The following is a 45,470-nucleotide window of genomic DNA, read 5'->3' on the forward strand; positions in this document are numbered from 1 at the left end:
AGACCGAGGAGGTTCCGCCGGGGAGCATCGTCATGTTCTCCGCGCACGGCGTCGCGCCCACGGTCCACGAGGAGGCCAAGGAGGGGCGGCTCGCCACCATCGACGCGACCTGCCCGCTGGTCACCAAGGTCCACAAGGAAGCCGTCCGTTTCGCCCAGGAGGACTTCGACATCCTCCTGATCGGGCACGAGGGCCACGAAGAGGTCATCGGCACGTCCGGTGAGGCCCCGGACCACATCCAGCTCGTCGACGGCCCCGAGGACGTGGCGAACGTCGAGGTGCGGGACCCGTCGAGGGTCGTCTGGCTCTCCCAGACGACGCTCTCGGTCGACGAGACCATGGAGACGGTCGACGCGCTCAAGGAGAAGTTCCCGCAGCTGATCTCCCCGCCCAGCGACGACATCTGCTACGCCACGCAGAACCGCCAGGTCGCGGTGAAGCAGATGGGCGCCGAGGCGGATCTGGTGATCGTGGTCGGCTCCCGCAACTCGTCGAACTCCAAGCGGCTGGTCGAGGTGGCCAAGCTCGCGGGCGCGCGCGAGGCGTACCTCGTGGACTTCGCCGACGAGATCGACGAGGCCTGGCTGGAAGGCGTGTCGACGGTCGGCCTGACCTCGGGCGCCTCCGTCCCCGAGGTCCTGGTCGAGCAGGTACTGGAGTGGCTCGCGCAGCGCGGCTTCGAGGACGTCGAGATCGTCAAGACGGCCGAGGAGACCATCGCCTTCTCGCTTCCCAAGGAGCTGCGCCGGGACCTGCGCGCGGAGGCGGCGGCACTCGTGGCGGAGCGCACCCGCGAGAAGTGAGGTCGTGCCCGTCGCACGGGCCGGCAGTGAGGGTTGCGGTGGCCCTACGACGTCGGGGAGTGCCGGATGGTCCCACGACGTACCGTGGTGCCCATGCAGCTCTTCGGCGTTGACATCGGCGGATCCGGCATCAAGGGCGCTCCCGTCGACCTGGACCGGGGCGATGTGACACAGGAGCGCTTCAAGGTGCTCACCCCGCATCCCGCGACGCCCGGGAGTGTGGCCGACGGGGTGAAGGAGGTCGTCGGCCACTTCGGCTGGACGGGCCCGGTCGGCGTCACGTTCCCCGGGGTGGTCACCGGCGGCTCCACGATCCGCACGGCGGCGAACGTCGACCCGAGCTGGATAGGCACGGACGCCCGTGCCCTGTTCGGCGAGCGTCTGGGCGGCCTTCCGGTGACGGTGGTCAACGACGCGGACGCGGCAGGCGTGGCCGAGGTGCAGTACGGCGCGGGCCGCGACCGCAGCGGCACGGTCATCATGCTCACGCTCGGCACGGGCATCGGCAGCGCCCTGTTCGTCGACGGCGTCCTTGTCCCGAACACGGAACTGGGGCATCTGGAGCTGGGCGGCCACGAAGCGGAGAAGCGGGCCTCGACGAAGGTCAAGGAAGACCGCGGCATGACGTGGGAACAGTGGGCCCGCCGCGTGCAGAAGTACCTCGCCCATGTGGAGATGCTGTTCTCCCCCGAGCTGTTCGTCATCGGCGGCGGCGTCAGCCGCAAGGCCCAGAAGTTCCTGCCGCTGATCGAGGGCGTCAAGGCGGACATCGTCCCGGCGCAACTGCAGAACAACGCGGGGATCGTGGGCGCGGCGATGACGGCGGCGAAGGCCCAGGCCGGACAGGGTCTTTCGTTCGGATCCGACGCGGTGTCAGGGCCCACGAGCCCCGCGTGATCCGAACGAAGGAGCCCATGGGCGGCGGCGGGCAAGCACCGGGGTCCCTCGGCCGCCGGACTCCCGGCGTGGCGGTCAGGCCGGGCGGCGGCGCTGTGCCACACGGCGGCGCAGCATCCGTACCCCGCGTACCGTCGCGATGACGCCCGCGACGAGCGTGCCGCCGTACAGCCAGCCCGCCTGGGTGGCGAGTGCGGTGACCAGCCCCATCAGATGCCCGGTGAGCCCGTCGTCGCCGTCGGCCACGACCAGCAGACCGACGGCGTAGGCGATCGGCACCACCACGGGCGCCGTCACCAGGTCGCCGCGCCGTACCCACAGCGCGGTCAGCGCGGCCACGGGCAGGAACAGCGCGTCGTACACGGTCACCGACGCCTCGAACAGCAGACGGTCGAGACATCCGAGCGTGACCATCACGGCTGTGCAGAACAGCCCGCTGCCGAGACCGGTGAGCCGGGGGTTGGGCAGCCGCCGTACCGCCCGGACCAGCGGTGGGGTGTTCCGCCCGGGTGACGCCGGGCGCCGCTGGACGCCGACCTTCCCACGGGCCGCGGGCCGTGCCGCAAAGGCACCGCCCCGTACTTCGGGCCGTCCTCGGCCGGCGGGCCCGGCAGCCGTGCCGGGTCGCACCGTCGCGCCCCGCCGGCCCTGCGGGGGAAGGGGCGCACCGTGTCGCTGTTCGTGTTGCCGGGGTCGCGTCCTGTGTTGCTCCACTGGACCAACTTAGGTCGTTTTATGTGCGAAATGGCCCCTCAGACACGCCGATGACGAGACCTTGGCCAAGCGTTCGATACGTCGCCGGTGCGGCGCCCGGCACACCGTAGACTGGGGGATCGGCCCGCACACCCATCCTGACGGACCCGGGCCCATACAGCCCCAGTCCAGTCCTCCAATCTCACGTACGGGAAGTCGCAACGTGTCGCTCACGATCGGAATCGTCGGTCTGCCCAATGTCGGCAAGTCGACCCTGTTCAACGCCCTGACCAAGAACGACGTGCTGGCGGCCAACTACCCGTTCGCAACGATCGAGCCGAACGTCGGTGTCGTGGGTGTCCCCGACGCCCGTCTCACCCAGCTGGCCGGGATCTTCAAGTCGGAGCGGATCCTCCCGGCGACCGTCGACTTCGTCGACATCGCGGGCATCGTGCGCGGCGCGAGCGAGGGCGAGGGCCTGGGCAACAAGTTCCTCGCGAACATCCGCGAGTCGGACGCGATCTGCCAGGTCATCCGCGCCTTCAAGGACGAGAACGTCGTCCACGTGGACGGCAAGGTCTCGCCCAAGAACGACATCGAGACGATCAACACCGAGCTGATCCTCGCGGACCTGCAGACGATCGAGAAGGTCCTGCCGCGCCTCCAGAAGGAGTCGCGGATCAAGAAGGACGTCGCCCCGAAGGTGAAGGCCGTCGAGGAGGCGAAGGAGATCCTGGAGAAGGGTGACACGCTCTTCTCGCAGGGCATCGTCCAGGGCAGCGAGCGCGCGGAGCTGCTCCACGACCTGCACCTGCTGACCACGAAGCCCTTCCTCTACGTCTTCAACGTCGACGAGGACGAGCTGATGGACGACGGCTTCAAGGACGAGCAGCGCGCTCTGGTCGCCCCCGCCGAGGCGATCTTCCTCAACGCCAAGCTGGAGGCCGATCTCGCCGAGCTCGAGGAGGACGAGGCCCTCGAACTCCTCCAGTCGGTCGGCCAGGACGAGCCGGGCCTCGCCACCCTGGCCCGCGTCGGCTTCGACACCCTGGGCCTGCAGACCTACCTGACCGCGGGCCCGAAGGAGTCCCGCGCCTGGACGATCAAGAAGGGCGCCACCGCTCCCGAGGCCGCCGGTGTCATCCACACCGACTTCCAGAAGGGCTTCATCAAGGCGGAGGTCATCTCCTTCGGCGACCTGGTCGAGACGGGCTCGGTCGCGGAAGCCCGCGCCAAGGGCAAGGCGCGCATGGAGGGCAAGGAGTACGTCATGCAGGACGGGGACGTGGTGGAGTTCCGCTTCAACGTCTGACCTGTCGCTCACTGCACGCCAGGTTGATCGTCAAGCGTCCGGGTCGGAGGGGGTCGCGCTCCAGCGAGCGCGACCCCCTTCCGTGTTCCCGCGCTGGCATGGTGCGGGGGTCGGCCGGAATCCGGCACATGCGTGGGTCGAACGGGGCCAGTCCGATACGGGTCTGGCCCCGTTGCAGTACCCGCGGGGCCGCGGACCCGCGCGTGGGGCGGGCGCGGCCGTTTCGTGCCTCGCATCTACGGGCCGCCGGGTGGTTGACGCGAACCATAATCTCTCTCTAAATTAGAGAAGTACGAAAAAGGAGAAGCGCTGAATCAGAGAAGACCCTGACCGAAGGAGCCCCCTCATGAACGCCATGACCCAGGCCCGCCTCGCCGACCTCGACGCCCGCGCCGTACTCGCCGACCTCGCCGCCCGCGCCGTACTCGCCGACCTCGCCGCCCGCTGGGACGCCGGCGACGGAAAGGGCTACGGCGAGCTGTTCACGCCGGACGCCACCTACGTGCAGTTCAACGGGGTCCTGTTGAACGGTCGCGAGGAGATCGCGGACATGCACGACCTGATGTTCCGCACCATGCTGTACGGCACCCGACTGGTCGTCCCCGAGGTGGAGAGCGTCCGCTTGATCGGCGAGGACTGCGCTGTCGTGGTCTCCACCGGTGCGGTGCTCTACCCCTGGCAGAAGCAGGTCACGCCGAAGCGGTTGTCGAGGCAGACCCTGACCCTGCAGCGACGGGACGGGCGGTGGCTGATTGCCGGCTTCCAGAACAACCGCGTCAAGCCCTTCCCCACGAGCGGGCCGCTGTTCGAGGTGGCGAGCCGGGCTGTCCGCCTGCGCGTCGATCGCGCCCGGCGGGCCGCCTGAGCCCCGGCCACGGGCGGTCCCGCCGAAGGTCCGCGCCAGTACCCTGGCCGGAACCGAACGGCAAGAAAGGCAGCGCCACGATGCGACCGCACGGAGAAGAGGACGGCGCCCTCGGCGCCCTCATGTCGCTGGCCACGGCCCTGCGCGTGCAGGCGGCCAGAACGGTCCTCTTCCAGGCCGCGGTGGCCCAGTCGGTAGGACTCAACGCCACCGACTTCAACTGCCTGAGCCTGCTGGACCTGGAGGGTCCCATGACGCCCGGTCAGCTCGCCGAGCGCGCCGGACTGAGCCGGGGTGGGGCCATCACCACGGTGATCGACCGCCTTCAGAGGGCCGGATACGTACGCCGTCGGCCGGACGCCGAGGACCGGCGGCGTGTCATCGTCGAGACCGTGCCCGAGGCCTTCGCCGAGCACGTCGATGCCGCCTTCGCCGACTTCCGGTCCGCACTCGGCGAGTTCCTCGCGTCACTCAGCCCGGAACAGCAGGAACTCCTGCTCGACGTCACCAACCGCAGCAACGAGATCTTCCACACCGAGACCCTGCGGCTCCAGGCGCGGACCTGACGGCCCGATCCCGTCCCGCTCCCGGGAGGCCCGGCCCTCGTACCGCTCGGCGACGGCAACGCCGGAGGTATCCGGCGACCAGGTGCCGGGCCCCATACCTCGGACTCTGCTCGGACGTCAGTGCGATCAGCCCCGGTACGGCGGTGTGATGCCCCAGTCCCAGCGGGGCATCGGGGAATCGGGCAGCGGGGGCGGGTTGGGGCCCGAGTAGATCAACGCCATCCGCGTGCCCCATTCCAGGTAGTAGGCGAAGACCGCACGGAATTCGGGGTCGTCCGGCAGGCCGACCTCGTCGGCGGTGTCCGTCAGCAGGGCCACCCACCGGCGGCGGTGCTCTTCGGTGAGTGCGCGGCCCAGGTGCCGCGATGCCATGTGGCGATGACCGCCGCGCTCGGTGCTGTACCGCGCAGGACCGCCGAAGACCTCGCCGACCCAGGCCGCGACGTGCGCGGGGTGGTGCGGGTCCATCCCGGCGAAGACCGGGGCGAGGAGTTCGTCCTCGGCCACCCGCTCGTAGAACCGGGCGAACAGCCGCTGGAAGGCCTGCGCCCCGCCGGCCCACTCGTACAGGGTCGGAACCGAGCCGCCCCGGCCCACGACGTCGGTGACCTCGTAATGGCGCATCTCCTCGATCGACTCGACGTACGGCTTGATCTCGGCGAAGAAGGCCGCGAAGTGCTCACCCCCACGGAAGCCTTCGAGGTGGTCCTCGACGGATGTCCAGCGGATACGCAGAACGTAGGCGCCCGGATCCTCGATGCAGCGGGTCAGTTCGTAGTCCACGCACTGCTCGGCCTCGCCGAGCGGCCCGGCGGCCCGCAGATACGCCTTCTCGAATTCCGCCCGTCGCTCTTCGGCGATCCGGTACCGGATGTGCTCGACAATCATTCGAGGACTGAAACAGCATCCCCGGGCCCCGGCAAGGGCTGACCCGTTGGTAAGCACCCGGAACAGGACAGCGATGGCGACGCCGAAACCCGCATCCGAGAACGGTCAACGCTTCTCCTGCCCCGTCGAGTTGACCTTGGAGGTGATCGGCGGCAAGTGGGCCACGGTCGTGCTGGCCCACCTGAAGGAGGGCGCGCACCGATACGGCGCGCTCCGGCGGCGGATACCCGAGGTCAGCGAAAAGGTACTGGTCCAGCGGCTGCGCGGGCTGGAGGCCAGGGGACTGGTCGAGCGGCGGTCCGGCGGCGGGAGACCGGCGGAGGTCGAGTACCGGCTGACCGAGGAGGGGCTGAGCCTTGCCCCCGTACTGGAGGCGCTGTACGCCTGGGGCGAGCGGCGCGCGGCACGCACCGGTGTCCTGATCGAGCCCCCGGAGTGACCGCATCTGCCCTCGCCGACGGCCGGGAAGCCGGATGCGGGCGGCACCTCGATGCCCCCGCACCCCCACCCGCCCCGGGCGCCCGGCCCCCGGGGCGGTGTCCCGGAGTGTTCAGCGGGCAGGGCCATGGGTGACGCGGATCTTGGACTGGCCGTGCGGGAGTTTCTCCCAGTCGTCCATGAAGCGGGCCGTCAGACCGTGGCGGGCCGCGAGGTCGACGAGCGTCTCGGTCCGGTAGTAGAAGTCCTCGCGCAGTACCTGGTGTTCGGAGCCCGTGGTGCGGTCGAAGGTGAAGTCGAACCAGCCGTCAGGGGCGAGGATGCGCCCGACGTGCGCCAGGCACTCGTCGATGACGTCCAGGGGCGAGTGGGAGAAGACGCTGTGCGCGTGCACCACTCGGAAGTGAGCGTCAGGCAGGAAGTCGAAGGTGAGGTTCTGGACCAGCGCCAGATGCGGCACCTTGGCGCGCAGGTCCCGCTCGATCAGGGTGTGGCGGGCGGCGGCGAGGATGTCGGGGGAGATGTCGATGCCGTGGTAGGCGCCGGGCTCCAGGTAGTCGATGAAGCGCCAGCCGGCCCGTAGGTTGCCGCAGCCGATCTCCAGGAGCCGGTCGGCGGGGTCGAGGCCGTGCTGAACCAGGTAGTCGAACTGCATCTGCCCCAGCCGCAGCCAGCTCTCATGGCTGCGGCTGCCCACGGCCGCCTCCGGGTTCCGGGCGGTGTCGCTGCGCATCACCGCCCGGTAGTAGGAGACGTGGTCCCGGTGGCGCAAACGCAGCCATGCGTCCCGCCCCGCGCGCAGCAGGTACCCGGGCACCCGGTGGGGATGCCGCAGCGCGTAGCCGGCGCGGTGCAGGAGTGAACTGCGGTTGGCGGTGAGGTTTTTCTGTGCAGGGGGCATGGGACGTGAAGCTCCTGTCCGTGAGTGAGTGAGTGAGCGAGCGAGCGAGTGAGTGCGGGCGGCGGGTGCTGACGGCGCGCCTTCGCTAAATAACTAGTGTGTTAGTGGAAGTAGGGCGTGAAGAGCCCCGGCCGAAGACAGCGCGAGAGACGAGGTGGACGGAGACCGGCGGGGAGTGCGGGCGGCGCACTCCCCGCCGGGGTGGCTGACGAGGCCGGTCAGGCCGGTCAGAAGGCCCTGCGGCGCAGGATCGCGTAGACGGCGGCGGTGGCCGCCGCGGCGCACGCGAGCAGGAGGACCGTCTCGACGCCCTGCATCGGCCAGAACTGGTCGGCCGAGTGGTACTCCTCGAAGACGGTGCCCGTGCGGCAGGTGCCCGGGGCAGGGCACTGGTCGTACGGCAGCCATGTGCCGTCCTTGCGGACGACGCCGTCACGCAGCATCCACACCTCGCCCTTCAACTGGTAGCCGCCGTGCCCGACCCAGGTGCGCACCGGCAACAGGTGGGGCCGCACCCAGTAGGTGAGGGCGGTGAGACCCGCACAGACGACGAGCGTGATGCCCATCGCGGGCAGGGTGCGCCGCACCAGGACGCCCACGAGTACCCCGACGGCGAGGGCCAGCACGGCCGTGGCGACGGGCACGATGCCGAAGGTGGGGTAGACGGTGGCCTCCCAGCGGCCCCACACGTTCTGCACGGTGGTGTGCCGTGCGGCCGCGAGCACCCAGGCCGAGGCCAGCGAACAGCCTGCCGCGGTGGTCGCGACGACCGCGGCGGGGACGGCCAGTTGGGCGGTGAGCCACCGGGTGCGGGAGAACGACTGGGTCAGCATCAGCCGGTGCGTGCCCCGCTCCAGTTCCTGCGCGATCAGCGGCGCGCCGACGAACGCGCCCACCAGCAGCGGCAGCAGCATCAGCGCGTACTGGAAGTACTGCACGGCCGTTTCGGCGTCCATCAGGCGGCTGATCGTCGCATCGCAGGCGGGGCTCAGCGGCGTACAGGCGTCGCTCTGTCTCCTGCTCTCGAACAGTGCCGCGCGGTCGGCCGCCGCCCAGGCGAAGGCCGCGAGGAGAACGAGGCCGGCGGCCAGGAACAGGGGCCGCTGACGCCGGGTCACCGTGCGCAGCAGTCCCGATCGGGACGTGACGGGGGCCGAGCGGCGGGAGCCGGTGGACGGGGCAAGGGTCTGCGTGCTCATGCCGCTGCCCCCGTGTGCGTCGCCTCCGGGACGGTTTCGCCCAGGGGGCGGGCGATCCACGGCGGGGCCTGGGGGGAGCGCAGGTAACACATCAACAACGTCTCCAGAGAGGGCTCTTCGCTCTGCCAGGGGCCGCCCGGCACGGTGCCGTCGCCGCGAACCAGGAGCGTCGTCTGCCGCCCCCGGATGCGAGCCTCCACGACACCGGGCAGGACCGACGGGTCCAGCGCACCGGGTGCGGCCCCGACGGTCGAACCGGTGAGCAGCCGGTGGCCGGCCAGGGCCTCGTCGACGGGGCCGGACATCCGGACGTGGCCGTCGTCGAGGAGCAGCACCTCGTCGGCCACCCCATCCAGTTCGGCCAGGACGTGTGAGGACATCACGATGCTGGTGCCGCGCTCGGCGGCGTCCGACATGAGTACGGCGGTGACGTGGTGGCGGGAGAGCGGGTCCAGGTCCGCCAAGGGCTCGTCCAGCAGCAGTACGTCCGCCGCCTTGCCCAGTGCCAGGGCGAGGGCGACGCGGGTGCGCTGCCCGCCGGACAGGGACCCGATACGGGCGTGTTCGGGTATCCGGCCGTCGAGCATCCGCGCGGCGAGGTCGGGCCGCCAGCCGGGGTTGAGGTCGTGGCCCATCCGCAGGGTCTCGGCGACGGTGAGCCGCGGGTAGAGCGGCTTGTCCTGTCCGACGAACGCGAGCCGTGCCCGACCCGAGTCGCTGTCGGGGTCCTCGCCCAGCAGCCGCACCGTCCCCTTGTGCGGTTGCAGCAGTCCTGCGGCCGTTTCCAGGAAGGTGCTCTTGCCCCCGCCGTTGGGGCCGACCAGCGCGCAGACCCGGCCCGCGGGCAGTTCCAGGCAGACTCCTCGCAGTACGGACTTCCCGCCCCGCCGCACGTCCAGGCCGTCGGCCCGTACGGCCGCCGCCCCTTCGGTCCGGTCGATCATGACGTCCTCGCCTTCCGTGTCCGCGCGCCGGCTCCACTGTCCGCGGCGCCATCGGCGAACTCGCGTTCCACCACGGACGTCACCAGGGCGATGACGTCCTCCTTGTCCAGACCGGCCCGGCGGGCGCGTGCCGTCCACTGCAGCAGTTCGTCCCGCAGCTCGTTGTCCGTCTCGCCCGCGCCGAGCGTGCGCAGCACGAACGTGCCGAGCCCCGGACGCGGTTCGACCAGACCCGAACGCTCCAGCTCCCGATAGGCCTTGAGCACGGTGTTCGGGTTGACGGCGGTGGCCTCCACCACCTCGCGGGCGGTGGGGAGCTTGTCCCCGGGCCGCAACAGACCGAGCCGTAGCGCCTGCTCGGTCTGCCTGACGATCTGCTGGTAGGTGGGGACTCCGCTGCGTCGCTCGATGCGGTACTCGATCACTTCCACCACCCTTTAACTAATGTGTTAGTGAAAGATAGGAAGTCGATCTTCCCCGTGTCAAACGGGTGCGGGGTAGGCGCTGCCGCGGGTGTGCCGGCGGGCGCGACGGCGGCCCTGTGTCCCGGCGTGGTCGGCGGGAGAGGCATGGGCGGGCTCGCTCCGCGACGTTCAACCTCTTTGCCCCGAGTCGTTGGTGAAGGTGTACCTGGTGTTCCCAACGGGCTCGCGGATAGGCTGAGTTAGCTCGTGTGAACCCTCGTTCTGCCGGGAGTGTCCGTGCACCGCCGACGTGTCCTGCCCGCCGCCGTCTCGCTGACGGCTGCCGCTGCCCTCCTCCTCACCGGTTGTGGGGGTGGAGGCGAGAAGTCCGATGGGGACAAGATCGCGGGGACGGGCGACGCGGCGTCGCAGAGCGCATCGCCGACCCCGTCCCCGTCCGCCGCGGCGCCGAGCGTCAAGGGGCCGGACATGGCGTTCCCGGCAGACGTGAAGATCACCTTCCCCGCGGCCGACGTCACGGACCCGGCGCAGGTCGCCGCCGCCCGGGACGCCGCGAACTTCATTCGCTCGTTTCACTACGGCATCGTCAAGCAGGACCCCGACGACGCGGCCTACAAGTTCTACTCCGAATACCTGAGCCCTGCCTTCAAGTACGCGAAGGGGCAGATCAAGGCGGACGTCGACGACGGCTACACCATCAGCGGGGAACTCCGCTTCAGTCGGACCAAGGTCGCCATGGCCGGCAACAAGGCGACGGCCGTTGTCTCGTTCTGCAGTGACGCGTCCAAGTTCTACAGCAAGCAGGTCAAGACCGGGAAAGTGGATGTGACCACTCCCAGTGTCAGGGACTACACCTCGTGGCAGATCCTCATGGCGCCTTCGAAGAGCGCCAAGGGCCTGTGGAAGGCACGGCAGACGCAGGTACGCGACGGTGTTGAGGAGTGCAGGTCGTGAAGATGCGCAGAGGGCTTGTTGTGTTGGCTTCGAGTTGCGTCGCCTTGCTGGTCGCGGGTGGACCCGCGACGGCCGCCAGGCACAACGGCAACGGCAACACGAACGCGTCCGGTTCGAAGCACGGTGACAAGATCACTGCCGAGGTCGGCTACACCTACTCCTTGCCCAGGGGTCCGGGCTCGGGTCCCATAGCCTCGGTGGACTCCAACTGGACTCCGCCGCCTTGCTGGTACGCGCCGGTGTACACCGCCACCGAGTTCAAGGAGTCACGACGCAGCCTCTGGTACGCCGCCGTTCACGACCCTGACGCGAGGGGCCAGATCCAGAGCGACATCGCGAAGGAGAACCAGGGCTACGCCAAGGACGACTACAACATAGACAAAGAGAAGGAAGGCATGTGGTGGGACGTCCAGTTCAGCGACGACGCCACCCTCGAGCAGATGCAGAAGTGCAACAAGCCTCCCTTCTGGGTCAAGAACGGCGAGACCCCTGACGTCCCTCAGGCCGTCAGCCCCGAGATCCTCGCCGGCCTCGCCTACAAGCAGATGAGGGTGCCCGGCACCAAGGTCTCGCTCGCTCCGGCCGACATCACGAAGGTGAACCTGCCCACCTGGGCCTGGTTGGACAAGGCGGAGTTCAAGCCGGTCTCGGTGACCGCTTCCCTTGATGTTCCAGGGCTGCACATCGAGGCGACCACCACCGCGACGCCGAAGGGCCTTACTCTCGACCCGGGCACGCAGGACGCGACTCTGTTCCCCGCGAACGGGCAGTGCACTCTCGACGGTGACTCCATCGGTACGCCCTGGAAGAAGGGTGTTTCAGGCGCCCCGCCCTGTGGAGTGACGTATCTGCGGTCGTCGGGCGACGGGACCTTCGACCTGCGGGCGACCGCCACGTGGGAGGTCGCGTGGAAGGGCACGGGCGGCGCGGGCGGCACCATGCCCGACGGGCAGTACGGGAGCCACCAGCCGGTCAAGGTTCAGGAGATCCAGGCCGTCAACCGCTGACGTGCTCGGGCTGCCCGAGCACGTCGACGCGCACCGGCCGCCGCACCACAGCACCAGGGACGGGCGTGCCGTCTCGGCTCTTCACACGGTCAAGAGCCGAGGCGGTACGTCCGGACCGATCCAGTCATCGATCACATCGGCCTCCACACCGGCGTCCCGGGCGAGGTCGCCGCGCGCCACGCCGGCACTCCAGGCAGCGAGTACGGCGCGTCGCAGGTCCTCCGTGCGCGTCGCCAGCCCGATCTCGTGGGCCTCGGCGGACGCGGCCGTCAGGGCAGCCGCGTCCTCGGTCAACCGTTGTGCCGCCTGGCGTACCGCGCGGCGTGCTTCCTCCCGCAGTTGGTCGTTCACCGTCGCCTCCAGGGGGAGTGCCGTCGGTCAGTCCTGTGCGGCCGACCGGGCGATCTTGAAGCCGAGCTCCAGGACACGCACCAGCGGCCCGACGCCGCAGGCGTCGGCCACGGCGAAAATCGCCGGCACAGCGACCGGCAGCAGCAGACGCAGACCACGCTCGGTCACCGCCGGGACGGAGACACGAGGCAGAGTGATGGTGATCGTCATGGCGTACCTCCGCCTGATCGGCACCCGCAGGCGAGCCGGCGGCGGACGTGATCGCCGACCGGCGCCCCGAGCTGAGGTCGACCGTCAGACGGTGTGGTGACCGCCGGGCGCCTCGGGTGCGAGGGAATGGGAGCTGGGACTACTAGCGCAGGGATCCATCCCGCTCACCTCCTCGCGCTCTCAGCGGTCACATGAGGCCGTGGTTGCCATGGTGCAAAGCACCCTCGCCCAGGTTACGCCCGGAATCTCGCCACCACAGCCCCGTCACGGAGGGTGCCCGGTAGGCGCCGCACGGGTGCCGATGCCCGGGGGCCCGCCCGGCCGGAGGCGGTCAGCACGCGGATGGGCACCCCGGCGGACGCCCATCCGCAAGCTCTCGGGACGGCTAGGCGGCGAGCAGCGGACGCAGTGCGCCGGCGCGCATCCGTTCCACAAGGGGTGCGCACAGACGGCGCCCCAGCACGACGACCACGAGGGAGACGATGGTTCCCACCAGGGCGCCGACCGCGACATCGTGCGGGTAGTGGGCGCCGACATAGACGCGCGAGGCTCCCATCACCACGGCCGTCAGCAGCGCGACCGCCCCCAGCCGCCGGCTGACCAGGAAGAAGGCCGCGGCGAAGGCGAAGGCCACGGTGGTGTGGTTGCTGGGAAATGCGTAGTCGTCCACCGGAGGGCACGCCTCGACGAGGAAGGCGTGGGGGAGGGCGCGGCAGGGGCGGGGCTCCTCGAAGAAGGACTTGATCCCGCTGTTGAGGACGTACGAGAGCACGACGGCGAACGGTATGGACAGGACGGCGGCCATGACCATGCCTTCCTGACGCCGGGCACGCCACCACGCGACCAGCAGGAAGACCGCGAACAGGCCCATGCCGTAATCGGTGAAGACCGACACCGGCTCATTGAGCCAGTGGGTGTCGCGGGCCATGTCGGTGATGTCGGTGTACAGGCCGCCGTCTATGGCCGCGCCGTCGAGCGCGGCCGAGGAGGAGGGGATCAAGGGGGTCTCCGAGCGGTGGTTCAAGTGCCGGCACGCCCCGGGAAACGCGCAGCGGCGAAAGACGGGCACCTTGGTGAAGGCGAGGCGTCCGGGGCGTGAACATCTACAGGGGAGTAGACGCTATCAGGCCAAGACCTGGTTGCTTCTGATCGAGAAGGCAAGCGGGGCATGACCGTTCGGCGCCCTTGTCACCGCATGGGGAAGGGCGCGGGTGCCCCCGACAGCGCCTAGCGCACGCCTTCCCAGAGCAGGCGCTCCTGCCCGCGCGGATCGTCCTGCGGGGCGGAATCCTCGGTGAAGATCATCGTCGTGCGGGTGGTCGTGTCGTACGCGGGCCAGCCGGGGTCGCCGGTCTTCGCGAAGGAGACCCACGCTCGGTGCATCGCGTCCGCGAGAGCCTGGGGCGGGCGGGTGCCGAGCATCGGGGCGTACGACGGGTCCTGGAGGCGGTCGAAGACGAAGCCCAGTTCCAGGGCGTGGCAGGCGCCGAGGCGGCCGGCGAACTGCGGTGAACGCCAGGCGAATTCGTACATGTGCGAGCCCGGCACGGACTCGGCCAGACGGATGGCGGGGATCCGGTAGAACCAGTCCGTCGCCACCGCGTCCAGCAGCTCGCCCGGGACGGCCGCGGGGCGGGTCGCGGCGTACACGGGGACGGTCTTGTCCGGGTCCACGCCGTAGGCGGCCGCCGTGGAATGGAGCCGGGACGCGGGGAAGGCGTCCAGGCGGCCCGTGGGGACCAGGAAGAGGCGGTACTCCTCACGGTTGCTGCCGACGAGGAGGTCGACACCGCAGTCGGGGCCGGGAAGGGACGGACCGGCTGTCACCGGTTCGAACGGCATCATGTTGAGCGCCGCCTCGCCCCACAGGGCCGGGTCCGGGTCGGCGCCGACCTCGGCGCGGAGTTCGGCCTGGGCGGGCAGGAGGTCGTCGAGGGAGAGCGCGGCGAACGCCTCCGGTGTCGGCTCGATGCCGAGCTTCACGGCCAGTCGGGCCGCGATCAGGGTTGCCGAGGACGGGCGCAGGACGTGGTGGCATGCGCCGCTCTGCAGGATCGCCCGGCGGAACAGGCCGTGTGCCTGGCCGGTGGCCAGCAGGACGCCGATACTCATCGCGCCCGCCGACTCCCCGAACACCGTCACCTGGTCGGGATCGCCGCCGAAGGAGGCGACGTTCGCGCGGATCCAGCGCAGGGCGGCCACCTGGTCCAGCAGCCCACGGTTGTCGGGGATGCCGGGAAGGTGGAGGAAACCGTCCGATCCCAGGCGGTAGTTGAGAGTGACGCAGACGACCCCGTCGCGGGCGAAGGCGCTGCCGTCGTAGGCCGATGCCGAGCCCGAGCCGTTGGAGAACGCCCCACCGTGCAGCCACACCATCACCGGCAGACCGGCCCCCGCCTCCGGGGCCGGGGTCCAGATGTTGAGGTTCAGGCAGTCCTCACCGGGGATGGCGTTCTCCGGGATGAGGGCGTCGAACGGTGGTGCGTAGGGCGCGTGCGGCGCGGTCGGTCCGTAGGACGTGGCATCGCGTACACCGGTCCAGGGCTCGGGCTCGGACGGTGCGCGGAAGCGGCGGGGGCCGACGGGTGGGGCGGCGTACGGGATGCCGAGGAAGGACACCACACCGTCCGCGGAGCGGCTGCCGCGGACGGCACCCTGATCAGTGGTGCATACGGTCATACCGACAGGATCCCCCGCAGCGCCGCGCCGAACTCGTCGGGGCGTTCCAGGTGCACCGAGTGCCCGGCGCCCGGCACGGCGACCTCCCGTACCAGGCCGCCCGCCTCCGCGTAGCGGTTCAGGACGTGACGGGTCTGCGCCACCATGGGCTGGGCGGGCGTCCCGTCCCAGCCCGGTACCGCGCCGATCGAGCCCAGGTGCGCCAGGTCGAACATCGAGGTGTCCGAGACGATCACGTCGTCCTCGCCGCGGATCCACAGCACCGGCGGCTTGGGGTCGATCAGATGCAGCTCGTCGATGCGGAAATACAGCGGGGAGAGGCAGTTGAGAACGCCGCGGGTCCCGGGCGCGACGCCGGGCCAGGCGTCCGATGCCACGCTGTCGCCCGGGTAGTGGTCGTCACCGGTACGCGTGGTGAGCATGGACGCGACGTACGCGTCCTCGTCCGCGTCCGTGGGGCGCCACGGCGGCTTGACGTAGCAGTTCGCGAGGACGGAACGGGGGGTGAGCGGCGAGTCCTCGCCGCGGTCGCCCTTGGCGAGCCGCGCGACGAACTCCGGGTTGGCCGTGCCGCCGCCCGAACCGGCCCCGTCCTCGGAGTTGAGGGTTCCGTCCACCCCGTGCGTACCGCCGTAGCCGTACGGGGAGACCGGGTTGACCAGGGTCAAGGAACGCACCGCGGCCGGATGGTCGCACAGGTACTGCATGACCACGCCCCCGCCCAGGGACCAGCCCACCAGGTGTGCCCGCTCGACCCCGAGGGCCGCGAGCAGCGCGGCGAGGTCGTCGGCGTGGTCACGCAGGCCGCGCGTCGCGTCGATGGGCAGCGGGTCGGTGCCGCCGAAGCCGCGCAGGTCCGGCGCGATGGGCCGGTAGTGGTCCGGGAGGAGGGGCAGGGTGGTGTGCCAGAAGGCGGAGGAGGAGACGTTGCCGTGGACGAAGACGACTGGTTCGCCCTCGTCCCGCATCTCGGCGATCTGGACCGTGAGACGGTCGGTGGGCACACGGCGGGTACGGATGCTGCTCGCGGTCATGGGCGGTTCTGCCTTCTCGGTCGGTTACGAAAGCCAGGTGGCGATCTGGGCGGCGGCCGAGGTGTTCCACCCCAGCTCCAGATGGTTGGCGCCGGCGATGGTGGCCGTGCCGCCGACCGTGGGGATGCCGGTGGTGTCGAGCGCGCTCGCGATGAAGACGACCCCGTCGCTGGGTCCGCGGTTCTCGTTGAAGATGCCGACGACGTCCGGGGATCCGCCGGCCAGCAGGTAGGTGGTGACGGAGGCGGGGACTTTGGCGTTGTGCAGCGGTGTGATCAGGGAGCCGGCGTCGATGGCGGCCTGGATGCCGCTGCCCGCGGTGTAGTAGCCCTGGCCGCCGTAGTACGTCGTGTACCAGTCCTGCGCGGCGCCGTCGACTCCGTACACCCCGTCCCATCGGGCCAGCATCTGTCGCTGGCCGGGGTAGTTGTCGTAGCCGCCGGAGGGAGTCATCGAGAACTCGGGGTGCGCGGTGTACAGGCCGTAGCACGTCATGCGCGAGTGCGGGGAGGGGGCGTTGATCTTCCCTCCGCACTCGGGCCAGATGGAGAAGTCGTGCGCCCAGCCGTGCGCGTACGGGTAGTCGTAGCCGCCGTTCGGACCACCGACGGTGATCAGCCTGCGTACGTCACCGGCGTACGCCCGCCCCCAACTCGGCTTCAGCGACGACACGTACGCGCGGGTCGACATCTCGCCCTTGCTCCAGCCGACCAGGTCGACCTTGTCGACACCCAGCTTCGCCTTGATGACGGCGATCGCGTCACCGACGACCTGCGCCTGCATCAGGTTGTCGCCCTGCTTGTGCGCGAAGCCGACGGCGAAGACGCGGTGGCCGCGCGAGGACAGGTACTGCATCAGCCCGGTGGACGGGCAGGACAGGGCACCGCAGCCGTAGCCGCCCGACTCACCCGGATTTGCCCAGGCGCGGTCCGCCGTGTCGTTCGCGCCGTGGACGAGGAGGACCGGCGTGGTGCGGGTGCCGGTGTTCCAGCCGGGGGCCGAGTAGAGCAGGAAGCGGCCGGAGTCCGGGCGGGCGACGCCACCGAAGTACGTCACGCGCTTCCCGTCCTGGTCGCCGCGACCGTCGGGCGGGTAGCCCTCGGTGCGGAACCCGGCGGTGGTGTCGCGATAACGCTCCACGCTCTCCCAGCCGTTGGTGACGGTGCCGGCCCCGTAGCTCGCCTCGAGGGTGAGGTAGGAGGGAGGCGTGGCGGCGGCCGCGGTGCCGCCGGCGGCCGGCAGTCCGGCCACCACCGCGAGCAGGAGGGCGATCAGCAGCCGCCACCGGCCCGCACGGCTTCGTCTGTCCCGCATGCCCCGTCCCCCTTGCCCATGGTGTGGATGTGTGCGCGGCGCTGTGGTGCGCCGCGCACACGTTAGGCAAGGCCCGTAGAGGAAGGCATATGTGCGGACCCCATAAGGGAGTTGGCTCCTATAGGGCCCCGAACCAGTGCCCTGGCGGGCAGTCTCAGAAGATCCCCTTGTAGCCCTTCCAGCCGGTCGCGATCTTGACTCGTCCGCTGAACGACCCGTTCCCCTTGCCGTTGTTGCGGTACAGGTTCCCGGCCGTGTCCCGGGCGACGAGGTCGGGCTTGCCGTCGCCGGTGATGTCGCCGACGCCGACGATCGCGTTGTAGGACGCGCCCCACTTGGTGAACACCGTGACGCGGCTCTTCAGCGTTCCGTTGCCCCTGCCGTCGTACCGGTACAGCGTCCCGTCCTTGTGCCGGGCCAGTACCTCCCCGATGCCGTCGCCGTTGAGGTCGCCCACCCCGATGATGCGGGTGTATGCGGTCCACGCCGTGTTGATCCTCTTACCGGCGGCCAGCTTGCCGGTGCTCGTGCCGGCGAAGAGGTAGATGTCCCCGGTGGACGCCTTGCGCGCGACGAGGTCCGGCCGTCCGTCGCCGGTCAGGTCGCCCGGTGACGTGAGCGCGTTGTAGGCGTTCCAGCCCTTGCCGAGCGAGGTGTACGGGGTGCTGGGCCTGAGGGCTCCGCCGTTCGGCCGGTAGGAACGCAACTCGCCGCTGCTCAGCCGGACCAGCACCACGTTGTGGTCGCCGCCGCCAAGGACCCCGAACGGCACCGCGATGGCGGAGGTCGGCCAGCCGCTCGCCGACGTCTTGCCGGAGAAGGTCCCCTTGCCGGTCCCGTGCTGGAAGGTGAACGCGCCGGAGGAGTTCAGCGTGAGCAGATCCCCGATGCCGCCGAAGCCGACGAAGTCGTGGTGTGCCGGCCGGGCGCCGGAGATCTTCACCGAGCCCGACTTGATCAGCGCCGCCCCCTGCCCGTCGGCGGGCCGGGCGGTGAGAGTCCAGGTGTACGTCGCGTCCGGGACACCGATGCCGGTCACCCCGGTCCAGCCGTCCCAGGTGGTGGCGATCTGCCCGCGGGCCTCGCCTCCGGTGAGCGTGCGGACTGTTTTCCCGCTCACCTTGTTCTTCAGCGTCAACTGCCAGGAGGCGACGGGCTTGGAGATCCACCAGGTAGGCCGCCAGGAGGGCACGTCCAGAGCGACACGCGCGCTCGTCGCCACCGACGAGTCCGTCACGCCGAGCACCCCGGTGGTGATACCAGTCGGGACGACGTGCACGTCGCCGCCCGTGTCGACGTAGGCGACATGGCCGCCGTACGGGTCGACCGTCCAGTCCCTGCCCGCGGCCGTGCCGCGCGCCGTGCCGAGCACGCGGGTCGCCGGGGTCGCGGGCGTGAGGTCCGTGAGGGCGACCTGGCGGTCGGCGCCGACCCGTACGACGAACCCGTCACCGAGCAGTCCGGGTGCCGAGCCGGTGCTGAGACTGCGTACCGATCCGTCGGAGAGCTTCACCACGCGGGCGCTCGCCGAGCCGCACTCCACGTACAGATACCGGGCGGTGGCCTGCACGGACGACGGGGTGCACGAGGTCGTACCCAGCGACAGCGTCCGGTTCACGGTCCCGGTGCGCACATCGGTGGCCGTGACCTTGCCCGCGCCCGCGGACTGCCACAGGGTGGCGCCCCACAGTGCTCCGGGGGCCGCCGACGTCTTGCGCACGACGGCGCGGGAGTCGATGTCCCGCACTTCGGTGGCGCTCGCCGTCCGGTAGGCGACGTACCGCCCGGAGACGCTTTCGACGCTCAGGCCGGTCAGACCGGTGGTGATCCGTGTGCCCGGGGCCGTCTTGCTCTTGTCGATGAGGCGCAGCTCGGCCTTGCCGCCGCTGTCCACGCCCTGGTGGAGGACGCGGCCGTCACCGGTCGGATACAGCAGCGGGCACCCGGCCGCGTCGCATTCCCCCGCGTCGGCCGAACCGAGGTTCTCGCGCGTGAGGACCGACGGCGTGCCGGACAGCGCCAGCTTCTGTTCGTGGTAGGCCGCCGCACCTCCGAAGTAGGTGTCCGCGGTGGCCAGGCGCCCTTGGGAGAGGGCGAGCGACGTGGTGCGCGAGGGGTGCCAGGGGATGTCCAGGACCTCGGCGCGCTGGAGGCTGCCGTCGGCGCCTTCGGTGAAGCGGTGCACCGCGTATTCATGATCGAGTTTGCCGACCATGAGCAGGCTGCCGTCGGGACCAGGGAGCGCGCTTGTGTTGTCGCCCTGGACGAAGTCCAGTACCTGGCTCGTGGTGCCGTCTGCCGTCACGGCGGTGACCGGCCCGCCGCCATTCATCCAGAGCACCGTGGAGCCCACGAGGCGGGAGATCATGCTGTACGGGGGCCTCGGGTTCGGGACGCTCCAGGGCGTGGCCTGCGGGTCGTCCCGGGGCATGACGCGGATGCTGCTGCGCTCGTACCAGGAGACGGTCCGAGGCGTGAGCTGAAGTTCGAATGCGCTGTTGTTGACCGTGACGGGCAGGGTGCTGAACCGCGCCGTGGCCAGATCGATGACACCGAAGCCGTACTCGCGCGCGGCGGACGACCGGTACTGCACGACGACACCGGCTCCGTCACCGGTGTCTGCGGTCACCGTCGACACCTCGCCGCAGGTCGCACCCTCCGGTACGTCCGTCACCGGGCGGTCCTGGAGGGACCCGTCCGCCGCGAAACGAAATAGGTGGCATTCCCCGTTCGCATAGCCGAGGGCGGTGTTGCCCTGCACGGTCCGGAGAGTGAAGCCCCCCGGCAGCCGCATCGTCTTCTTGTCGCCGCTGACCGGGTCGATCAGCACCGCCTCTCCCGTACCGGTCTGGTAGGCGATGGTGTCGGCGTGGGTGTTGATGACGCGCTGCACGCTGCCGTCGTCCGGGATGTCCGGCGTCGTCGTCCGGCCGGTCGCGTAGTCCGTCCACTGACGTGCCGCGCCCGGCAGCCTGTGCAGGAAGCCGGTCCGGCCGACGGACAACACGTGCTCGGGCTGGATCGACTGCCCGTACGGCCCGATCACCACCTCGGCGGCGGCTTGCGCTGACGCCGACCCGGCGGCGGGGCCGAGCACCCCCACGACCACTGCCGTCGCCACGACGGTGACACCCGCTCTGCGCAGCACCGCGCGCGGGTATGACAGGGCACGACGCCCCATGGGTTCCCCTCCCTGGACATGACGAACCGTGGCGAAGACGGCACGCCGTGACAGAACCCGGGAGTGTGGGGCCTCTCCGAGCGCCCCGAACGGGGCTGCCGGATTTTACCAACCGGCTTGTCAGGGACACGCGATGGGCTCTTGGTCATGCGGTCCCCCAGGGGTCCCTCACTCCTGGGTGCCGACCGGCCCCGACTTCAGCCCCGCCCCGCACAACGGCACCACCGCACCCCGCTTCCCCAGCACCCCTTCCCGTACCGCCGCCCAGCACGCCACCCCCGTCGACTCCACGTACAGGCCCTGTGACGCCAGGTCCAGTTGGGCGTGGCGGATCTGGTCCTCGGTCACCGTCAGGAAGGTGCCGCCCGAGTCCCGTACCGCGCGCAGGATCTGGCGGGCCCTGGGCGGGCGGGGGATCGCGATGCCCTCGGCGGCGGTGGGGGCCATGGGGGTGACGTCGACCAGGTCGTCCGCGCCCTTCTCCCACGCGTGCGCCAGCGGCGCGACCGCGGCCGCCTGGACCGCGTACAGCGCGGGCCGACGCTCGATCAGGCCCGCCGCGAACAGTTCGGCGACGGCGAGCGCCGCGCCCAGCAGCAGCGTGCCGTTGCCGACCGGCAGGACGAGCACCTCCGGGAGGCGCCCGCCGAGGTCCTCCCACAGTTCGTGGACATACGTCTTCGTGCCGTGCAGGAAGTACGGGTTGAAGACGTGCGACGCGTAGAACACCTCCGGTTCGTCGGCCGCCTCGCGCGCGGCCCGTGCCGCGGCCTCGCGGTCGCCGTCGACCACGTGCACCCGCGCCCCGTGCGCACCGATCTGCTCCAGCTTCTTCGGCGACGTGCCCCGGGGAACGTACACCGTGCACGGCAGCGCGGCCCGCGCGCAGTACGCGGCGATCGCCGTGCCCGCGTTGCCGCTGCTGTCGGCGACCACCTGCCGCGGCCCCAGCCGCAGCGCCAGCTCGGCCAACAGCACCGCGCCGCGGTCCTTGAAGGAGAGTGTCGGCATCAGGAAGTCCAGCTTGGCCGAGATGCCCTCCCGTAGCTCCACCAGCGGTGTGCGGCCCTCGCCGAGGCTGACCGAGGGCCCGGACAGGGGCAGCGTCTCCGCGTACCGCCACATCGAATTCACGCGCCCCAGAAGGGATTTGAGAGGGGCCGGGGTGGGCGAGAAGTCCAGGTCCAGCGGCCCGCCGCAGACGGGGCAGCACCAGTCGAGCGACCTCGCGGACACCCGCGTGCCGTCCACCGGGCAGAAACAGTCCGGCAAAAGTGTCATGTGAACAGGGTAGTTGTTGTCGTCCCGAGAAGTGACGGTATATCACATCTGTTTCAGGATATCCGTGTTACATCTGTATGCCCGTGTGAGCGCTGACGTCGCCGGGTCGCACATCGACGGCGGAGAAGGAAATACCCTCCCCGACCACCCCGACCACCCCGACCCGTCGGACCCTCGACCCGTCGGCCGCCTCCGTCATGACCTTCGTGCCCCGCATTCCGCCCCCAGTGGCCCCGCCCCTACCATGCGGCCCGTACAACAGTTCTGCGCACTCCGGACGAGGAGCACCGTTCACGTGGCCATACCCCCGCCCCCCGGGCCCCAACAGCCCGGGGATCCCTACCCGCAGGGTCCGTACCAGCAGCCGTACGGGAACGGGCTTCCGTACCAGCCCTGGGGCCAGGGGTATTCCCCGTACAACCACCCGGCGCCGGTCAACGGGCTCGCGGTCGCCGCGTTCGTCCTCGGGATCCTCTGCTTCCTGCCCGCCGTCGGCCTGGTCCTCGGGCTGATCGCGCTCGCGCAGATCAAAAGGCGCGGTGAGCGCGGCAAGGGGTTCGCGATCGGCGGGATCACGCTGTCCTCGATCGGTCTCGCGCTACTGGTGATGTTCTTCGCGACGGGCGCCTCGCACGACTTCTGGCAGGGCTTCAAGGACGGGGCGCGGGAGGCGCGCGACAACAGCGTGACGTTCTCCCTGAAGAAGGGCGAGTGCTTCAACGCGCCCGGTGGCTCGCTGTCGGGCGAGACATACGACGTCGACAAGGTGCCCTGCTCCCGCGAGCACCAGGCCGAGGTCTTCGCCGACGTCAGGCTGCCCGCCGGCGGTTACCCCGGCGACGACGCCGTCACCAGGACCGCCGAGAAGAAGTGCTACGCGCTCCAGAACGCGTACGCCATGGACTCCTGGGCGGTCACGGACGACGTCGACGTCTACTACTTCACGCCGACCCGCGAAAGCTGGCGCTTCGGCGACCGCGAGATCACCTGCATGTTCGGCAACACCGACGAGAAGGGCACCCTCACCGGCTCGCTGCGCCGCGACGCCACGAACCTCACCGCCGACCAGCTCGCCTATCTGCGGGCGGACGCCGTGCTCTACGACGCCCTGGACACCGCCCCCGACGCCCAGTACGTCGAGGACGACCTGCCCGGCCACCGGAAGTGGGCGGCGCGGGTCAGCGCCGCGCTGGCCGACCAGACCCGACGGTTGCGCGCCCGTTCGTGGGGGGACGGCATCGGGCAGCCCGTCGCCGGCCAGGCGACGGCCCTGGACCAGGCGCGCGAGGAGTGGCGGAAGGCGGCGGACGCCGCTGACGTCGACGCCTTCTACATCCACTACGACCAGGGCAGCGCACTCCTGGAGGGCCGCCGGGCGGTCACCGCCCGCAAGGCTCTGGGGCTCGCCGCGACCCCGCCGTCACACGAGACCGACGACGGCGAGGGTTCCGGCGGAGGTACGGAGACCGGAAAGCGGGTGTAACGGCGGCGATAACGGGGAGAAAGTGCCTGCGCACAGCCCTCGGTAGTCAACTTCATCACATCGAGTGATTCCTTGGCCTTTGCTTGCAGCTACAACCCAGGGTTGCCAGTCTGTTGCTGTTTGTACAGGTGATGGGAGCGGCCAGTGACTTTCGGTGAGCAGCCGGCGTATCTGCGTGTCGCGGGTGATCTCCGTAAGAAGATCGCCGACGGATCGCTGCCGCCGCATACCCGTCTCCCCTCCCAGGCTCGTATCCGTGAGGAGTACGGCGTCTCGGACACCGTGGCCCTGGAGGCCCGCAAGGTGCTGATGGCCGAGGGGCTCGTCGAGGGCCGCTCCGGATCGGGCACCTACGTCCGGGAGCGGCCGGTGCCGCGGCGGATCGCCCGCTCCGGGTTCCGGCCGGAGAGCGGCGCCACCCCCTTCCGGCAGGAGCAGGCGGACGCCTCCTCGCGCGGCACCTGGGAGTCGCACAGTGAGCAGACGGAGGCGAGCGGCGCCATCGCCGAGCGGCTTGCCATCCAGTCGGGCGACCGGGTGATGCGCACGAAGTACGTGTACCGGGACGCGGGCGAGGCGATGATGCTCTCCACGTCCTGGGAACCGCTCGCCCTGACCGGCCGCACCCCCGTGATGCTCCCCGAGGAGGGGCCGCTCGGCGGCATGGGCGTCGTCGAGCGCATGGCCGCCATCGACGTGGTCGTGGACAACGTCACCGAGGAGGTCGGCGCGCGCCCCGGCCTCGCGGAGGAGCTGCTGGCGTTGGGTGGTGTCCCCGGCCATGTGGTGCTGGCCATCCAGCGGACCTACTACGCCTCGGGCCGTCCGGTGGAGACGGCGGACGTGGTGGTGCCGGCGGATCGGTTCCGGGTGGCGTACCACCTGCCGGTGAAGTAGCCGAACCGCCCGACGGTGAGGTGGCGGGCCGGGCCGCCGGTGCGGCGCGCCGGGGCCGCCCGGCGGTGACGCGGGCCGGGTGGATGTCCGGCGCGCAGGCCCCGGGACCCAAAGGCGGCCGCCCCAGCCGCAGTTGTAATTCGGTCGTTCCTTCGAACCCAGCCCCTGACGGGCTTCGCGCTGCTCGGCGTGCGCTGGGGGGGGGGTGCTCGGCGGCGCGTTCGGCCGCGTGCGCCCCCTCCATCGTGGCTGGTTGCGTGCCTCTTTGTGAAAAGTCGTATTCGCTGCGTGAAGGTTGGGCGTAGGCTCGGGCATATGCGCAGTGCGGTTCCCCTGGTGGGCGGGGCGCGACGAGGGCCGGGGGCGGGAAGCGGAGGGGTGCGATGAGCGACAGTACGATCACTCTTCCCTGGCTCGTCATACGGCAGGACGACAACGGCAACCGCTACCGCGTGGGCAGGTACGCGACCCGCGCCGAGGCCCAGAGGATCGTGGACAGCCTCGATGACCGCGGCCACAAACAGCTCTACTGGGTGGAGCGCATCGGGCGGAACGGGAGCAGGTGAGGGGCTCGCCCCGGGCGGTCGGCCCGCCGCGCGCTCCCGTAGGCTCCGGCGCATGACGCAATCGGTCGTGGTGGTCGGAGCCGCCCTGTTGAGCCGCGGCCGCCTGCTGGCCGCCCGGCGCAGCGCGCCCCCCGAACTCGCCGGACGCTGGGAGCTGCCCGGCGGAAAGGTGGAGCCCGGCGAGACCCCCGAAGACGCCCTCGTGCGCGAGCTGCGCGAGGAACTGGGCGTGACGGCGGAGCCGGTCGGGCGCGTGCCGGGGGAGTGGCCGCTGAAGCCGGGGTATGTCTTGCGGGTGTGGACCGCGCGTCTCCTTGACGGCACCCCCGAGCCCCTTGAGGACCACGACGAGCTGCGCTGGCTGACCGTCGATGAGATCTGGGACGTGGACTGGCTCGATCAGGATGTGGCGGCGGTCGAAGCCGTTCTCGTCGAGTGGAAGCGCATCCGGTCGCCTTCTGATCGTGCCTGTTCATGATCACGTTCCCATCTGATCGCGTGGTTCTGCCTGAACTCCGTGCGATCGGGCCCCGGGGCAGGGAGGTTGGGCCCGTAAGGCCTGGGGCTGCCGAAGCCTGTGAGGTTTCAGGGGCTGAGGTGTCGTACGCCGTTCGTGCCACAGAGCGCCCTCATGCGAGGTAAGGCGCCCCGAATATCGGGTATGTGCCCATTAACCCCACGAAACCGGACATGGGTGGGCTTCTGGTCTGGGAAGTGAACGGCGTGTTCGACACCGAAGGCGAAAGCGCCGAGTGGACGTTCCCCGCTGACCCGGGTGCGGTACGTACCGCTCGCGCCGTGGTCCGGGGCCAACTGCGCACCTGGGGGCTCGACCCGCTCGGCGACGTCGCCGCGCTGCTGGTCAGCGAGCTGGTGACCAATTCCCTGCGACACGCCACAGGTCCCATCGGTGTCCGCCTCGTACGCCCCGCCGGTTCCGCCGCCCCCCTGCTCGTCGAGGTCTCCGACCCGCTCCCCGAGCCGCCCCGCAAGCGCACCGCCCGCGGCGACGACGAGAACGGCCGCGGACTCCAGTTGGTCGCTCACTCCTCGCGCCGCTGGGGTACCCGCCCGGCGAACTCCGGCAAGACGGTCTGGTTCGAGCTGGCGGTACCCGGCTGACCACGCCCGAGGCGCACGGTGCGGGCGCGTCGGCGCGGGGTGCGGTACCCGGGGCGGGCGGTGACCGAACGGATCACGCCAGGAGTGGTGGCGAGAGTCATTGATTCGAGCGGGCATCACCTGGTTAGAAGACTGGGAGTATGGCGCGGCCGGTCCAAAAACCATCGGGACCGTGCTGTGATCGTGAACACCGTGTTGTACGGCACCGTAGTGCTGGATACTGCGGGCAGCCGCCCTCGGTGACCGGTGCCGGGCGCGGTGAGCTGGAGGGGACGGTTCGCGTGAGCGAGATACCAGCGAAGGCCACGGAGTCCGAGGACCCGTCGGGCGGCGCAAGGGCTGCGGCCGCGGTCGGATCCGCCGCGGCCGCCGAAGCGCGTGACACGACGAGCGACGCGATGTGGCAGGTGAGCCCGCCCGGCTCGATGTACGACTACATCAAGGTCGCCTCTTTCTCCATCGGCCCCGACGGGCTTGTAGACCAGTGGAGCCTGCGGGCCCAGCAGCTCTTCGGCATTCCCGCCGAGCGGGCCGTCGGCATGGACCCCATCGAGGCGTTCATCGCTCCCGAGCTGCGCGAGCGCGGCCAGCGCAAGATGGCCGAGATTCTCGACGGCCGGGAGTGGACCGGTGCCGTCCCCTTCCGGGCGCCCGATGCGGAGGGGACGGAGGGGCTCGCCGAGGTCTACGTGATGCCCACCGCCACGGAGGACGGCGAGAGGGCTGCCGTGTGCATCGTCGTGGACGTCCATACGCTCCGCGGCATCGAGACCGACCTTGCCGCCTCACAGGCGATTTTTGGTCAATCTCCCTTCGGATTCCTGCTGATCGACACCGAACTGCGGGTACGGCGTGCCAACCAGCGGTTCGCCTCCGTCTTCGGCGGCACTCCCGACGAACATCGCGGCCGCTCCGTCCACGACTACCTGCAGCCGCCGGAGGCCGACCGCGTCGCCGAGACGCTGCGGCGCGTGCTGGAGACCGGCGACTCGATCACGGACATGCACGTCACAGGCTTCGTCCCCGGCTCCGACGAGCGCAAGCACTGGTCCGTCAACCTCTATCGCGTGCACAGTGGCAGCGGCCGCACCCTCGGCGTCGCCTGGCTCAGCACCGACGTCACCGGCCGCCGCGCCGCCGCCCGCGAGGCCGCCGCCGCGCGCCGCAACCTCGCCCTCCTCAACGACGCCGGCGCCCGCATCGGAAACTCCCTCGACCTGGAGACCACCGCACGAGAACTCCTCGACGTGGTCGTGCCCGGCTTCTGCGACCTCGCCACCGTCGACCTCTACCAGGGGCTCCTGGCCGGCGACGAGACCCCGCCCGGCCTGGCCGACGGAAGCGCCGGACTGCGCCGCGTCGCGTTCTCCAGCGCGGTCTCGGACGCGCCCTTCGCCGGTGGCACCGCGCCCGTCGCCGTCGGCTCCGTCCACCACTACGCCTTCAACTCGCCCTGCGCGGACGCCCTGCGCACGGCACGCCCCCGGCACATCCCCGCCGAGGACGGCGGCCTCATCCAGTCCACGCTCGCGGTTCCCATGGTCGCCCACGACACCGTGGTCGGCCTCGCCCAGTTCGCCCGTGTGAAGGGCAGCGAGCCGTTCGGCGAACGTGACCGCGCGCTCGCCGTGGAACTGGCCGCGCGCGCCGCGGTCTGCATCGACAACGCGCGCCTGTACCGCCGCGAGCACGAACGGGCGCTGATCCTGCAACGTTCCCTGCTGCCACCGGGCGACCCGGAGGCGTCCGGTCTGGACATCGCCTGCCGCTATCTGCCGGGCAACGCGGCGACCGAGGTGGGCGGCGACTGGTTCGACGTCATCGAACTGCCGGGCCATCGCACCGCGTTGGTCGTCGGCGACGTCATGGGACGCGGCCTGCGCGCGGCCGTGGCGATGGGTGAACTCCGCACCGCCGTACGTACCTTGGCGCTGCTCGACCTCGAACCCGCCGAGGTGCTCTCCGCGCTGGACGAGATCGCGCGCGGCCTCGGCACACCGGGAAGCGTCCAGCAGGCCGGCCGCACGGCCCGCCAGCCGCGCGACGCGGACCTGTCCGAGGTCTACCTGGCGACCTGTGTGTACGCCGTCTACGACTCGGTGACGCGCCGCTGCACCTTCGCCAATGCGGGCCATCTGCCTCCGGTGCTCGCCGAGCCGGGCGAGCCCGCGCTGATGCTGGAGGTGCCGCCCGGGATGCCGCTGGGCGTGGGCGGCGAGCCGTTCGAGGAGGTGGAGGTCGAACTGCCGGAGGGCGCGCTGCTCGCGCTCTACACGGACGGGCTCGTCGAATCCCGTGATCACCCGCTGGACGAGGGGCTGCAGGCGTTCGTCGGGGCGCTCACCGATTCCAGCAGGCCCCTCGAAGACGTCTGCGACCACGTCATCGACACCCTCGACACACACCACGGCGAGGACGACATCGCGCTGCTGATGGCACGGGTACAGGGCCTGCCGGCCGAGTCCGTCGGCGACTGGACGCTGCCACGCGAGCCGCGCAGCGTCGGCCGGGCCCGCGAGTACGCGCGCGAGCAGCTGCTCACCTGGGGCCTGGAGTCGCTGGTGGACACGGCGGAGCTGCTGGTCAGCGAGCTGGTGACCAACGCCCTGCGGTACGGGGAAGGCGAGATACGGCTACGGCTGCTGCTCGACCGGACGCTGGTGTGCGAGGTGTGGGACGCGGGCCTGGTCCAGCCGCGCCGCCGCCGCGCCCGGGACACCGACGAGGGGGGCCGCGGGCTGCAACTGGTCGGCCTGCTCTCCGCGGCCTGGGGCTCGCGCCGCACGCCGCACGGCAAGACGGTGTGGTTCGAACTGCCGATCCCGGACGGCGAGAGCGTCATGGATCCGGCGGAGGCGCTGCTGAGTCTGTTCTAGGTGGCCCCTCCCCGGACAGGGGCCGTGCCGTCCGGAACAGCTCGCCGCAGTTCCTTCGCCCCCGCGTGCCCGGTCCGCCGTAGCTCGCGGGGCCGCCGGCCCCCTGCCCGGGGCGGGCGCCGAGCAGGATCCCGCCGAGCACGGCGCCGCCCGTCTCCAGGCTCTCGCCGTACGGCGTCCCGTACGCCCGTACGTCCCGCTCCGCGAGCTGCCGGGCCTGCCGGCCGAGCATGTCGGCCTCGCGCGCGTCGGCGAGGGCGGCAGCCGGGGCAGGTACGGGCGGCCTGTCCGTGTTCTCCGCCTCCCGCAGCCGCCGTTCCGCCTCCGCGAGCAGCGTCCTCGCCTCGGAGCCGACCGCTCCGCGATGCGTCGTCACCTGGTCCGCCGCGGCGGTGACCGTACTGCGCGCGGTCAGCAGTGCCCGGTCGAGCCGGGCAAGGGCACGCGACCCGCCCGGAGTGCGCCGCAGGGCCCTGTCCAGCTCGGCCGACACCTGCTCGATCCGCCGCAGCGCCCCGACCGGATCGCATCGCCCCCGAGCGGCACCCTCCCCGCCGGCCGGCCCGCCCCCGCCCGTCCCCTTGTCGTCCAGTTCCGCTCGTATCTCCTCCACCACCGACTCCCCGTGCGCGATCCGGCCCCGCAGATCCGCTCGGGCGTCTTCCGTGGGCAGGAGCCCGCGGGCCTCGGCCAGGTCCCTCTCCATGTCGAGCAGGGCGGTGGGCAGCTTCCGCGTCGCGGTGGCCAGGTCCGCCGCGAGCCGTGCGACGCCGTCCACCAGCACCGCTGCCTGGTCGACGGCGGCCTCGGCCGCACGCAGCCGGGCCACCGCGTGCTCCGTCTCACCCCGGTCCAGGGCCCGGTGTGCCGCGTTGAGGCAGGACGTGGCGAACACCAGCCGGTCCTTGGCCTGTTCGGCATGGCTTGCCACGGGCAGAAACGCGGACAGGGCATACCGCTCGCGCAGCCCGGCGAGCAGACCGTCGGCGTCCGTGACCCGCCCCGCCAGCCCCCGGAACCGTGCCTCGGCATACCCCAGCGCTTCCCGCGCGGTCCGCTCCAGCGCCCGGGTCCGGTCGAAGGACGCCGCCTCCGAGTCCAGCCGCCGCCCGGCCGCCCCGCACCGCGCGACGATCTCCTCCAGTAGCACCCGCGTCGCGCCCGCCCCGTCGTCGAGCAGGTGCCGCGCCCGGAATGCGGCGGCCAGTTCCGCCGCGGCGGACTCCACCGCCTCCGTATGCACCCCTACTGCCTCACCACCGAACTGGGCGGCGGCGTAACCGAGTTCCTCCCGGCTCGTCCGCACACAGTCGTCGGTCTCGACGAGCGAGTGCCGGGTCCGCCGGTCGAGTTCGTCCAGCGGTACGACGGTCGGCATGTGACCGCCGGGCGTCGTGCGCATCGTCGCGCGCAGCCTGCGCCGCACCGACGCGTACACGGCCACCGCGACGGCGGTCAGCGCGGCCACCAGCGGCAACACCAGATCGCCGCTGGACGTCCCGCTCGCGGCTCCCACCACGCCCATCGGCACCAGCAGCGCGGCTGTGTACGCGGCGGCCCGGCGCGGCCCGCGTCGAGGAGAGGGCGGCGTCACATCTCGGAGCGTAGGGCCGACGACACGAACCCGCGACCGGGCTGCGCCCTCCTGGGTGCCTTGTGTCGGTGCAGGCGGGGTGGACGCTCAACTGCCAGAAGGACGCCTCCTGATCTTCGAGCCCAGCCACACCAGCGGGTCGTACTTGCGGTCGACCGCGCGTTCCTTCAACGGGATCAGCGCATTGTCCGTGATCTTGATGCCCTCGGGGCACACCTCGGTGCAGCACTTGGTGATGTTGCAGTAACCGAGGCCGTGTTCGTCCTGGGCCGCGCGTTTGCGGTCCAGGCCCGTCTGAGCCGCCGCGTCCAGGGGGTGCATGTCCAGCTCCGCCACCCGCATCAGGAAGCGCGGACCCGCGTACACCCCCTTGTTCTCCTCGTGGTCACGGACGACGTGGCAGACGTCCTGGCACAGGAAGCACTCGATGCACTTGCGGAACTCCTGCGGCCGGTCCACGTCCTCCTGCTGCATGCGGTACTCGCCGGGGCCCAGTCCGGCCGGCGGCACGAAGGCCGGGACCTCGCGCGCCTTTTGGTAGTTGAAGCCCACGTCCGTCACCAGGTCGCGGATCACCGGGAAGGCGCGCAACGGAGTGACCGTGATCGTCTCGTCCCGGCCGAACACCGACATCCGCGTCATGCACATCAGCCGCGGCCGTCCGTTGATCTCCGCCGAGCACGAACCGCACTTGCCCGCCTTGCAGTTCCAGCGCACCGCGAGGTCGGGCACCTGGGTGGCCTGGAGGCGGTGGATGATGTCCAGCACCACCTCGCCCTCGTTGACCTCGACCTTGAAGTCCTCCAGGCCGCCGCCGTGTGTGTCGCCCCGCCACACCTTGAAGCGGGCCTCGTAGCCGCTCATTCGACCAGCTCCTCTTCGGTGAGGTACTTGACCAGCTCCTCCTTCTCGAAGAGAGCGAGCAGGTCCGGGCGGATGGGTTCGGTGGTCTCCCGGGAGAGGGAGATCTGGCCGCGGACCGGATCGGTGGCCGCCAGTGAGCCGGTGGGGTCGCTGAGCCGGCACAGCAGATTGGCGCGGCGCCACGACCGGTCCATCGTCGGAAAGTCCTCACGGGTGTGGCCGCCGCGCGACTCCGTGCGCTCCAGGGCGGCTCGCGCCACGCACTCGCTGACCAGCAGCATGTTGCGCAGGTCCAGGGCGAGGTGCCAGCCGGGATTGAACTGGCGGTGCCCCTCGACGCCCGCTCTGCGCGCCCGCCCCCGCAGCTCCGCCAGCTTCTTGAGCGCCTGCTCCATCTCCGACTCCCGGCGGATGATGCCGACCAGGTCGTTCATCGTCTGCTGGAGTTCCTGGTGCAGGGTGTACGGGTTCTCCGGTGGGCGGATCTCTCCCTCACCTGCTGCCGGGCCCTCGGCCGAGAAGGGACGAAGCGCCTCCGCCGCCGCCAGGTCCACCTGGGTGTCGTCCACCCGTGGGCGCGTTGCCAGCTCGGTCGCGTACCGGGCCGCGTGCAGTCCCGCCCGCCGCCCGAACACCAGCAGGTCCGAGAGCGAGTTGCCGCCCAGCCGGTTGGAGCCGTGCATGCCGCCGGCCACCTCTCCGGCGGCGTACAGCCCGGCCACCCCTCGGGCCGCTGCCGTGTCGGAGTCGACCGCGACACCGCCCATCACGTAGTGACAGGTCGGCCCGACCTCCATCGCCTCGGCGGTGATGTCGACATCCGCCAGCTCCTTGAACTGGTGGTACATCGACGGCAGCCGACGTCGGACGACCTCGGCCGGCATCCGCGTCGACACATCGAGGAAGACTCCGCCGTGCGGTGAGCCGCGGCCCGCCTTCACCTCCGCGTTGATGGCCCGTGCGACCTCGTCACGGGGGAGCAGTTCGGGTGGGCGCCGGTTGTTGTCGGGATCGTCGTACCAGCGGTCGCCCTCCTCCTCCGACTCCGCGTACTTCTCCTTGAAGACGTCGGGGATGTAGTCGAACATGAACCGCTTGCCGTCGGAGTTGCGCAGCACCCCGCCGTCCCCGCGCACCGACTCGGTGACGAGGATGCCCTTCACCGACGGCGGCCAGACCATGCCCGTCGGATGGAACTGCACGAACTCCATGTTCAGCAGCTCAGCCCCGGCGAGCAGGGCCAGCGCGTGTCCGTCACCCGTGTACTCCCACGAGTTCGACGTCACCTTGAAGGACTTGCCGATGCCGCCCGTGGCGATGACGACGGCGGGCGCTTCGAGGACGAAGAAACGCCCGGACTCACGCTCGTACGCGAAGACCCCGGAGACCTTCCCCCAGCCTTCGGCCGGGGGGACCCCCATCTCGCTTCGCTCCCCGTCCTTCAGCACCCGGGTGACCGTGCACTCCTGGAAGATCTTCAGCCGCGACTCGTAGTCGCCGGTCTCCTTCGCGTCCTCCTGCTGGAGGGCGACGATCTTCTGCTGGAGCGTGCGGATCAGCTCCAGGCCGGTCCGGTCGCCGACGTGCGCGAGGCGCGGGTACTCGTGACCGCCGAAGTTGCGCTGCGAGATGCGCCCGTCCTTCGTACGGTCGAAGAGGGCGCCCCAGGTCTCCAACTCCCAGACCCGGTCCGGGGCCTCGCGCGCGTGCAGCTCGGCCATCCGCCACTGGTTGAGGAACTTCCCGCCCCGCATGGTGTCGCGGAAGTGCACCTGCCAGTTGTCGTGCGGGTTGACGTTGCCCATCGACGCCGCGATGCCGCCCTCGGCCATCACGGTGTGGGCCTTGCCGAACAGCGACTTGCAGATCACGGCCGTACGCGCGCCACGTTCACGCGCCTCGATGGCGGCCCGCAGGCCGGCCCCGCCGGCCCCGACCACGACGACGTCCCATTCCTGCCGGTCGACCACGGACATCAGAAGGCCTCACTCATCAGAAGAAGCGCGGATCGGCGAAGGCGCCGGACGCCAGCAGGAACACGTAGAAGTCGGCGAGCGCCACACTCACCAGCGACGCCCAGGCCAGCAGCATGTGGCGGGCGTTCAGCCGGCTGATGACCCCCCATGCCCGGTAGCGCACCGGATGCCTGGAGAAGTGTTTGAGCCTGCCGCCGACGATGTGCCGGCAGGAGTGGCAGGAGAGGGTGTACGCCCAGATCAGCACGATGTTCACCAGGAAGACCACGGTGCCGAGCCCCATGTGGCCCCAGCGGTAGTTCTGGTCCCGGAAGGCGAGCACGGTGTCGTACGTGAGGACGCCCGCCACCAGGAGTGCCGCGTAGAAGAAGTACCGGTGGATGTTCTGCAGGATCAGCGGGAGGCGGGTCTCGCCGGTGTACGTGCGGTGCGGCTCCGCCACCGCGCAGGCCGGGGGCGACAGCCAGAAGCCCCGGTAGTACGCCTTGCGGTAGTAGTAGCAGGTCAGCCGGAAGCCGAGCGGGAAGATCAGGATGATGATCGCGGGGGAGATGGCCCACCAGCTCCCGAACAAGTCGGCGTTGGGGCCCCCGTGCATGGTCCGGCACCGCTCCGCCAGGCAGGGCGAGTAGAACGGCGAGACGTACGGCGCCGAGTAGTAGTCCGCGTCGGCGAAGGCGCGCCAGGTCGAGTACACGACGAACGCCAGCAGTCCGGCCGCGGTGGCGGCAGGGGCCAGCCACCAGCGGTCGGTGCGCAGATGCGGGGCGGCGATCGCGGCGCGCGTACCGGTCCGTACGCCGCCGCTGTTCGGATGGGGTTCCGTACCAGTGGCCAACTTGGGACGCACCTTCTCTTCGGGGCTCGGTCCGTCTCTTTTTTGTGGGGTTCGGTTCGCCGGGGCGGTTCACCCGCCCCTTCGGTCCGTTCGGCGGAAGATCAGGGGGCGTGCCGGCCGCGGGCGCCGAGGCCCTCGTCGTCCGAGTCCGTCCACAGGGTGGTGTCGTACGGGGTGTCGGGGATCGTCACGAGTTCGGGCTTCCCGTACGAGTCGGGAGCGGCAGCCGTCTCGCGCAGCAGGGCCACGCTCTCGCGCAGGTGGTCGGCGTCGGTGCGGACGCGGCGTATCTCGAGCCCGCCGCCGCCCATCTGCTGCTCCAGGCGCCCCACCGACCGGTACAGGTCGTCGAGGCATCGCTGAACGGATGTCAGTTCGTCGTGCACGGACATGACGTGACCTCACTTCCACGGGGTCATCGAGGCCCAGGACGGCAACGTTCACGCGTCTGCGAGTGTTGCGCGTCACACCACTCAGTGTGAAGGGATCTGCACGGATTTGCCTCCGCTGGTGGGGCGGATGTGTACGGGCGTGCGGGGGGGTGGGCCGCATCAGCGGGTGTGCCCACCGGCTCGTGGGGGTGTCCCCGGTTGCGCCGTACGGGTGGGTTTCGGATGCCCGTCCGCCGTGTCGCGGCGCCCTGCTGAATCCTTTCCTCTTCAGTGAGCCCATACATCTGATCAGCTCCAAATAGTGACAAATGTGAGCATAGCGCTCACTCATCTGCAGAGCGGCTCCCCGGAGGTAGACGTGATGTCCCACGACGGCGCCGGACCGGGCGCGGTGCTGCGCTCGGCCACGTTCCTCACCGCGGGAGCCCTCGCGGTGACAGCGCTCGCCGCCTGTAGCGCGGACGAGGAGAGGGAGAGCAGGCCGGTCGCCGCGCAGGACATCGCCCCGGCCGCCCGCCCCCTCGTCGCCGACGGCGGGACCCTGCGCTGGGCCGTCGACGCCGTGCCGCAGACCCTGAACACCTTCCAGGCCGACGCCGACGCCGCCACCTCGCGCATCGCCGGCGCCGTCCTGCCGTCGATGTTCCGGCTCGACGCCGACGGCCGCCCGCAGCGAAACCCCGACTTCCTGGAGTCCGCCAAGGTCACCTCGACCGAGCCCAGGCAGGTCGTCGTCTACCGGCTCAACCAGCAGGCCGTGTGGAGCGACGGCCGGCAGATCGACGCCTCCGACTTCGCCGCCCAGTGGCGCGCCCTCTCCGGCAAGGACACCGCCTACTGGACGGCCCGCAACGCCGGCTACGACCGCATCGAGAAGATCGAGCGCGGCGCGAACAACCTCGAGGTCAAGGTCACCTTCGGCAAGCCCTACGCCGACTGGAGGTCGCTGTTCTCGCCGCTGTACCCGAAGGACGTCACGGGCACCCCGAACAGCTTCAACGACGGTGCGAGGAAGAGCCTGAAGGTCACCGCCGGTCCCTTCGCCCCGACGAAGGTCGACCACCAGGGCGGCCAGGTCACGCTCACTCGCAGTCCGCGCTGGTGGGGCCGCCCGGCCAAGCTCTCCGAGATCGTGCTGGTGGCCGTCCCGCGCGATCAGCGGGCCGGTGCGCTCGCCGACGGGAAGATCGACATGGCGGAGGTCGACCCGGAGGAGGCCCAGCGGATCACGCTCGCCATGCGCGGCAAGGGCGGCAGTACCTTCAAGCAGGATCCGTCCCAAGGGACCTCTCCGGGGACGTCCCAGGAACCCACCGCCGGTTCGGGGGCGCCAGGCGGGACGGCCGCGCAGAGCGCCGGGCAGTCGGCGCTGCGCGACTTCGTGATCCGCAAGTCCCTGGAACCCGCCTACACGCAGCTCGCCCTCAACGGCTCCAGGGGCCCGCTCGCCGACGAGCGCGTACGCCGGGCCGTGGCCCGCGCCCTCGACCGCACCGAACTCGCCGGGGTGGTCCTCAAGCCGCTAGGGCTGCCCGCCGCGCCGCTCGGCAGCCACCTCGCGCTCTCCGGGCAGTCGGCGTACGCGGACAGCAGCGGCGCTCTCGGCAGCCATGACACCGCTCAGGCGCAGGAACTGCTGAGCGAGGCGGGCTGGGTGCCCGGCGGGCCGGTCGTGAAGGAGAAGAAGTCGGCCGGGAGCCAGGGCAAGAAGGCGGACGGCACGAACGCCGAGGACAGGAAGAGCGAGGACAGGAAGAGCGAGGACGCGAAGACCGACGGTCGGACGGAGGGCGGCGGGGACGGCTCGCGCGACGACGGGACGCACAGCGCCGGCGAGGACGACAAGGCACCCGGCCGTCAGCAGCACCAGGGGGAGACCGAGGAGCGGGCGGCCAGGCGCATCGACGGCGAGTTCCGGCAGGAGCACAGCCGGCAGGAGGAGGCGCCGGGGGCGTACGCGCCCAAGGGCACCGCGGCCCCGCCGGCCGGTGCCGCGTCCAGGGTGCTGGCGAAGGACGGCAAGCCGCTGCAGTTGCGGTTCGTGCTGCCGTCGGGGCCGGGCTCACAACCCCTGCGGACGGTCGGTGACCGTATCGCACGCATGCTGGAGAAGATCGGGATCCGCACGGAGATCGCCAAGGTCACCGACGACAGCTTCTTCCGGGACCACGTCGCCTCCGGGGACTACGACCTCGCGCTGTACTCATGGCCCGCGTCCGCGTTCCCCGCCACCGACGCCCGGCCGATCTTCGCCAAGCCGGTGCCCGGGTCGGACGGCTCGCTGAACGTCGAGCAGAACTACACACGGGTCGGCACCGACCAGGTGGACCAGCTCTTCGACCAGGCGATCGCCACGCTGGACGAGGACGAGGAGCGGGACCTGGTACGCAAGGCCGACGCGCGCCTGTGGGCCGTCGCGGGCTCCATCCCGCTCTACCAGCGGCCCCAGCTCACGGCCACCCGCCGCAACCTGGCCAACGCGGGATCGTTCGGCTTCCAGACGCCGCTCTACGAGGACATGGGCTTCCTGAAGAAGGGGGCGCGCGGGCCACGCCCCGCGGCCAGTCCCTCGTCGTAGCCGAAACGGGGCGCCCGCACCCCCAGAGGGTCCCTCGAACCGGGTCTGAGCTGCACAGACGCAACCCGGCGCGCCTGTACCTCGGCGGCCCCGTAACATGGGGTGAGGCCGTGGCGTGTCCAGCCCGGCAGGGCCCGCGTAGCACGGACGTACGCGCGGGGCCGTCCTCACCACTCCGGGAGTACGCCACACATGGCAGTGACTGCTACGCGTCACGACATCCGCAACGTCGCCATCGTCGCCCACGTCGACCACGGCAAGACCACCATCGTCGACGGCATGCTCAAGCAGGCCGGCGCCTTCGCCGCCCACCAGCTCGAGCAGGTCGACGACCGAGTCATGGACTCGAACGACCTGGAGCGTGAGAAGGGCATCACGATCCTCGCCAAGAACACCGCGGTGAAGTACCACCCGAAGGACGGCGGGGACCCCATCACGATCAACATCATCGACACCCCCGGCCACGCCGACTTCGGTGGCGAGGTCGAGCGGGGTCTGTCGATGGTCGACGGCGTGGTCCTGCTCGTCGACGCCTCCGAGGGCCCGCTGCCGCAGACCCGCTTCGTGCTGCGCAAGGCGCTCCAGCAGCGGCTGCCCGTCATCCTGTGCATCAACAAGACGGACCGCCCTGACTCCCGTATCGACGAGGTCGTCAACGAGACCTACGACCTCTTCCTCGACCTGGACGCGGACGAGGACCAGATCGAGTTCCCGATCGTCTACGCCTGCGGCCGTGACGGCATCGCCTCCCTCACGAAGCCGGAGAACGGCACGGTCCCGGCCGACTCCACCAGCCTGGAGCCGTTCTTCTCGACGATCCTGGAGCACATCCCGGCCCCGACCTACGACGAGGACGCCCCGCTCCAGGCGCACGTCACCAACCTGGACGCCGACAACTTCCTCGGCCGTATCGCGCTGCTCCGCGTCGAGCAGGGCGAGCTGCGCAAGGGCCAGACGGTCGCCTGGATCAAGCGCGACGGGTCGGTCAGCAACGTTCGCATCAGCGAGCTGATGATGACCGAGGCCCTCACCCGCAAGCCCGCCGAGAAGGCAGGCCCCGGTGACATCTGCGCCGTCGCGGGCATCCCCGAGATCATGATCGGCGAGACCCTGGCCGACCCGGAGAACCCGGTCGCGCTGCCGCTGATCACGGTCGACGAGCCCGCGATCTCCATGGTCATCGGTACGAACACCTCGCCGCTGGTCGGCAGGGGCGGCACCGGCAAGGGCGCCAACGCCAAGGCCACGGTCAAGGACCGCAAGGTCACCGCGCGCCAGGTCAAGGACCGCCTCGACCGCGAGCTGATCGGTAACGTGTCGCTGCGCGTCCTGGACACCGAGCGGCCGGACGCCTGGGAGGTGCAGGGCCGCGGTGAGCTGGCGCTCGCCATCCTGGTCGAGCAGATGCGCCGCGAGGGCTACGAGCTGACGGTCGGCAAGCCGCAGGTCGTCACCCGGGAGATCGACGGCAAGGTCCACGAGCCGGTCGAGCGCATGACGATCGACGTGCCCGAGGAGCACATGGGCGCGGTCACGCAGCTCATGGGCGTCCGCAAGGGCCGTATGGACAACATGTCGAACCACGGTTCCGGCTGGGTCCGCATGGAGTTCGTGGTGCCGTCGCGCGGTCTCATCGGCTTCCGTACCGAGTTCCTGACCCAGACCCGCGGCACGGGCATCGGCCACTCCATCCACGAGGGTCACGAGCCCTGGTTCGGCAACCTCCAGACCCGTAACAACGGTTCGCTGGTGGCCGACCGCTCCGGCAGTGTCACGGCGTTCGCGATGACGAACCTCCAGGAGCGCGGCACGCTCTTCGTCGAGCCGGGCACCGAGGTGTACGAGGGCATGATCGTCGGTGAGAACTCCCGTGCCGACGACATGGACGTCAACATCACCAAGGAGAAGAAGCTCACCAACATCCGCTCCGCCACGTCCGACATCGCCGAGTCGATCGTGCCGCCGCGCAAGCTGTCGCTGGAGCAGTCCCTGGAGTTCTGCCGCGACGACGAGTGCGTCGAGGTGACCCCGGAGTCCGTCCGCATCCGCAAGGTCAACCTCGACCAGCGTGAGCGCGCCCGCGCCGCCAGCCGCGCCAAGCACGGCTGATCCCGGCTCCTGTCACCGAAGCCCGGGTGGCCCCCGTTCGTGGGGTCGCCCGGGCTTTCGTGTGGGCCCGGCCGCGACGGCCACCCCGATTGCCGCCCGTAACGGTTTTCCGCCTTCCAAGTTCTATGTCCGCAATTCGAAACCACCCGCCCGATAGACATGTAATACGTCCTTTTCGGGGGCCTTCTCTCCCGGACGCCTTTGTCCGTATTCCGGAAGATCTTCAGGTGAGCTGTGATCGAACCGAGACCTAAAGACAGTGGTCGGTAACTGGCTCATGGCAGATAGTGGGGCGCAAGCTCGGGTCAATGGGTCAGGCGCTGTGGGGACAGCGCATCGACTCACGAGCACTGGTGGGGTGTGTGGCCTTCCGTCAGGGGTGTCGGAGGGGCAGACGGTCAACCCCTCCTGTCCGTGCACCAGTTGAGTCAAGGAGGCGGCTCCAATGCCAACTACGCGTGTTCACCTGCGACTTGTCGCCAACAGCGACCGATAGGCCAGTCGTCATTTCCTGATCCGCGTGGTCCAAGCCGTGGTCAGTCCGCACTTCGTGGCGGCCATCGGCTCGGCGTACCCCTGAATTGGACGCATCATGACGAGTCCTCTCAAGGCCGAGAGCGGCGGGGCATCGGTCGTCGTGGACGACAAGAAGGAGCCAGGCAGGGAACCCAAGGTCTTACAAGTGGAGGGCCGGTCACCCGGCCGGCTGATGTGGATCCGCTTCAAGCGGGACCGCACCGGTGTGATCTCCGCTTGTGTCGTGGGCTCCTTCTTCCTGATCGGGCTGCTCGCGCCGCTGATCTCCAAGCTGTACGGCAAGAACCCGTACACCGTGTACGCGGACGAACGTCCCGAGCTGTTCGACAGCGCGGGCGTGCCCGTCCAGCCCAACGGCGGTATCAGCAGCGAGTTCTGGTTCGGCCTCGAGCCCGGCAACGGGTACGACGTCTTCACCAAGCTGATCTACGGTATCCGCACCTCGCTGATGATCTCTCTCGCGGTCACCCTCGCGGTGGTCCTCACCGGCATCCTCCTCGGCGTCACGGCGGGATACCTCGGCGGCAAGGCCGACTTCGCCATCGGCCGGGTGATCGACTTCCTGCTCGCCATCCCCGCGCAGCTTTTCTTCATCGCGAGCATGCCGGTCGTGGTCTCCCTCTTCGTCAGCCCGCGGGACGAGACGCCGACCTATGTGCGCGTGGTCGCGCTCATCGTCGTCCAGTGGGTGCTGGGCTGGATGAGCCTGGGAAGGATCCTGCGGGGTACGACCCTCAGCCTGCGGGAGCGGGAGTTCATCGAGGCGGCCAAGGTGAGCGGGGCGTCCTCCCGGCGCATCATCGGCAAGGAGATCCTGCCCAACGTGGTGACGCCGCTGCTGGTGCAGTCCACGTATCTGCTCCCGAACTTCGTGACGGCCGAAGCGGCTCTGTCGTACCTCGGCGTCGGAATCGTCGAACCGACACCCGACTGGGGTCAGATGTTCGCCAAGGCGTCGACGGAGCTGGTGCTCCAGAACGACCTCACCTACATGTTCTTCCCCGGCATCTCGATGATCATTTTCGTCGTCGCGTTCAACCTGCTCGGGGACTCGGTCAGGGACGCCTTCGATCCCAAGTCGATGCGCTGAACGCGTAGTTCGGGGTACCTCACCCCGAGTCCCAACACACCCCAACGGCAAGGTCCAGGCAACTCCACACAATTCCGTGCCACGTCACGTCACTTCATATGCACGGGCGACACACAGATGGGTGGGAAACTGAGTGATGAGTAGGGGCGGACGCCACGCATACGCCGCGGTCTCGGTGCTCGCGGCCGGAGCTCTCGTGCTCACCGGTTGCAGCAAGGGCGGCAGCAGCGGCAACGGCAACAAAGAGAAGGACAAGGCCAACGCCCAGCGTCAGCAGGCCTTGATCAAGTTCGGTGACGTGGCGGCCTCCACCGGTCCCGCCGCCGAGGTCCCCGGTGCCAAGAGCGGCGGCACGATGGAACTCCTGGAGCGCGACAGCCCCGCCCACCTGGACCCGGCCCAGATCTACGTCTTCGCCGAGATGACGCTGACGCAGGTGCTCCACCGAGGGCTCACCGGCTACAAGGCGACCAGTAACGACGGCAGCAAGCACGAGGTCGTCGGCGACCTGGCCACCGACGCCGGCACGGTGTCGGACGGCGGCAAGACCTGGAAGTACACCCTCAAGGACGGAATCAAGTTCGAGGACGGGAACCCGATCACGTCCAAGGACATCCGCCACTCCTTCGAGCGGCTCTTCGCGCCCTTCATCACCAAGGGCCCGACCTACGTCCAGCAGTGGATGGCCGACACCGCCGGCACCGACTACCGCAAGCTGCTGCCCGACGGCCCGTACAAGGGTAAGCACCTGCCGGACAGCATCCTGGAGACGCCGGACGACAAGACGATCGTCTTCCACTTCAAGAAGCCCGTCGCCGACCTGCCGTACGCGCTCGGCATGACGGGCTACGCGGTCGTGGAGGCGAAGGCCGACACCAAGGAGAACTACGACAGGGCGCCCGTGGCGACCGGCCCGTACAAGATCCAGTCGTTCAAGTCGGGCAAGTCGATGGTGATGGTCAAGAACGACCAGTGGGACCCGAAGACGGACCCGATCCGCAACCAGTACGTCGACAAGTTCAACATCACCTTCAACCAGCAGTACGAGACGTCCACCAAGGCGCTCCTCGCGGACAGCGGCGCCGACCAGGCCGGCGTCAGCCTGCAGAACGGGGTCGACGCGGGCAACCTCTCCAAGGTCCTCTCCGACCCCAAGTTGAAGTCCCGTACGGTCTCGGGCTACCAGCCCTACGTGGGCCAGATGAACATCAACATGAGCAAGCCGGCGCTGAAGGACAAGAAGGTCCGCGAGGCCATCGCCTACGCCCTGCCCGTCACGCCGTTCGTGCGGGCCTTCGGCGGCGACGCGGCCATGGAGGTCGCCGGCGGCCTGATCAGCCCGACCGTCAGCGGCTACGACCCCAACGACGACCCGTTCGGCAAGAAGAAGAAGCCCGCGGGTGACCCGGTCAAGGCCAAGAAGCTGCTTGAGGAAGCCGGCAAGGTCGGCATGAAGCTGACCTTCGCGTACATCAACACCCCCGAGGGCCAGCAGTACTCCACGGCCATGGCCGAGGGCCTGAAGAAGGCCGGCTTCGACGTGCAGCGCCAGGAGGTTCCCTCCGAGACCTGGTTCGACAAGATCAGCAAGATCAACAACAACTACGACATCTTCCACTCCTCGTGGGGCGCCGACTGGCCGTCCGGCCAGGCCGTGTTCCCGCCGATCGTCGACGGACGCCTGATCGCCGACGGCGGGCACAACTACCCGCAGGTCAACGACCCCCACGTGAACAGCGAGATCGACCGCATCAACAAGATCACCGACCCGGTGAAGGCCGCCACCGAGTGGGAGAAGCTGGACAAGTACCTGCTCACCGAGGTCGTGCACGCGGTCCCGACCGCCTACTACAAGCAGGTCCAGATCGCCGGTTCGAAGGTCGGCGGCCTGGTCTACGACGACGTGATCGGCGGCGTCGACGCGCGCCGTCTGTACATCAAGTAACCCCGTCCGTCCTGGTACCCGGTGCGGGCCCCTCACAAAGTGCCCGCACCGGGTACCACCCGGCCCGCTGACGTCTGAGAGCTGCCTCTGCCATGCTGCGCTTCCTCATTCGCCGGACACTCGGCGCCGTCGTCATCCTCTTCCTGCTGAGCATCGTCACGTTCCTGCTGTTCTTCGGGATGCCACGGGACCCTGCGTTGATGATGTGCGGCAAGGCGTGCACGCCGGCCAACATCGAGAACATCCACCATGTGCTCGGCCTCGACAAGTCGATCCCCGAGCAGTACTGGACCTTCCTGCACAACATCGTCCTGGGCAGCGACTCCTTCACCCAGGGCCCGTGTCCGGCCCCCTGCTTCGGGTACTCGTACAACACCAACGAGCCGGTCTGGCCCACCCTGATGGACCGTCTGCCGACCACCGTCTCCCTGACGATGGGCGCGGCGTGCCTCTTCCTGTTGCTGGGCCTCGGCACCGGTCTGCTCGCGGCGTGGAAGCGCGGCACGCTGATCGACAAGACGTTCACGGCCGGCTCGATGGTGATCAGCTCGATGCAGATCTACTTCCTCGGCCCACTGGTGCTCGCCGTGTTCGTCTATCAGTCACACCTGTTCGACAAGCCCGCCTACAACGACTTCACCGCCGACCCGGTCAGCTGGTTCTCGGGGCTGATCATCCCGTGGGTGGTGCTGTCCACGATCTTCGCCGCGCAGTACACGCGTATGTCGCGCTCGTCGATGGTCGAGCAGCTCCAGGAGGAACACGTGCGTACAGCCCGCGCCAAGGGCATGTCACGGCGGTATGTCTTCTTCCGCTATGCCTGGCGTGGTTCGCTGATCCCCATCGTCACCATCTTCGGCATCGACCTCGGCTCGTTGCTGGGCGGCGCGGTGATCACCGAGTACACCTTCGGCCTGCCGGGACTCGGCCAGCTCGCGGTGCAGTCGGTGTCCTTCAGTGACCTGCCGCTGCTGCTCGGCGTGATGCTGTTCGCCGCGACCATGATCCTGCTGTTCAACATCATCGTGGATACCTGTTACGCGTTCATCGACCCGCGCGTACGGCTCGCCTAGGAGCACTCCGTGACCACTGTGACCAAGGAATCCGGCGCCCCCGACGAGGCCGACGCCGGCGCCTTCCTCTCGGTACGGGACCTGCACGTCAGTTTCAAGACCGAGGACGGCATCGTCCGAGCGGTCGACGGGCTCTCCTTCGACCTCGAACGGGGCAGGACCCTCGGCATCGTGGGGGAGTCGGGCTCCGGCAAGTCGGTGACCAACCTGACCATCCTCGGGCTGCACAACCCGATGTTCACCACGATCGACGGCGAGATCGTGCTGGACGGACAAGAGCTGATCACGGCCCGCGAGTCCGAGCTGGAGAAGCTGCGCGGCAACAAGGTCGCGATGATCTTCCAGGACCCGCTGACCGCACTGTCGCCGTACTACACGGTGGGCCGGCAGATCGCCGAGCCGTTCATGAAGCACACCGGTGCCTCCAAGAAGGTGGCCTGGGAGCGGGCGGTGGAGATGCTCGGCAAGGTCGGCATCCCCAACCCCAAGGAGCGGGCGAAGGACTATCCGCACCAGTTCTCCGGCGGTATGCGCCAGCGCGCGATGATCGCGATGGCGCTGGTCTGCGACCCCGACCTCTTGATCGCCGACGAGCCGACCACGGCCCTGGACGTGACCGTCCAGGCGCAGATCCTCGACCTGCTCAAGGACCTCCAGCAGGAGTTCGGCTCGGCGATCATCTTCATCACCCATGATCTCGGGGTCATCGCCGACGTGGCCGACGACATCATGGTGATGTATGCCGGGGGAGCGGTCGAGCGGGGTACGGTCGATGAGGTGCTGAGGACGCCCCAACATCCTTACACCTGGGGTTTGTTGAACTCCATGCCGCGCCTGGACTCGGACCTCGGCACCGCGCTCACGCCGATCCCGGGGGCGCCGCCGTCGCTGCTGAACCCGCCGTCCGGCTGCCGTTTTCATCCCCGGTGCACGTTCCAGGGTGAGGTGGGCGGTGCCCGCTGCGTGGACCAGCAGCCGCTGCTGCCGCCCGGCCGGGGCGGGGCCTGCCATCTCACGGCCGAGCAGAAGCAGACCATCTTCATCGAGCAGATCAAGCCCCGATTGCGGTAGGAGAGCCGGTCATGAAGGAAGAGGTCGTCGACGTCACGAAGGACGAGGCCACCCTGCCCGCCCAGCGCGACAAAGCCGCTCAGGCGTCCGGTGAGCCGCTGCTGGTGGTCGAGAATCTGGTCAAGCACTTCCCGGTCAAGGGCGGCTTCCCGATCCGCCGGACCGTCGGCGCGGTGCAGGCCGTGGACGGCATCGATCTGACCGTGCATGTGGGCGAGAGCTTCGGTCTGGTGGGCGAGTCCGGCTGTGGGAAGTCGACCACCGGCCGTCTGATCACGCGGCTCCTGGAGCCCACGGGCGGCAAGATCTCCTACCGCGGGCAGGACATCTCGCACGCGAGTCGCAGGCAGCTCGCGCCGATCCGGTCCGAGATCCAGATGATCTTCCAGGACCCGTACTCGTCACTGAACCCGCGCCAGACCGTCGGCAAGATCATTTCCGGGCCGATGGAGATCAACGACATCAATCCGGAGGGCGGTCGCGAGAAGCGCGTCCGCGAGCTGCTGGAGATCGTGGG

At 69.8% G+C, this 45,470-nt stretch carries 40 protein-coding genes (1 of these 40 cut by a window edge); 21 read left to right on the forward strand and 19 right to left on the reverse strand.

Going from position 1 to position 45,470, the window contains the following annotated elements:
* A protein-coding gene (locus ACWDEX_RS25890) for a 4-hydroxy-3-methylbut-2-enyl diphosphate reductase (RefSeq protein WP_450466391.1) crosses the window boundary here: on the forward strand, window positions 1–803 show its 3' portion. Its footprint begins 193 nt before the window's first position; 803 of the gene's 996 nt are visible here — the last part of the coding sequence; the start codon falls outside the window, past its left edge; it ends in the stop codon at window positions 801–803.
* Window positions 804–896: 93 nt separating this feature from the next.
* Window positions 897–1,700, forward strand: coding sequence for a polyphosphate--glucose phosphotransferase (gene ppgK / locus ACWDEX_RS25895; RefSeq protein WP_450466443.1), 804 nt, complete (start codon window positions 897–899; stop codon window positions 1,698–1,700).
* Window positions 1,701–1,775: 75 nt separating this feature from the next.
* On the opposite strand, the gene ACWDEX_RS25900 is transcribed toward ppgK, so the two are convergent.
* Window positions 1,776–2,414 carry a DUF6542 domain-containing protein gene (locus ACWDEX_RS25900; RefSeq protein WP_450466392.1) on the reverse strand — a complete coding sequence of 213 codons (639 nt, stop codon included), beginning with the start codon at window positions 2,412–2,414 and terminating at the stop codon, window positions 1,776–1,778.
* Window positions 2,415–2,616: 202 nt separating this feature from the next.
* On the opposite strand from ACWDEX_RS25900, the gene ychF reads away from it, so the two are divergent.
* From ychF to ACWDEX_RS25915, 3 genes are all read left to right on the forward strand, one after another.
* Window positions 2,617–3,705, forward strand: coding sequence for a redox-regulated ATPase YchF (gene ychF / locus ACWDEX_RS25905; protein ID WP_450466393.1), 1,089 nt, complete (start codon window positions 2,617–2,619; stop codon window positions 3,703–3,705).
* Between the two features lie 346 nt (window positions 3,706–4,051).
* Window positions 4,052–4,570: an SgcJ/EcaC family oxidoreductase gene (locus ACWDEX_RS25910; RefSeq protein ID WP_450466394.1), complete on the forward strand. Its 519-nt coding sequence runs from the start codon at window positions 4,052–4,054 to the stop codon at window positions 4,568–4,570.
* Window positions 4,571–4,650: 80 nt separating this feature from the next.
* On the forward strand, window positions 4,651–5,136 hold the full coding sequence (locus ACWDEX_RS25915) for a MarR family winged helix-turn-helix transcriptional regulator (protein ID WP_450466396.1): 486 nt from the start codon (window positions 4,651–4,653) through the stop codon (window positions 5,134–5,136).
* A 126-nt stretch (window positions 5,137–5,262) separates the two neighbouring features.
* On the opposite strand, the gene ACWDEX_RS25920 is transcribed toward ACWDEX_RS25915, so the two are convergent.
* Window positions 5,263–6,024 carry a globin domain-containing protein gene (locus ACWDEX_RS25920; protein ID WP_450466398.1) on the reverse strand — a complete coding sequence of 254 codons (762 nt, stop codon included), beginning with the start codon at window positions 6,022–6,024 and terminating at the stop codon, window positions 5,263–5,265.
* A 73-nt stretch (window positions 6,025–6,097) separates the two neighbouring features.
* Here ACWDEX_RS25920 and ACWDEX_RS25925 point away from each other — a divergent pair, with 73 nt between their 5' ends.
* Window positions 6,098–6,463 (forward strand): winged helix-turn-helix transcriptional regulator, encoded by a 366-nt coding sequence (locus tag ACWDEX_RS25925; RefSeq protein WP_450466400.1) that lies wholly within the window; start codon window positions 6,098–6,100, stop codon window positions 6,461–6,463.
* Between the two features lie 111 nt (window positions 6,464–6,574).
* On the opposite strand, the gene ACWDEX_RS25930 is transcribed toward ACWDEX_RS25925, so the two are convergent.
* From ACWDEX_RS25930 to ACWDEX_RS25945, 4 genes are all read right to left on the reverse strand, one after another.
* Entirely contained in the window at window positions 6,575–7,363 is a 789-nt protein-coding gene (locus ACWDEX_RS25930) for a class I SAM-dependent DNA methyltransferase (RefSeq protein ID WP_450466401.1), read from the reverse strand.
* 227 nt (window positions 7,364–7,590) lie between these two features.
* On the reverse strand, window positions 7,591–8,562 hold the full coding sequence (locus ACWDEX_RS25935) for an ABC transporter permease subunit (protein WP_450466402.1): 972 nt from the start codon (window positions 8,560–8,562) through the stop codon (window positions 7,591–7,593).
* Window positions 8,559–9,506, reverse strand: a complete 948-nt coding sequence (locus ACWDEX_RS25940) for an ATP-binding cassette domain-containing protein (RefSeq protein WP_450466403.1) — start codon at window positions 9,504–9,506, stop codon at window positions 8,559–8,561. The genes ACWDEX_RS25935 and ACWDEX_RS25940 overlap by 4 nt, the downstream gene beginning before the upstream one ends.
* Window positions 9,503–9,931, reverse strand: coding sequence for a GntR family transcriptional regulator (locus tag ACWDEX_RS25945; protein WP_450466404.1), 429 nt, complete (start codon window positions 9,929–9,931; stop codon window positions 9,503–9,505). The genes ACWDEX_RS25940 and ACWDEX_RS25945 overlap by 4 nt, the downstream gene beginning before the upstream one ends.
* A gap of 276 nt (window positions 9,932–10,207) precedes the next feature.
* On the opposite strand from ACWDEX_RS25945, the gene ACWDEX_RS25950 reads away from it, so the two are divergent.
* Window positions 10,208–10,885, forward strand: a complete 678-nt coding sequence (locus ACWDEX_RS25950) for a hypothetical protein (RefSeq protein WP_450466405.1) — start codon at window positions 10,208–10,210, stop codon at window positions 10,883–10,885.
* 2 nt (window positions 10,886–10,887) lie between these two features.
* On the forward strand, window positions 10,888–11,892 hold the full coding sequence (locus ACWDEX_RS25955; protein ID WP_450466444.1) for a hypothetical protein: 1,005 nt from the start codon (window positions 10,888–10,890) through the stop codon (window positions 11,890–11,892).
* Window positions 11,893–11,973: 81 nt separating this feature from the next.
* On the opposite strand, the gene ACWDEX_RS25960 is transcribed toward ACWDEX_RS25955, so the two are convergent.
* From ACWDEX_RS25960 to ACWDEX_RS25995, 8 genes are all read right to left on the reverse strand, one after another.
* Entirely contained in the window at window positions 11,974–12,243 is a 270-nt protein-coding gene (locus tag ACWDEX_RS25960; RefSeq protein WP_450466406.1) for a hypothetical protein, read from the reverse strand.
* 27 nt (window positions 12,244–12,270) lie between these two features.
* A complete protein-coding gene (locus tag ACWDEX_RS25965; protein WP_450466407.1) occupies window positions 12,271–12,453 on the reverse strand; it encodes a GNAT family acetyltransferase in 183 nt (60 codons plus the stop codon).
* A gap of 385 nt (window positions 12,454–12,838) precedes the next feature.
* Window positions 12,839–13,453 carry a phosphatase PAP2 family protein gene (locus ACWDEX_RS25970; protein ID WP_450466408.1) on the reverse strand — a complete coding sequence of 205 codons (615 nt, stop codon included), beginning with the start codon at window positions 13,451–13,453 and terminating at the stop codon, window positions 12,839–12,841.
* Between the two features lie 227 nt (window positions 13,454–13,680).
* A complete protein-coding gene (locus ACWDEX_RS25975; RefSeq protein WP_450466410.1) occupies window positions 13,681–15,132 on the reverse strand; it encodes a carboxylesterase/lipase family protein in 1,452 nt (483 codons plus the stop codon).
* Complete coding sequence (locus ACWDEX_RS25980) at window positions 15,129–16,166, reverse strand: alpha/beta fold hydrolase (protein ID WP_450466411.1); 1,038 nt, start codon at window positions 16,164–16,166, stop codon at window positions 15,129–15,131. The genes ACWDEX_RS25975 and ACWDEX_RS25980 overlap by 4 nt, the downstream gene beginning before the upstream one ends.
* Before the next feature lie 24 nt (window positions 16,167–16,190).
* A complete protein-coding gene (locus tag ACWDEX_RS25985) occupies window positions 16,191–17,480 on the reverse strand; it encodes an esterase/lipase family protein (RefSeq protein ID WP_450466412.1) in 1,290 nt (429 codons plus the stop codon).
* Window positions 17,481–17,634: 154 nt separating this feature from the next.
* Window positions 17,635–19,911, reverse strand: a complete 2,277-nt coding sequence (locus ACWDEX_RS25990) for an FG-GAP repeat domain-containing protein (RefSeq protein ID WP_450466445.1) — start codon at window positions 19,909–19,911, stop codon at window positions 17,635–17,637.
* Between the two features lie 918 nt (window positions 19,912–20,829).
* Window positions 20,830–21,942 carry a pyridoxal-phosphate dependent enzyme gene (locus ACWDEX_RS25995; RefSeq protein ID WP_450466414.1) on the reverse strand — a complete coding sequence of 371 codons (1,113 nt, stop codon included), beginning with the start codon at window positions 21,940–21,942 and terminating at the stop codon, window positions 20,830–20,832.
* A 295-nt stretch (window positions 21,943–22,237) separates the two neighbouring features.
* Here ACWDEX_RS25995 and ACWDEX_RS26000 point away from each other — a divergent pair, with 295 nt between their 5' ends.
* From ACWDEX_RS26000 to ACWDEX_RS26025, 6 genes are all read left to right on the forward strand, one after another.
* A complete protein-coding gene (locus tag ACWDEX_RS26000; protein WP_450466415.1) occupies window positions 22,238–23,425 on the forward strand; it encodes a DUF4190 domain-containing protein in 1,188 nt (395 codons plus the stop codon).
* A gap of 144 nt (window positions 23,426–23,569) precedes the next feature.
* A complete protein-coding gene (locus ACWDEX_RS26005) occupies window positions 23,570–24,322 on the forward strand; it encodes a GntR family transcriptional regulator (protein WP_450466416.1) in 753 nt (250 codons plus the stop codon).
* 383 nt (window positions 24,323–24,705) lie between these two features.
* Window positions 24,706–24,888 carry an SPOR domain-containing protein gene (locus tag ACWDEX_RS26010; protein ID WP_450466417.1) on the forward strand — a complete coding sequence of 61 codons (183 nt, stop codon included), beginning with the start codon at window positions 24,706–24,708 and terminating at the stop codon, window positions 24,886–24,888.
* Window positions 24,889–24,940: 52 nt separating this feature from the next.
* Window positions 24,941–25,366: a (deoxy)nucleoside triphosphate pyrophosphohydrolase gene (locus ACWDEX_RS26015; RefSeq protein ID WP_450466419.1), complete on the forward strand. Its 426-nt coding sequence runs from the start codon at window positions 24,941–24,943 to the stop codon at window positions 25,364–25,366.
* A gap of 212 nt (window positions 25,367–25,578) precedes the next feature.
* Window positions 25,579–26,010 (forward strand): ATP-binding protein, encoded by a 432-nt coding sequence (locus tag ACWDEX_RS26020; protein WP_450466421.1) that lies wholly within the window; start codon window positions 25,579–25,581, stop codon window positions 26,008–26,010.
* A 281-nt stretch (window positions 26,011–26,291) separates the two neighbouring features.
* Window positions 26,292–28,886, forward strand: a complete 2,595-nt coding sequence (locus tag ACWDEX_RS26025) for a SpoIIE family protein phosphatase (RefSeq protein ID WP_450466423.1) — start codon at window positions 26,292–26,294, stop codon at window positions 28,884–28,886.
* On the opposite strand, the gene ACWDEX_RS26030 is transcribed toward ACWDEX_RS26025, so the two are convergent.
* The 5 genes from ACWDEX_RS26030 to ACWDEX_RS26050 form a co-directional block, all read right to left on the reverse strand.
* Complete coding sequence (locus tag ACWDEX_RS26030) at window positions 28,849–30,480, reverse strand: TPM domain-containing protein (RefSeq protein ID WP_450466424.1); 1,632 nt, start codon at window positions 30,478–30,480, stop codon at window positions 28,849–28,851. The two genes, ACWDEX_RS26025 and ACWDEX_RS26030, sit on opposite strands and share 38 nt — an antisense overlap.
* An 87-nt stretch (window positions 30,481–30,567) precedes the next feature.
* Entirely contained in the window at window positions 30,568–31,344 is a 777-nt protein-coding gene (locus tag ACWDEX_RS26035) for a succinate dehydrogenase/fumarate reductase iron-sulfur subunit (RefSeq protein ID WP_450466426.1), read from the reverse strand.
* A complete protein-coding gene (locus ACWDEX_RS26040; protein ID WP_450466427.1) occupies window positions 31,341–33,320 on the reverse strand; it encodes a fumarate reductase/succinate dehydrogenase flavoprotein subunit in 1,980 nt (659 codons plus the stop codon). The genes ACWDEX_RS26035 and ACWDEX_RS26040 overlap by 4 nt, the downstream gene beginning before the upstream one ends.
* Before the next feature lie 16 nt (window positions 33,321–33,336).
* Window positions 33,337–34,158, reverse strand: a complete 822-nt coding sequence (locus ACWDEX_RS26045; protein WP_450466429.1) for a hypothetical protein — start codon at window positions 34,156–34,158, stop codon at window positions 33,337–33,339.
* 101 nt (window positions 34,159–34,259) lie between these two features.
* The gene (locus ACWDEX_RS26050) at window positions 34,260–34,550 is read right to left on the reverse strand and encodes a hypothetical protein (RefSeq protein ID WP_450466430.1); all 291 of its coding nucleotides are present in this window, start codon (window positions 34,548–34,550) and stop codon (window positions 34,260–34,262) included.
* A 361-nt stretch (window positions 34,551–34,911) separates the two neighbouring features.
* On the opposite strand from ACWDEX_RS26050, the gene ACWDEX_RS26055 reads away from it, so the two are divergent.
* From ACWDEX_RS26055 to ACWDEX_RS26085, 7 genes are all read left to right on the forward strand, one after another.
* Window positions 34,912–37,128 (forward strand): ABC transporter family substrate-binding protein, encoded by a 2,217-nt coding sequence (locus tag ACWDEX_RS26055; RefSeq protein ID WP_450466447.1) that lies wholly within the window; start codon window positions 34,912–34,914, stop codon window positions 37,126–37,128.
* Between the two features lie 192 nt (window positions 37,129–37,320).
* Window positions 37,321–39,237: a translational GTPase TypA gene (typA, locus tag ACWDEX_RS26060; RefSeq protein ID WP_450466431.1), complete on the forward strand. Its 1,917-nt coding sequence runs from the start codon at window positions 37,321–37,323 to the stop codon at window positions 39,235–39,237.
* A gap of 592 nt (window positions 39,238–39,829) precedes the next feature.
* Window positions 39,830–40,864 carry an ABC transporter permease gene (locus tag ACWDEX_RS26065; protein ID WP_450466432.1) on the forward strand — a complete coding sequence of 345 codons (1,035 nt, stop codon included), beginning with the start codon at window positions 39,830–39,832 and terminating at the stop codon, window positions 40,862–40,864.
* Between the two features lie 136 nt (window positions 40,865–41,000).
* Window positions 41,001–42,809: an ABC transporter substrate-binding protein gene (locus ACWDEX_RS26070; RefSeq protein WP_450466434.1), complete on the forward strand. Its 1,809-nt coding sequence runs from the start codon at window positions 41,001–41,003 to the stop codon at window positions 42,807–42,809.
* A gap of 92 nt (window positions 42,810–42,901) precedes the next feature.
* A complete protein-coding gene (locus tag ACWDEX_RS26075) occupies window positions 42,902–43,882 on the forward strand; it encodes an ABC transporter permease (protein ID WP_450466436.1) in 981 nt (326 codons plus the stop codon).
* Between the two features lie 9 nt (window positions 43,883–43,891).
* A complete protein-coding gene (locus ACWDEX_RS26080; RefSeq protein ID WP_450466437.1) occupies window positions 43,892–44,953 on the forward strand; it encodes an ABC transporter ATP-binding protein in 1,062 nt (353 codons plus the stop codon).
* Window positions 44,954–44,964: 11 nt separating this feature from the next.
* Window positions 44,965–45,470: ATP-binding cassette domain-containing protein (locus ACWDEX_RS26085; protein WP_450466438.1), on the forward strand; the 506-nt coding region annotated here is incomplete at its 3' end.

It is taken from the genome of Streptomyces sp. NPDC001020 (assembly GCF_053599115.1).

Coding starts and splice junctions, on each gene's coding strand:
- ppgK (WP_450466443.1), top strand. CDS start 897: ATGCAGCTCTTCGGCGTTGACATCGGCGGATCCGGCATCAAGGGCGCT.
- ACWDEX_RS25910 (WP_450466394.1), top strand. CDS start 4,052: ATGAACGCCATGACCCAGGCCCGCCTCGCCGACCTCGACGCCCGCGCC.
- ACWDEX_RS25915 (WP_450466396.1), top strand. CDS start 4,651: ATGCGACCGCACGGAGAAGAGGACGGCGCCCTCGGCGCCCTCATGTCG.
- ACWDEX_RS25920 (WP_450466398.1), bottom strand. CDS start 6,024: ATGATTGTCGAGCACATCCGGTACCGGATCGCCGAAGAGCGACGGGCG.
- ACWDEX_RS25925 (WP_450466400.1), top strand. CDS start 6,098: ATGGCGACGCCGAAACCCGCATCCGAGAACGGTCAACGCTTCTCCTGC.
- ACWDEX_RS25930 (WP_450466401.1), bottom strand. CDS start 7,363: ATGCCCCCTGCACAGAAAAACCTCACCGCCAACCGCAGTTCACTCCTG.
- ACWDEX_RS25935 (WP_450466402.1), bottom strand. CDS start 8,562: ATGAGCACGCAGACCCTTGCCCCGTCCACCGGCTCCCGCCGCTCGGCC.
- ACWDEX_RS25940 (WP_450466403.1), bottom strand. CDS start 9,506: ATGATCGACCGGACCGAAGGGGCGGCGGCCGTACGGGCCGACGGCCTG.
- ACWDEX_RS25955 (WP_450466444.1), top strand. CDS start 10,888: ATGCGCAGAGGGCTTGTTGTGTTGGCTTCGAGTTGCGTCGCCTTGCTG.
- ACWDEX_RS25965 (WP_450466407.1), bottom strand. CDS start 12,453: ATGACGATCACCATCACTCTGCCTCGTGTCTCCGTCCCGGCGGTGACC.
- ACWDEX_RS25975 (WP_450466410.1), bottom strand. CDS start 15,132: ATGACCGTATGCACCACTGATCAGGGTGCCGTCCGCGGCAGCCGCTCC.
- ACWDEX_RS25980 (WP_450466411.1), bottom strand. CDS start 16,166: ATGACCGCGAGCAGCATCCGTACCCGCCGTGTGCCCACCGACCGTCTC.
- ACWDEX_RS25985 (WP_450466412.1), bottom strand. CDS start 17,480: ATGCGGGACAGACGAAGCCGTGCGGGCCGGTGGCGGCTGCTGATCGCC.
- ACWDEX_RS25990 (WP_450466445.1), bottom strand. CDS start 19,911: ATGCCCCGGGACGACCCGCAGGCCACGCCCTGGAGCGTCCCGAACCCG.
- ACWDEX_RS25995 (WP_450466414.1), bottom strand. CDS start 21,942: ATGACACTTTTGCCGGACTGTTTCTGCCCGGTGGACGGCACGCGGGTG.
- ACWDEX_RS26010 (WP_450466417.1), top strand. CDS start 24,706: ATGAGCGACAGTACGATCACTCTTCCCTGGCTCGTCATACGGCAGGAC.
- ACWDEX_RS26015 (WP_450466419.1), top strand. CDS start 24,941: ATGACGCAATCGGTCGTGGTGGTCGGAGCCGCCCTGTTGAGCCGCGGC.
- ACWDEX_RS26020 (WP_450466421.1), top strand. CDS start 25,579: ATGGGTGGGCTTCTGGTCTGGGAAGTGAACGGCGTGTTCGACACCGAA.
- ACWDEX_RS26035 (WP_450466426.1), bottom strand. CDS start 31,344: ATGAGCGGCTACGAGGCCCGCTTCAAGGTGTGGCGGGGCGACACACAC.
- ACWDEX_RS26040 (WP_450466427.1), bottom strand. CDS start 33,320: ATGTCCGTGGTCGACCGGCAGGAATGGGACGTCGTCGTGGTCGGGGCC.
- ACWDEX_RS26050 (WP_450466430.1), bottom strand. CDS start 34,550: ATGTCCGTGCACGACGAACTGACATCCGTTCAGCGATGCCTCGACGAC.
- ACWDEX_RS26055 (WP_450466447.1), top strand. CDS start 34,912: ATGTCCCACGACGGCGCCGGACCGGGCGCGGTGCTGCGCTCGGCCACG.
- typA (WP_450466431.1), top strand. CDS start 37,321: ATGGCAGTGACTGCTACGCGTCACGACATCCGCAACGTCGCCATCGTC.
- ACWDEX_RS26065 (WP_450466432.1), top strand. CDS start 39,830: ATGACGAGTCCTCTCAAGGCCGAGAGCGGCGGGGCATCGGTCGTCGTG.
- ACWDEX_RS26070 (WP_450466434.1), top strand. CDS start 41,001: ATGAGTAGGGGCGGACGCCACGCATACGCCGCGGTCTCGGTGCTCGCG.
- ACWDEX_RS26075 (WP_450466436.1), top strand. CDS start 42,902: ATGCTGCGCTTCCTCATTCGCCGGACACTCGGCGCCGTCGTCATCCTC.